50 protein-coding genes, 3 tRNA genes and 1 pseudogene (2 of these 54 only partly in view) are annotated in these 55,966 nt (G+C 73.4%); 24 read left to right on the top strand and 30 right to left on the bottom strand.

Annotated features, from left to right (window positions below):
* Positions 1-78: the end of a phosphoribosylaminoimidazolesuccinocarboxamide synthase gene (locus tag AB0N04_RS08565; protein ID WP_360205889.1), read on the top strand. The gene continues 822 nt to the left of window position 1, outside the view; only the last 78 of its 900 coding nucleotides appear in the window; the start codon falls outside the window, past its left edge; its stop codon occupies positions 76-78.
* Positions 79-107: 29 nt separating this feature from the next.
* Here the strand turns inward: AB0N04_RS08565 and AB0N04_RS08560 are convergent, their stop codons facing one another.
* The 7 genes from AB0N04_RS08560 to AB0N04_RS08530 form a co-directional block, all read right to left on the bottom strand.
* Positions 108-728: a response regulator transcription factor gene (locus AB0N04_RS08560; protein WP_360205886.1), complete on the bottom strand. Its 621-nt coding sequence runs from the start codon at positions 726-728 to the stop codon at positions 108-110.
* Between the two features lie 25 nt (positions 729-753).
* Entirely contained in the window at positions 754-2,007 is a 1,254-nt protein-coding gene (locus AB0N04_RS08555) for a sensor histidine kinase (RefSeq protein ID WP_360205884.1), read from the bottom strand.
* A gap of 78 nt (positions 2,008-2,085) precedes the next feature.
* Positions 2,086-2,925, bottom strand: coding sequence for an ABC transporter permease (locus AB0N04_RS08550; protein ID WP_360205881.1), 840 nt, complete (start codon positions 2,923-2,925; stop codon positions 2,086-2,088).
* Positions 2,922-3,926, bottom strand: a complete 1,005-nt coding sequence (locus AB0N04_RS08545; protein WP_363363732.1) for an ABC transporter ATP-binding protein — start codon at positions 3,924-3,926, stop codon at positions 2,922-2,924. The genes AB0N04_RS08550 and AB0N04_RS08545 overlap by 4 nt, the downstream gene beginning before the upstream one ends.
* A 157-nt stretch (positions 3,927-4,083) precedes the next feature.
* Positions 4,084-4,156 (bottom strand) — tRNA-Gly (locus AB0N04_RS08540).
* A gap of 39 nt (positions 4,157-4,195) precedes the next feature.
* A tRNA-Gly gene (locus AB0N04_RS08535) sits at positions 4,196-4,268 on the bottom strand.
* Between the two features lie 141 nt (positions 4,269-4,409).
* The gene (locus tag AB0N04_RS08530; protein ID WP_030056585.1) at positions 4,410-4,727 is read right to left on the bottom strand and encodes an Lsr2 family protein; all 318 of its coding nucleotides are present in this window, start codon (positions 4,725-4,727) and stop codon (positions 4,410-4,412) included.
* A 466-nt stretch (positions 4,728-5,193) separates the two neighbouring features.
* Here AB0N04_RS08530 and purS point away from each other — a divergent pair, with 466 nt between their 5' ends.
* From purS to AB0N04_RS08510, 4 genes are all read left to right on the top strand, one after another.
* Entirely contained in the window at positions 5,194-5,448 is a 255-nt protein-coding gene (gene purS, locus AB0N04_RS08525; protein ID WP_350606827.1) for a phosphoribosylformylglycinamidine synthase subunit PurS, read from the top strand.
* The gene (purQ, locus tag AB0N04_RS08520) at positions 5,445-6,122 is read left to right on the top strand and encodes a phosphoribosylformylglycinamidine synthase subunit PurQ (protein WP_360205874.1); all 678 of its coding nucleotides are present in this window, start codon (positions 5,445-5,447) and stop codon (positions 6,120-6,122) included. Before purS ends, purQ begins: the two co-directional genes overlap by 4 nt.
* Complete coding sequence (gene purL / locus AB0N04_RS08515) at positions 6,122-8,377, top strand: phosphoribosylformylglycinamidine synthase subunit PurL (RefSeq protein WP_360205871.1); 2,256 nt, start codon at positions 6,122-6,124, stop codon at positions 8,375-8,377. The genes purQ and purL overlap by 1 nt, the downstream gene beginning before the upstream one ends.
* Before the next feature lie 72 nt (positions 8,378-8,449).
* Positions 8,450-9,274, top strand: coding sequence for a sterol carrier family protein (locus AB0N04_RS08510; RefSeq protein WP_360205868.1), 825 nt, complete (start codon positions 8,450-8,452; stop codon positions 9,272-9,274).
* A 69-nt stretch (positions 9,275-9,343) separates the two neighbouring features.
* On the opposite strand, the gene AB0N04_RS08505 is transcribed toward AB0N04_RS08510, so the two are convergent.
* A complete protein-coding gene (locus tag AB0N04_RS08505; protein WP_360205865.1) occupies positions 9,344-10,231 on the bottom strand; it encodes a DUF3152 domain-containing protein in 888 nt (295 codons plus the stop codon).
* Between the two features lie 122 nt (positions 10,232-10,353).
* On the opposite strand from AB0N04_RS08505, the gene AB0N04_RS08500 reads away from it, so the two are divergent.
* Positions 10,354-10,773 (top strand): DUF3151 domain-containing protein, encoded by a 420-nt coding sequence (locus tag AB0N04_RS08500; protein WP_360205862.1) that lies wholly within the window; start codon positions 10,354-10,356, stop codon positions 10,771-10,773.
* A 96-nt stretch (positions 10,774-10,869) separates the two neighbouring features.
* On the opposite strand, the gene fbaA is transcribed toward AB0N04_RS08500, so the two are convergent.
* A complete protein-coding gene (gene fbaA / locus AB0N04_RS08495; RefSeq protein WP_360205859.1) occupies positions 10,870-11,892 on the bottom strand; it encodes a class II fructose-bisphosphate aldolase in 1,023 nt (340 codons plus the stop codon).
* A 353-nt stretch (positions 11,893-12,245) separates the two neighbouring features.
* On the opposite strand from fbaA, the gene AB0N04_RS08490 reads away from it, so the two are divergent.
* On the top strand, positions 12,246-12,965 hold the full coding sequence (locus tag AB0N04_RS08490; RefSeq protein WP_360205856.1) for a VTT domain-containing protein: 720 nt from the start codon (positions 12,246-12,248) through the stop codon (positions 12,963-12,965).
* A 126-nt stretch (positions 12,966-13,091) separates the two neighbouring features.
* On the opposite strand, the gene pyrE is transcribed toward AB0N04_RS08490, so the two are convergent.
* From pyrE to AB0N04_RS08450, 8 genes are all read right to left on the bottom strand, one after another.
* The gene (pyrE, locus tag AB0N04_RS08485; protein ID WP_360205853.1) at positions 13,092-13,628 is read right to left on the bottom strand and encodes an orotate phosphoribosyltransferase; all 537 of its coding nucleotides are present in this window, start codon (positions 13,626-13,628) and stop codon (positions 13,092-13,094) included.
* A 44-nt stretch (positions 13,629-13,672) separates the two neighbouring features.
* On the bottom strand, positions 13,673-14,734 hold the full coding sequence (locus AB0N04_RS08480; protein ID WP_360205850.1) for an SRPBCC family protein: 1,062 nt from the start codon (positions 14,732-14,734) through the stop codon (positions 13,673-13,675).
* A 159-nt stretch (positions 14,735-14,893) separates the two neighbouring features.
* A complete protein-coding gene (locus AB0N04_RS08475; RefSeq protein ID WP_360205847.1) occupies positions 14,894-16,537 on the bottom strand; it encodes a spermidine synthase in 1,644 nt (547 codons plus the stop codon).
* Between the two features lie 139 nt (positions 16,538-16,676).
* Positions 16,677-17,207 carry a DUF2617 family protein gene (locus AB0N04_RS08470; protein WP_360205844.1) on the bottom strand — a complete coding sequence of 177 codons (531 nt, stop codon included), beginning with the start codon at positions 17,205-17,207 and terminating at the stop codon, positions 16,677-16,679.
* A gap of 576 nt (positions 17,208-17,783) precedes the next feature.
* On the bottom strand, positions 17,784-18,944 hold the full coding sequence (locus tag AB0N04_RS08465; RefSeq protein ID WP_360205841.1) for a pyridoxal phosphate-dependent aminotransferase: 1,161 nt from the start codon (positions 18,942-18,944) through the stop codon (positions 17,784-17,786).
* Between the two features lie 123 nt (positions 18,945-19,067).
* The gene (locus AB0N04_RS08460; RefSeq protein ID WP_360205839.1) at positions 19,068-19,628 is read right to left on the bottom strand and encodes a YbjN domain-containing protein; all 561 of its coding nucleotides are present in this window, start codon (positions 19,626-19,628) and stop codon (positions 19,068-19,070) included.
* A gap of 297 nt (positions 19,629-19,925) precedes the next feature.
* Complete coding sequence (gene clpB, locus AB0N04_RS08455; protein WP_360205836.1) at positions 19,926-22,547, bottom strand: ATP-dependent chaperone ClpB; 2,622 nt, start codon at positions 22,545-22,547, stop codon at positions 19,926-19,928.
* Positions 22,548-22,619: 72 nt separating this feature from the next.
* Entirely contained in the window at positions 22,620-23,645 is a 1,026-nt protein-coding gene (locus tag AB0N04_RS08450; protein WP_360205833.1) for a LysR family transcriptional regulator, read from the bottom strand.
* A 70-nt stretch (positions 23,646-23,715) separates the two neighbouring features.
* Here AB0N04_RS08450 and AB0N04_RS08445 point away from each other — a divergent pair, with 70 nt between their 5' ends.
* Together AB0N04_RS08445 and AB0N04_RS08440 are read left to right on the top strand one after the other, a co-directional pair.
* Positions 23,716-24,861 (top strand): TDT family transporter, encoded by a 1,146-nt coding sequence (locus AB0N04_RS08445; protein ID WP_360205830.1) that lies wholly within the window; start codon positions 23,716-23,718, stop codon positions 24,859-24,861.
* Between the two features lie 657 nt (positions 24,862-25,518).
* Complete coding sequence (locus AB0N04_RS08440) at positions 25,519-26,508, top strand: LuxR C-terminal-related transcriptional regulator (RefSeq protein ID WP_360205827.1); 990 nt, start codon at positions 25,519-25,521, stop codon at positions 26,506-26,508.
* A gap of 104 nt (positions 26,509-26,612) precedes the next feature.
* On the opposite strand, the gene AB0N04_RS08435 is transcribed toward AB0N04_RS08440, so the two are convergent.
* The 6 genes from AB0N04_RS08435 to dnaK all read right to left on the bottom strand — a co-directional run bounded on the left by AB0N04_RS08435 (position 26,613) and on the right by dnaK (position 33,425).
* Positions 26,613-27,230, bottom strand: coding sequence for a hypothetical protein (locus AB0N04_RS08435; RefSeq protein WP_360205824.1), 618 nt, complete (start codon positions 27,228-27,230; stop codon positions 26,613-26,615).
* Positions 27,231-27,816: 586 nt separating this feature from the next.
* On the bottom strand, positions 27,817-28,845 hold the full coding sequence (locus AB0N04_RS08430; RefSeq protein WP_360205821.1) for a helix-turn-helix domain-containing protein: 1,029 nt from the start codon (positions 28,843-28,845) through the stop codon (positions 27,817-27,819).
* A 204-nt stretch (positions 28,846-29,049) separates the two neighbouring features.
* Positions 29,050-29,565, bottom strand: a complete 516-nt coding sequence (locus tag AB0N04_RS08425) for a helix-turn-helix domain-containing protein (protein WP_360205818.1) — start codon at positions 29,563-29,565, stop codon at positions 29,050-29,052.
* A 7-nt stretch (positions 29,566-29,572) separates the two neighbouring features.
* Entirely contained in the window at positions 29,573-30,727 is a 1,155-nt protein-coding gene (dnaJ, locus tag AB0N04_RS08420; protein WP_360205815.1) for a molecular chaperone DnaJ, read from the bottom strand.
* Positions 30,728-30,957: 230 nt separating this feature from the next.
* Positions 30,958-31,584 (bottom strand): nucleotide exchange factor GrpE, encoded by a 627-nt coding sequence (gene grpE / locus AB0N04_RS08415; RefSeq protein WP_360205812.1) that lies wholly within the window; start codon positions 31,582-31,584, stop codon positions 30,958-30,960.
* Complete coding sequence (dnaK, locus tag AB0N04_RS08410; protein ID WP_360205809.1) at positions 31,581-33,425, bottom strand: molecular chaperone DnaK; 1,845 nt, start codon at positions 33,423-33,425, stop codon at positions 31,581-31,583. Before dnaK ends, grpE begins: the two co-directional genes overlap by 4 nt.
* A 301-nt stretch (positions 33,426-33,726) precedes the next feature.
* Between dnaK and AB0N04_RS08405 the strand changes: the two genes are divergently transcribed.
* From AB0N04_RS08405 to AB0N04_RS08390, 4 genes and pseudogenes are all read left to right on the top strand, one after another.
* Positions 33,727-35,949 (top strand): heterodisulfide reductase-related iron-sulfur binding cluster, encoded by a 2,223-nt coding sequence (locus AB0N04_RS08405; RefSeq protein WP_360205806.1) that lies wholly within the window; start codon positions 33,727-33,729, stop codon positions 35,947-35,949.
* Between the two features lie 308 nt (positions 35,950-36,257).
* Positions 36,258-37,331 (top strand): annotated as a pseudogene (locus tag AB0N04_RS08400) (NDP-sugar synthase); the annotation flags it as partial.
* A gap of 225 nt (positions 37,332-37,556) precedes the next feature.
* The gene (locus AB0N04_RS08395) at positions 37,557-38,588 is read left to right on the top strand and encodes a Yip1 family protein (RefSeq protein WP_360205804.1); all 1,032 of its coding nucleotides are present in this window, start codon (positions 37,557-37,559) and stop codon (positions 38,586-38,588) included.
* A 168-nt stretch (positions 38,589-38,756) separates the two neighbouring features.
* The gene (locus tag AB0N04_RS08390) at positions 38,757-39,647 is read left to right on the top strand and encodes a metal-dependent hydrolase (protein WP_360205801.1); all 891 of its coding nucleotides are present in this window, start codon (positions 38,757-38,759) and stop codon (positions 39,645-39,647) included.
* Between the two features lie 98 nt (positions 39,648-39,745).
* On the opposite strand, the gene dcd is transcribed toward AB0N04_RS08390, so the two are convergent.
* On the bottom strand, positions 39,746-40,321 hold the full coding sequence (gene dcd, locus AB0N04_RS08385) for a dCTP deaminase (protein WP_360205798.1): 576 nt from the start codon (positions 40,319-40,321) through the stop codon (positions 39,746-39,748).
* Between the two features lie 72 nt (positions 40,322-40,393).
* Positions 40,394-40,615, bottom strand: a complete 222-nt coding sequence (locus AB0N04_RS08380; RefSeq protein WP_360205795.1) for a hypothetical protein — start codon at positions 40,613-40,615, stop codon at positions 40,394-40,396.
* Between the two features lie 278 nt (positions 40,616-40,893).
* On the opposite strand from AB0N04_RS08380, the gene AB0N04_RS08375 reads away from it, so the two are divergent.
* A tRNA-Gly gene (locus AB0N04_RS08375) sits at positions 40,894-40,967 on the top strand.
* Between the two features lie 108 nt (positions 40,968-41,075).
* Here the strand turns inward: AB0N04_RS08375 and AB0N04_RS08370 are convergent.
* Positions 41,076-41,858, bottom strand: a complete 783-nt coding sequence (locus tag AB0N04_RS08370; RefSeq protein ID WP_360205792.1) for an alpha/beta hydrolase — start codon at positions 41,856-41,858, stop codon at positions 41,076-41,078.
* A 374-nt stretch (positions 41,859-42,232) separates the two neighbouring features.
* Between AB0N04_RS08370 and AB0N04_RS08365 the strand changes: the two genes are divergently transcribed.
* Positions 42,233-42,715: a hypothetical protein gene (locus tag AB0N04_RS08365; protein ID WP_360205789.1), complete on the top strand. Its 483-nt coding sequence runs from the start codon at positions 42,233-42,235 to the stop codon at positions 42,713-42,715.
* Between the two features lie 512 nt (positions 42,716-43,227).
* Here the strand turns inward: AB0N04_RS08365 and AB0N04_RS08360 are convergent.
* Positions 43,228-43,869 carry a response regulator transcription factor gene (locus AB0N04_RS08360; RefSeq protein ID WP_360205786.1) on the bottom strand — a complete coding sequence of 214 codons (642 nt, stop codon included), beginning with the start codon at positions 43,867-43,869 and terminating at the stop codon, positions 43,228-43,230.
* Entirely contained in the window at positions 43,866-45,311 is a 1,446-nt protein-coding gene (locus AB0N04_RS08355; protein WP_360205783.1) for a sensor histidine kinase, read from the bottom strand. The genes AB0N04_RS08360 and AB0N04_RS08355 overlap by 4 nt, the downstream gene beginning before the upstream one ends.
* Before the next feature lie 154 nt (positions 45,312-45,465).
* Between AB0N04_RS08355 and AB0N04_RS08350 the strand changes: the two genes are divergently transcribed.
* The 7 genes from AB0N04_RS08350 to AB0N04_RS08320 all read left to right on the top strand — a co-directional run bounded on the left by AB0N04_RS08350 (position 45,466) and on the right by AB0N04_RS08320 (position 52,311).
* Positions 45,466-46,023: a heme-binding protein gene (locus AB0N04_RS08350; RefSeq protein WP_360205781.1), complete on the top strand. Its 558-nt coding sequence runs from the start codon at positions 45,466-45,468 to the stop codon at positions 46,021-46,023.
* Positions 46,024-46,214: 191 nt separating this feature from the next.
* Complete coding sequence (locus tag AB0N04_RS08345; RefSeq protein WP_360205778.1) at positions 46,215-46,628, top strand: hypothetical protein; 414 nt, start codon at positions 46,215-46,217, stop codon at positions 46,626-46,628.
* 125 nt (positions 46,629-46,753) lie between these two features.
* On the top strand, positions 46,754-47,638 hold the full coding sequence (locus tag AB0N04_RS08340) for an NAD(P)-dependent oxidoreductase (protein WP_360205775.1): 885 nt from the start codon (positions 46,754-46,756) through the stop codon (positions 47,636-47,638).
* A gap of 180 nt (positions 47,639-47,818) precedes the next feature.
* Positions 47,819-48,397 carry an NAD(P)H-dependent oxidoreductase gene (locus AB0N04_RS08335; protein WP_360205773.1) on the top strand — a complete coding sequence of 193 codons (579 nt, stop codon included), beginning with the start codon at positions 47,819-47,821 and terminating at the stop codon, positions 48,395-48,397.
* A 438-nt stretch (positions 48,398-48,835) separates the two neighbouring features.
* Positions 48,836-50,023, top strand: coding sequence for an LPXTG cell wall anchor domain-containing protein (locus AB0N04_RS08330; protein ID WP_360205770.1), 1,188 nt, complete (start codon positions 48,836-48,838; stop codon positions 50,021-50,023).
* 214 nt (positions 50,024-50,237) lie between these two features.
* Positions 50,238-51,398, top strand: a complete 1,161-nt coding sequence (locus tag AB0N04_RS08325; RefSeq protein ID WP_360205982.1) for a hypothetical protein — start codon at positions 50,238-50,240, stop codon at positions 51,396-51,398.
* 121 nt (positions 51,399-51,519) lie between these two features.
* A complete protein-coding gene (locus AB0N04_RS08320) occupies positions 51,520-52,311 on the top strand; it encodes a MerR family transcriptional regulator (protein ID WP_360205768.1) in 792 nt (263 codons plus the stop codon).
* A 114-nt stretch (positions 52,312-52,425) separates the two neighbouring features.
* Here AB0N04_RS08320 and AB0N04_RS08315 read toward each other — a convergent pair whose 3' ends face one another.
* Entirely contained in the window at positions 52,426-53,484 is a 1,059-nt protein-coding gene (locus AB0N04_RS08315; protein ID WP_360205765.1) for a helix-turn-helix domain-containing protein, read from the bottom strand.
* Positions 53,485-53,722: 238 nt separating this feature from the next.
* Here AB0N04_RS08315 and AB0N04_RS08310 point away from each other — a divergent pair, with 238 nt between their 5' ends.
* Both AB0N04_RS08310 and AB0N04_RS08305 read left to right on the top strand, forming a co-directional pair.
* Positions 53,723-54,397, top strand: a complete 675-nt coding sequence (locus AB0N04_RS08310) for a SigE family RNA polymerase sigma factor (RefSeq protein WP_360205762.1) — start codon at positions 53,723-53,725, stop codon at positions 54,395-54,397.
* Positions 54,394-55,863 (top strand): hypothetical protein, encoded by a 1,470-nt coding sequence (locus AB0N04_RS08305; protein WP_360205760.1) that lies wholly within the window; start codon positions 54,394-54,396, stop codon positions 55,861-55,863. The genes AB0N04_RS08310 and AB0N04_RS08305 overlap by 4 nt, the downstream gene beginning before the upstream one ends.
* A 58-nt stretch (positions 55,864-55,921) precedes the next feature.
* Here the strand turns inward: AB0N04_RS08305 and AB0N04_RS08300 are convergent, their stop codons facing one another.
* Positions 55,922-55,966, bottom strand: the 3' end of a protein-coding gene (locus AB0N04_RS08300; protein WP_360205757.1) for an aminopeptidase P family protein. Its footprint extends 1,455 nt past the window's final position; the window shows 45 of its 1,500 coding nt (coding positions 1,456-1,500); its start codon lies beyond the right edge, outside the window; the stop codon is at positions 55,922-55,924.

Raw genomic sequence — 55,966 nt, 5'->3', positions numbered from 1 at the left:
CCGGCCGAGCTGGTCGAGCGGACCCGCGCCAAGTACATCGAGGTCTACGAGCGGCTGACCGGCACCGCCTGGGTCTGACGCACCACCGCCCGCGGGCCGGCCGGGTCTCAGATCCAGCCGTGCTCGCGGGCGATCCGCACCGCCGCGTGCCGGTTCTCGGCGCCCAGCTTGGTGGCCGCCGAGGACAGGTAGTTGCGGACGGTGCCCGGGGAGAGCGCCGCCCGCGCGGCGATCTCGGCGATCGTGGTGCCGTCGGCGGCCAGTTCCAGGACGTCCGTCTCGCGCGGGGTCAGCGGGGTCTCCCCGGCGCTGATCGCGTCCGCCGCGAGCTCCGGGTCGACGTAGCGGCCGCCGGCCCGCACGGTCCGGATGATCCCGGCCAGGTCGGCCGCCGAGACGGTCTTCGGCAGGAAGCCGCGCACTCCGACCTCCAGCGCCCGCTTGAGGTAGCCCGGGCGCCCGTGCCCGGTGACGATCATGCAGCGGCAGTCCGGCAGCATCCTGCGCAGCTCGGTGGCCACCTCGATGCCGTCCTTGCCCGGCATCTGCAGGTCCAGCACCGCGACGTCCGGGCGGTGCGCCTGGGCCATCGCCAGCGCCTCCGGTCCGGAGCCGGCCTGGGCGACCACCTCGAGGTCGTCCTCCAGCGAGAGCAGGGCGGCCAGTGCGCCGCGGATCAGGTGCTCGTCGTCGGCGAGCAGGACGCGCACGGGCACGGTCTCGGTCATCGTCGGTCTTCCTCCGGCAGTCGGGTCAGATCGGGACGGAGGCGAGCACCCGGAAGGTGCCCTCCCGGGCGGGCGGAACGGTCAGCTCGCCGTCGTGCGCGGCCAGCCGTTCGCGCAGGCCGGGCAGGCCGGCACCGCCGCCCCGGGAGGGGCGCGGCAGGCCGGGCACCCCGTCGTTCTCCAGCTCCAGCACCGCCCGGCCCTCCTCCAGCCGCAGCCGGATCAGGCAGTGGGCGGCCTCGCTGTGGCGCAGCACGTTGGTGGTGCCCTCGCGGATCACCCAGCCGAGCACGGACTGCACCGCGGTCGGGAGCCGGTCGGCGTCCTCGCCGAGGTCGATCTCGCAGGCGATGTCGGCGGAGCGCAGCACCGCGCTGGCGCCGATCGCCTCGGCGTGCAGGTCGGCGGTGCGGTAGCCGCGGACGACGTCGCGGACCTCGCGCTGCGACTCCTGGGCGATCCGCTGCACCTCGGCCATCTGGTCGGCGGCCTCCGGGCGACCCCGGCGCGCGAACTGGACGGCGAGTTCGCTCTTGAGCGCGATGGTGGTGAGGTTGCGGCCCATCACGTCGTGCAGGTCGCGGGAGAAGCGCAGCCGCTCCTCGGCGACGGCGAGGCGGGACTGCGTCTCGCGGGCGGCGTCCAGCTCCCAGACCACCGAGGTCAGCCAGGCGAAGCTGCGGCAGCTGGCGACGACGAAGGGCATGCCCACCGCGTCGCCGACCAGCAGGCCGACGGCGAAGCCGGGCGTCACTCCGGCCAGCAGCATCGCGGGGGCGACCAGCAGGATCTGGCCGAGCGCCACGGGGAAGGCCCAGCGCAGCGGCAGGCCGACGGCGAGCGGCCCGAAGCCGCCGCTCAGCAGGATGGTCGCGATCGCGGCGGTGAACGGCTGCCCCGCCGGGCCGCCCGGGGCGTCGGGGACGGGGTGGGCCAGCAGGACGGCCCAGCAGCCGGCCACCGTGAAGGCTCCGCTGGCGAGGAGCCAGCGCCGGTGGTCGGTGGGCCGGTTCAGGTAGTGGTCGAGCGAGGTGCCGCAGGCCCGGAGGTCCAGCAGGACGGCGGCCAGCGTCACGACCAGGGCGACCCGGGTGGCCGCCGGAGGGTGCGGCTGGTCGGCGCGGGAGTTGGTGATCAGGACCGCGATGGGCAGCATGACGAGCGGCATCAGGTAGATCGACCAGCGCAGGTAGAGCTCGGAGCGCTTGGGCTTGCCGAAGCCCCGCCAGGCGCGCATCGGCGACCGGATCTCCATCTGCCCGTCCCCCTGTTCGATCATGATCGTGCTGTTGCCTTCATATCAGAGGGCGAACCGGGGGGTCCTCCTCGGATTCGTGCCGCGCGCCGCCGGGGTGCGTCAGCGGCGCGACTCCCAGCGGAAGTAGCGGACCGCGCCCCAGAGCGCGAGGCCCAGCCAGACCGCGCCGGTGACCAGGTGCGGGAGGGCGGTCGCCCAGGTGCCGCCGAAACCGGTGGCGGCGGCCGAGCCGTCGCTGCCGGTCCAGCCGAGGCGGATCAGCTGGAAGCCCGGGGTGGTGGGCAGCAGGCGGCAGACGTCGGCGATCCGGTCGGACATGGTCTCCAGCGGGATGAGCAGGCCGGAGCCGAACTGGGAGACCAGCAGGACGGGCAGGGTCGTGATGCCGGCGGTCTCCACGGTCTTGGTGAAGGCGCTGGTGAGGGCGGCCAGCGCGATCATGGTGCCGATGCTCAGCAGGACCCCGGCGGCCAGCAGCAGCGGGTTCACCGGGGCACCGAGCTTCAGCACGGCGACACCGCCGGCGGCGACGACGCCGCTCATCAGCAGGGCCAGGCTCACCGAGGGCACCGCGGTGCCGGCCAGGATCTCCACGTCGGTGGCCTCGCCGGTCCGCAGCCGCTTGAGCACCAGCTCGTTGCGCCGGCCGACGTACGCGGCGGTCAGGTTGTAGTAGACGACGAACGCCAGGATCCCGCCGATGGTGCCGGTGATCAGCAGCGAGTCGACGTCCAGCCCGGGGTGGGAGTCGGCCTGCTGCTTCAGCATGCCGTGCCGCCCGCCGATCAGCATGAGGGGCAGCAGCAGCGCGGTGAACAGCGCCGAGCGGTTGCGCAGCAGCAGGGTGGCCTCGGCGCGGCCGAGGGCGAGCAGCCGGCGGGCGACGGTGCTCCGCGGCCCGGTGGCGGCGGCGGTGGCGGTGGGGGCGGCGGTGGTCATCGGGCGGATCCGATCAGGCGGCGGCGGGCGGTGGGGGCGGCCGGGGTGGGGGCGGGCGGCTGGTGCGCGGCCTCGGAGGCGATGGCGAGGAAGGCCTCCTCCAGCGAGGCGCTGCGGGCGTCCAGCGCGCCGAGCGCGATCCCGTGCCGGCGGGCCCAGGCGAGCAGGTCGTGCAGGGTGTCCTGGAGGCCGGCGGTCTGCACGGTGACCTTGCGGCCGTCGACGGTGACCTCGGCGCCCGCCAGCGGCGGCAGCGCGGTGCCGGTGAACGCGGGCAGCTCGAAGCTGATCCGGGACGGCCGGCCGGCGATCACCTCGGCGACCGTGCCGGTGGTCACGACCTGGCCGCCGTGCATGATGGCCAGCCGGTCGGCGAGCTCCTCGGCCTCCTCCAGGTAGTGCGTGGTGAGCAGCACGGTGGTGCCCTGGGCGCGCAGTTCGCGGACCAGCCGCCAGACGGCGGCGCGGGCCTCCGGGTCGAGGCCGGTGCTGGGTTCGTCCAGGAAGAGCACCTCGGGGCGGCCGAGCAGGGCCATCGCGAGGTCGAGCCGGCGCCGTTCGCCGCCGGACAACTGCTTGACCCGGACGTCGCGGCGGTGGGTCAGGCCGACGAGTTCGAGCGCCTCGTCCACCGGGCGGGCCCCGGTGGTCAGCCCGGACCAGGCGCGGCCGGTCTCGCCGACGGTGAGCTCGCCGGGGAAGCCGCCCTCCTGGAGCATGATGCCGATCCGCGGGCGGACGGCGACGCGCTCCCGGTGGGGGTCGTGGCCGAGCACCCGGACGGTGCCGCCGCTGGGGGCGGCCAGTCCCTCGATGAGCTCCATGGCGGAGGTCTTGCCGGCCCCGTTGGTGCCGAGCAGGGCGAACAGTTCGCCGCGGCCGACGGTCAGGTCGACGCCGCGGACGGCGTGGTAGCCGGTGGCACCGGTGCCGTAGTGGCGGTGCAGTCCGGTGACCTCGATCACGCTGTCGCCGGGGCGGGAGGGCTGGCTCGTTTCCATGCCTCCAGCCTTCCGCGGCCCGGGGCGCGCGGGCAGTGCGCGCCGTCACCGGACGGCGGTGGGGATCCACGGGTCGGCGATGACAAATGTCACCGGCCCGGGGCATTCCGGGGGAATGCCGAAGGGCCCCCTCGATCGAGGGAGCCCTTCGTTTCGGAGCGGACGACGAGATTCGAACTCGCGACCCTCACCTTGGCAAGGTGATGCTCTACCAACTGAGCCACGTCCGCAGGTCAAGATATTCTGTTGTGCTGTGCTCGCGCACTGCGAGCGGACGACGAGATTCGAACTCGCGACCCTCACCTTGGCAAGGTGATGCTCTACCAACTGAGCCACGTCCGCACGGTGCCTGGTGGGGCACCGTCCGCCGGTCCGGATCTCTCCGTTGCGGCGACGAGGATTACTCTACAGCATCGTTCGGGGTGGTCGCCCCACCCTTTCGGTCCAGGCGGGCGGGGCGACCGGGGCGCGGCCCCGACGCGGTCAGTTCGCCTCGGCGAACGCCTCGTACACGTGCTTGGGGATGCGGCCGCGGGCCGGGAGCTCCATGCCGCGGGACAGTGCCCAGGCGCGGACGGCGGCCGGGTCCGGGGTGAGCGCGGTGCGGCGGAAGGACTTTCCGGTGCGGCTCTGGCGGCGGCCGGCCGCGACGAACGGAGCGAGGGCCTCCCGCAGCTTTTCCGCGTTGTCCACGGACAGGTCGATCTCGTACGACTTCCCGTCGACGCCGAAGTGGACGGTTTCCGCCGCGGCGCCGCCGTCCAGGTCGTCGGAGAGCGTGACAACTACACGCTGAGCCATGGGTGTCAATCCTCTCGGGCAATTCGGCCGCCGGTCCGCGGGGTGCGTCGGGGGCCTGATGTGCACCACTCGCGCAAGCGCATACGGGCAGGCCGGGTGGCCCGCCGGATACGCAGCACTTGCCGCGACAGGTGGCCCTATTCTGCACCCGAAGGGGGTCGAAATCGAAGAGTCCGGCATTCTTTTCCGGATATTCACGTGTCTTCGCCGGAGTGCCGGATACCGGAGCGCGGGACGGGGCGATCTGTCCCGGAGTGCCGTATTCGGGTGTTCTTCGGCTGTTCTCGTTCCGGGGGCCGAATCTCCGGAAACCGGGTGGGCCCGGTGGAGCCCGGTGGGCCCGGATCCCTTGTGGCGTAAGGGTCTCGGGTCTACGCGCGTCGCCCTCCCCGGCCAGCAATCCCGCCCGAAACGGCCGGTAGTCTGGAGTTCCCCCGCCTCACCGAAGACACCACCGGGAGTGCCAGTGGCACGCGTCGTAGTCGACGTCATGCTCAAGCCGGAGATCCTCGACCCCCAGGGACAGGCGGTGCAGCGTGCACTGCCCCGTCTCGGATTCACCGGGATCGCCGACGTCCGCCAGGGCAAGCGTTTCGAGCTGGAAGTGGAGGGCCCGGTCGACGACGCCGCGCTCGCCCGTATCCGCGAAGCCGCCGAGACCTTTCTCGCCAACACCGTGATCGAGGACTTCACCGTCCGGGTCGAGGAGGAGGCGAAGTGACCACCCGCGTAGGCGTCGTCACTTTCCCCGGCTCGCTCGACGACCGCGACGCCCAGCGCGCGGTCCGCCTCGCCGGCGCGGAGCCGGTCGCCCTCTGGCACCGTGACAAGGATCTCCACCAGGTCGACGCCGTCGTCCTGCCGGGCGGATTCAGTTACGGCGACTATCTGCGCTGCGGCGCCATCTCGCGGTTCTCGCCGGTCATGGAGACCGTCATCGAGCAGGCGAAGCTCGGAATGCCGGTCCTCGGTATCTGCAACGGCTTCCAGGTGCTCTGCGAATCCCACCTGCTCCCCGGCGCGCTCACCCGCAACGACTCGCTGCACTTCGCCTGCCGCGACCAGAAGCTGCGCATCGAGAACGCCGGCACCGCGTGGACCCGGGATTACTCCGCGGGCCAGGAAATCGTCGTTCCGCTGAAGAACGGCGAGGGCCGCTTCGTCGCCGCCGAGCGCGTCCTGGACGAGCTGGAGGCCGAGGGCCGGGTGGTGGCCCGTTACCTGGAGGTCAACCCGAACGGTTCGTACCGCGACATCGCCGGCATCACCAACGCCGCCGGCAATGTCGTCGGTCTGATGCCGCACCCGGAGCACGCGGTGGAGCCGCTCACCGGTCCGACCACCGAGGGCCTGGGCTTCTTCACTTCCGTCCTGAAGCAGCTGGTGAACGCCTGATGAGCCTCGACACCGTCAAGAACGCCGAGCAGACCCCGGACGCCGCGCAGCCCTGGGCCGAACTCGGCCTCAAGCAGGACGAGTACGCGCGCATCCGGGAGATTCTCGGCCGCCGCCCCACCGGTGCGGAACTCGCGATGTACTCGGTCATGTGGTCCGAGCACTGTTCGTACAAGAGCAGCAAGGTCCACCTGAAGCAGTTCAGCGAGAAGAAGCCGCAGAGCGACGCGATGCTCGTCGGCATCGGCGAGAACGCCGGTGTCGTCGACGTCGGCCAGGGCTACGCGGTCACCTTCAAGGTCGAGTCGCACAACCACCCGTCGTACATCGAGCCCTACCAGGGCGCGGCCACCGGCATCGGCGGCATCGTGCGCGACATCCTGGCGATGGGCGCCCGCCCGGTCGCCGTGATGGACCCGCTGCGGTTCGGTGCGGCCGACCACCCGGACACCCGGCGCGTGCTGCCCGGGATCGTCGCGGGCATCGGCGGCTACGGCAACTGCCTGGGCCTGCCGAACATCGGCGGCGAGGTCGTCTTCGACTCCTGCTACCAGGGCAACCCGCTGGTCAACGCCCTCTGCGTGGGCGTCATGAAGCACGAGGACATCCACCTCGCGCAGGCCTCCGGCGCCGGCAACAAGGTCATCCTGTACGGAGCCCGCACCGGTGGCGACGGCATCGGCGGCGTCTCGGTGCTGGCCTCCGAGACCTTCGACGACACCAAGCCGGCCAAGCGCCCGGCGGTCCAGGTCGGTGACCCGTTCCAGGAGAAGCTCCTGATCGAGTGCACCCTGGAGATCTTCGGCGAGAAGCTCGTCAAGGGCATCCAGGACCTCGGCGGCGCCGGTCTGTCCTGCGCCACCAGCGAGTTGGCCTCGGCCGGCTCCGGCGGCATGCGGATCGACCTCGACACCGTGCACCTGCGCGACACCACGCTCTCGCCCGAGGAGATCCTCATGAGCGAGTCGCAGGAGCGCATGTGCGCGATCGTCGAGCCCGGCAAGGTCGCCCGCTTCCTGGAGATCTGCGAGAAGTGGGACGTCATCGCCAACGTCATCGGTGAGGTCACCGACGGCGAGCGCCTGGAGATCTTCTGGCACGGCGAGCTCGTCGTCGACGTCCCGCCGCGGACCGTCGCCCACGAGGGCCCGACCTACCAGCGCCCGTTCGCCCGCCCGAGCTGGCAGGACGCGCTGCAGGCCGACGCCCCCACGGCCGAGCGGCTGGCCCGCCCGACCACCGGCGAGGGCCTCAAGGCCGACCTGCTGAAGGTCGCCGGCTCGCCGAACCAGGCCTCCAAGTCCTGGATCACCGACCAGTACGACCGCTACGTGCTCGGCAACACCGTGCTCTCGGTCGGCGAGGACTCGGGCATGATCCGGATCGACGAGGAGACCAACCTCGGCGTCTCGGTCGCCACCGACGGCAACGGCCGCTACACCAAGCTGGACCCGTACACCGGAGCCCAGCTGGCCCTGGCCGAGGCGTACCGCAACGTCGCGGCCGGCGGTGCCAAGCCGCTCGCGATCTCCGACTGCCTCAACTTCGGCTCCCCCGAGGACCCGGACGTCATGTGGCAGTTCGCCGAGGCCACCCGCGGTCTGGCCGACGCCTGCCTGGCGCTCGGCACCCCCGTCACCGGCGGCAACGTCTCGCTGTACAACCAGACCGGCGAGGTCGCCATCCACCCGACCCCGGTGGTCGCGGTGCTCGGCGTCATCGACGACGTCACCCGGCGCACCCCGGTCGCCTTCGCCGAGGAGGGGCAGCTGCTCTACCTGCTCGGCGACACCGCGGACGAGTTCGGCGGCTCGGCCTGGTCCGAGGTCGTCCACGGCCACCTCGGCGGCCTGCCGCCCAAGGTCGACCTGGAGCGCGAGCGCCTGCTCGGCGAGATCCTGATCGCCGCCTCGCGCGACGGCATGATCGACGCCGCGCACGACCTCTCCGACGGCGGTCTCGGCCAGGCGCTCGTGGAGAGCTGCCTCAAGGGCGGCCACGGCGCGCGGATCATCGTGCCCGAGGGCGCGGACCCGTTCGTCCTGCTGTTCTCGGAGTCGGCCGGCCGCGCCGTCGTGGCGGTGCCGCGCAGCGAGGAGCTCCGGTTCAACGACATGTGCACCGCGCGCGGCCTCCCGGCCACCCGCATCGGTGTCGTGGACGGCGACTCCCTGGACGTCCAGGGCCAGTTCACCGTCTCGCTGGCCGAGCTGAAGGACGCCCACACCGGCGTCATCGAGGCCCTGTTCATCTGATCCGGGCACTCGGCTGACCGAGGGGCGGACGGTTCCTGGTGGACCGTCCGCCCCTCGCCGTATGTTGGCGGCATGCCTGCCAAGTCCCGTACGTACCAGCCGCAGAAGGTGCGCGCCGCGCTGGCCGCCCAGACCGGGGCGCTGCGCGCCGCCGTGCGGGCCCTCACCGCGGAGCAGCTCGACCGGCCCACCGGGCTGGGGGAGTGGCGGGTGCGCGAGCTGCTCGCCCACCTGGCCGTCCAGCTCGAGTTCGTCCCCGCGCACCTCGACGACCCGCTGGAGGGCCGGGCGCCGCTGGACCTGCTCGGCTGGGTGGCCGCCGTCGGGACGGTCGCGCCGCTGCTCGACGAGCAGGCGAGGACGCGGGCCGCCGAGGAGTTCGCGGGCGGTCCGGACGCGGCGGCGGAGGCCTTCGACCGCGCCGCCGAGGCGCTGACCGCCCTGCTGGAGCGCCCCGAAGCCGCCGACCCGGCCCGGCGGTTCGAGATCCGGCTGGGCTCGATGCTGCTCTCCGACATGCTGGTGACCCGGCTGGTGGAGACGGTGGTGCACGCCGAGGACCTGGCCGACGCGCTCGGCCCGGAGGCCTTCCCGGGCGGCTTCCCGCACGACCGCCAGGCCGTCGCCGCCGTCACCCGGCTGCTGGCGGACGCCTTCGCGGACCGCGCCCCCGGCGGCGCGGTCGAGCTGCGGATCCCGCCGTACGCCGTGGTCCAGGCCGTGGAGGGCCCCCGGCACACCCGGGGGACCCCGCCGAACGTGGTCGAGACGGACCCGCTGACCTGGATCCGGCTGGCCACCGGACGGGCCGACTGGGCGCGGGCGGTGGACACCGCCGCGGTCTCCGCCTCGGGGGAGCGCAGCGACCTGCGGGGGCACCTGCCGGTGCTGGCGTAGGGGCTGCCCGACGGGGCGTCACGGGACGGCGGGTGTCACCGGGCTGCGGGTGTCACGGCAGGGCGGGTGTCACGGCACGGCGGGGCCGCTCAGGTAGCCGCCCTCCGCCGAGTACGGCCAGGCGTTCGCGGTGCAGCCCTTGAGGCCGTAGATCTGCTGCATCATCGCGGGCGCCGGCTTGCCGTGGCCCGGGCAGGTCTCGTGCCCGTGCCCGATCCGGTGGCCGACCTCGTGATTGATGATCAGTGCCCGGTACTCCTCCAGCGGCCCGCTGAACTGGGGTGAACCGGTGTTCCAGCGCTTGGAGTTGACGATCACCTGGTCGCCGACGTTGCAGTTCACCTCGCCGTGGGTGTCCAGGCCGGAGGCGCCGCAGATCCGGTCCACGGTGGCCGGCGAGGCGATCTTCACGGTGAAGTCGTAGGAGCCGCCGGCGACCAGCTGGAAGCCGTTCTTGCGGTCGTTGGTCCAACCGCGCTTGTCGCCGAGGATGTCGTGGATCCGGGCGGCGGCGGCCGTGGCCTCGATGCCGATGCCGTCCTCGACCTCCACCCGGTAGCGGCGCACCTTGCCGCGTCCGACCGGCTGGGCGTTGGCGGGGGCGATGGTGAAGGTGCCCGCGCCCTTGGCGGGTCCCGGGTCCGGCGCGGTGGGGGTGGGCGTCGGGGCCGGCGGGGTCGGCGTGTCGGCCGCGGTGGGCGTCGGCGTGGCCGCGGGGGCCGGTGCCGGGCCGGTGGGTGCGGCGGACGGTTCGGCCGGCTGGGCGATCCGCGCCTGGGCGCTCGGCCCGGCCGGCGTCCCGGCGGAACGATTCAGCATGACCGCCGTGCCGCCCAGCACCGCGACCGCCGCGAACAGGGCCGCGAGCGTGCCGGGCCCGAGTCTCCGGCTCGGTCGGCGGCGTCGGCGACCACCGCGGGCGCGGCTGCGCGGGGCGGCGGATCGTGCTGCGGGCATGATCAACACCTTGGCATGGCGAACGGGTGAATGTCCACATACCGCGTATGCACGAATCCGGCACGGCGCGGCCGATCCCCGGCGGCGGTTGACCCCAGCGCCTCGGGTGGCAGACTGCGTGCATGGCGATTCACCGGAATCTTCTCGACGGCCCCGACCCGACCCTCCTGCCGGAGGACGAGCAGCCCTACCGCATGCTGGCGGAGGAGTCGGCCTCACCGACCCAGGTGGCCGCCGACTTCCCGACCTTCTGCCTGGCCTGGGCCATGCTCGCGGACGACGCCTACGCGGCCGGCCGCTACGTGGAGTCCTACGCCTACGCCCGCACCGGCTACCACCGCGGCCTGGACGCCCTGCGCCGCAACGGCTGGAAGGGCCACGGGCCGGTGCCGTGGGAGCACCGCGGCAACCGCGGCTTCCTGCGCTGCCTGGCGGCGCTCGCCCGCGCGGCCGGCGCGATCAAGGAGACCGAGGAGGAGGCGCGCTGCTGGCAGTTCCTGAAGGACAGCAGCGCCGAGGCGTACGGGGAGCTCAAGCCGTAGGGTCCGACCGACCCGGAACGCACGGTGCCCCCGGTGGAAGTCCACCGGGGGCACCGTGCGTTCAGGCGGTCACCGGGCGGGGCCCGGCCGCCGGGGTCACTTCAGGCGGTTGCCGGCCGAGCGCAGCTGCTGCGCGGCCTCGACCACGCGGGAGGCCATGCCCGCCTCGGCGAGCTTGCCCCAGGTGCGCGGGTCGTAGGTGTTCTTCTTGCCGACCTCGCCGTCGACCTTCAGCACACCGTCGTAGTTCGCGAACATGTGGCCCGCCACCGGGCGGGTGAACGCGTACTGGGTGTCGGTGTCGAGGTTCATCTTCACGACGCCGTTCTCCAGCGCGGTGGCGATCTCCTCGGCGCTCGAGCCCGAGCCGCCGTGGAAGACGAAGTCGAACGGGTCGTTCTTGCCGTACTGCTTGCCGATCGCGTCCTGCAGCTCGCGCAGCAGCTCGGGCTTCAGCACCACGTTGCCCGGCTTGTAGACGCCGTGCACGTTGCCGAACGAGGCGGCCAGCAGGTAACGGCCCTGCTCGCCCAGGCCCAGCGCCTCGGCGGTGCGCACCGCGTCGTTGACGGTGGTGTACAGCTCGTCGTTGATCTCGTGGGTGACGCCGTCCTCCTCGCCACCGGTCGGGGTGATCTCGACCTCGAGGATGATCTTGGCGGCGACGGCCTGGGCCAGCAGCTCCCGGGCGATGGCCAGGTTGTCGGCGAGGGTCTCGGCCGAGCCGTCCCACATGTGCGACTGGAACAGCGGGTTGCGGCCCTGGGCCACGCGCTCGGCGGAGATCGCCAGCAGCGGGCGGACGTAGCCGTCCAGCTTGTCCTTCGGGCAGTGGTCGGTGTGCAGCGCGACGGTGATGTCGTACTTGGCGGCGACGATGTGCGCGAACTCGGCCAGCGCGACGGCGCCGGTCACCATGTCCTTGTTGTGCTGGCCGCCCAGGAACTCCGCGCCACCGGTCGAGATCTGGATGATCCCGTCGCTCTCGGCCTCGGCGAAACCACGCAGCGCGGCGTGCAGGGTCTGCGACGAGGTGACGTTGATGGCCGGGTAGGCGAACTTGCCCGCCTTGGCCCGGTCCAGCATCTCGTTGTAGACCTCGGGAGTTGCGATGGGCATGCGATCCGCTCCTGTCGGGTTGCGGCGTACGGACGGTGCTGTCCGACGCTGTGTACGCCTTCGGTACGACTCCGTGCCGGCCGCCGACGCGCGGCGCTGCGGTGTGGCTCTCCGGCACCAAGGTTCGGGGCGACGTCCGCGGAACGGCAATGAGGGTGGTGTACCGCCGCGGTCCGGACGCCCGTGCCATCTTCCCAGACTCGTGCCCGCAGGTCAGCAGGAGCCCGCCAGTCGGAACGGGGCCGACGGCGGCGCGGGCGGCCGCCGGGTGCGCCGGGCCGCGCCCCCGGGGCGGGGCCGGATCGGCCCGCCGCCCCAAGCCTCCGTACAGACGGGCCCGCTATCCTGCGCCCGTGGACTACAACCAGCTGGCCGTCAATCTGCTCGACGCCAAATCCCTGATCTCGTCCCTCGGCGCCATCGGGCTGATCGCGATCATCTTCGCGGAGACCGGCCTGCTGGTCGGCTTCTTCTTCCCGGGCGACTCGCTGCTGATCATCGCGGGCGTCGCCGCCTCGAACGCCGCCTCCTCGGTGCTCGGCGACGGCGCCAAGCTGCCGATCGCCGCCCTGCTCGTCGGCGCGCCGCTGGCCGCGATCGCCGGCGCCCAGCTCGGGCACCTGATCGGGGTCAAGGTCGGGCCGAAGATGTTCGACAAGCCCGAGTCGAAGATCTTCCGGCGCGAGTACGTGATGAAGGCGGAGGAGTACTTCAACAAGTTCGGGCCCGGCAAGGCGGTCGTGCTGGCCCGCTTCATGCCGATCGTCCGCACCTTCCTCAACCCGGTCGCCGGCACGCTGGAGATGCCCGCCCGGACGTTCTTCCTGTGGAACGTCATCGGCGGTGTGCTGTGGACCGAGTCCATGCTGCTGATCGGCTACTTCTTCGGTGACGCGCTCGCCCCGGTGATCGACAAGTACCTGATCCCGGCGGTGCTGCTGATCGTCCTGCTGTCGGTCTCGCCGATCCTGATCGAGGTCCTGCGGGAGCGCCGGAAGAAGAAGGCGGGCGGCGCGGAGAGCGCCGAGGCCGAGAGCGTGCAGGCCGGCGGCGGCCGGCACCGACGGGGCTGAGCGGCCCGGAGGGCGAACGGAAGGGGCCGGGTCCCGTCTCACGTTTCACGTGAAACAGGACCCGGCCCCGCTGCGTGTCCGGTCCCGCCCGTCCGGCCCCGTCGTCGTCCGGCCGGGCCGTCGGCCTCAGAGGCCGAGGTCCTCCAGGTCGTACGCGGTCACGTACGGCAGGCCCTGCGCCTCGACGGCGGCCGCGCCGCCGCGCTCCACGATCACCGCGACGCCGACCACCTCGGCGCCCGCCTCGCGCAGCGCCTCGACGGCGGTCAGCACCGAGCCGCCGGTGGTGGAGGTGTCCTCGACCGCCAGCACCCGGCGGCCCTTGACCTCGGGGCCCTCGATCCGGCGCTGCAGGCCGTGCGCCTTGCCCGCCTTGCGGACCACGAAGGCGTCCAGCTCGCGCCCGCGGGCGGCGGCGGCGTGCAGCATCGCGGCGGCCACCGGGTCGGCGCCCAGGGTCAGGCCGCCGACGGCGTCGTACTCCAGGTGCGAGGTCGCGTCCAGCATCACCCGACCGACCAGCGGGGCGGCCTGGCCGTCCAGCGTGATCCGGCGCAGGTCGACGTAGTAGTCGGCCTCCTTGCCGGAGGAGAGGGTGACCTTGCCGTGCACGACGGCCTTGTCCTTGATCTGTGCCAGCAGGGCGTCGCGGTCGTTGCTCATGAGCGTTCAGTCTAGGCCCTGGCCGCCCGCCCGGCGCCCGGACCCTAGCGGCGGCGCAGCGCCCTGACCAGCACCACGGCGCCGCCCAGCAGGGCCACCGAGCCGCCGATCACCCACGGCACCGCGCTGCGGCCACCGGTGCCCGGGACCACGATCCCGCCCGCCTCGCCGCCCCAGCGGGACGCCGCCCGGGCCCGGGCGCTGCGGGCCGGCAGCGCCGGGGCGTACCGGCCGCGCGGCGGGGCGTGGTCGACCTCCTCGGCCGACCGGCCGACGATGCTGCGGCGGACCGGTCCGCCGGCCGGCTCGTCGTCGTACTCGAAGAGCGGCTCGGCGGGGAGCTCCTCGGCCACGCCGTCCTCGTGCGCGTCCTCGTCGGCGCCGCCGGTGGGCAGGCCGAAGCGCTCGGCGTCGGCGTCGGAGAAGGCGATCAGGTCGGAGAGGTCGTCGTCGAGGTCGTCCCCGGGCTGGTCCTGGTGCTCCTCGATGAACACCACGCTGGCCCCGGTGCCCTCGTCGTCCGCGCCCTCGTCGTCCGCGGGCCGGTCGTCCCCGTCGTCGTCCGCGTCGTCCGCGTCGGCCGGGCCGGCCGGGCCGGTCCCGGCGCCCGCGGCGTCCTCGGTGTCGGGCTCGTCGCCGTCGGTCTCCGTCTCCGGTGCGGCGTCCGGGGACACCAGCGCGGTGGCGAAGCGCTCCAGCAGCCGGCGGCCGGCGGCGTCGAGGGCCTCCGAGTCGAACTCGGTGAGCCGGCCGGTGGCGCTGAGGTCGCCGGTGAAGCGGACCACGGCGGTGCCGTCCTCGGGGCCGTCCGCGACGCTCACCCGGACGGTGGCGGTCGCCTCGCCGCTGCCGCGGGCCTCCTGGCCCTCGGCGAACACGGTCAGCACGCCCTCGCGGCCCTCGATCAGGGAGAGCACGCCCTTGTAGGTGATGGTGGAGCCGCCGATCCGCAGCTTCAGCCGGCCACCGATCTCCTCGGCCGGACCGCTGCCGACCGCGGCCGGTTCGGTGCTGAGCCCCGGCACGCTACGGGCCAGCAGAGCCGGATCCTGCAGGGCCTGCCGCACCAGCTCGGCGGGCATCGGGACGACAACCTCATGCTCCATGCCACGGAGCCTACCGACCGAACCCCGCCCGGTCCCCACCCAGCACGGCCCGAGTTCCCCCGGGCCCCACCGCCCACCCCGGCCCCGGGACCCGGCCCGGGTTCCGGCCCCGCCCCGGCCGCCGGGCAACCGGACGGTGGCACACCCCCGGCCGCCGGCTCAGTGCGGCCCGAGCAGGGTGAGGGCGGCCGGGGGGCGGGCCGGGCGGAGCGGGGTGAGGCCGGTGGCGGAGGTGCGGAGGGCGTCGGCGGTGAGTGCCCGGGGCGGCGGGGCGTCCGGGGCGAGCGCCAGCGGGGGCTGTGCGGCGGCCGCCAGCAGGAAGAGCTGGGCGGCGTCCGGCGGGTCGGGCCGGCAGCCGGCGGTGGCGCTGCCCGGGAGGCCGTACGGGACGGTCTGCAGCCCGGCCGCCCGCAGGCCGGACTCGGTCCGCCAGAGCCCGTCCCGGTCTCCGCCGGCCCGGACGGCGAGGCGGCCGCCGGGGGAGAGCAGCCGGGTGGCGAGACCGTAGAACTCCTGGGAGTGGAACGTGACCGGTCCGCCGTCGGAGGGGGCGGGCAGGTCGGCGAGGACCACGTCGTACGGTCCGTCCTGGGCGGCCGCGTCGCCGCGCAGCCAGACCAGCGGGTCGGCGGCGGTGGCGCGCACCCGGGGGTCGTCCAGCGAGTGGCCGGTGAGGGCGGCGAGTCCGGGGTCGGTGCGGGCGAGCCGGGGGAGGGCCGGGTCCGTGTCGACCAGCCGGACGGCGCGCACGCCGCGGTGCCGCAGCACCTCCCGCAGGGCGAGGCCGTCGCCGCCGCCGAGGAGCAGGACGCGGGCGTCCGGCCCGGCGCCCATGGCGGGGTGCACGAGGGCCTCGCTGCCGCGGTACTCGTCCGGCCCGCAGACGGCGAGGCGCCCGTCGAGGTACAGCCGGAGGGGGCCCTCGGCGGGGCCGGTGAGCACGATCTCCTGGGTCCGGCTCCGGCCGGCGTAGCGGATCTGGTCCCCGTAGAGGGCGTGCCGGGCGGCGCGTTCGACGGCGTCGGTGCCGGCGGCGGCCGAGGCGAGGAGGGCGAGGACGAGGGCGCAGCCGCCCCAGAGCAGGCGCCGTGTCCGGGGGGTGGGTTCCTCGCGGAAGAGCCAGAGCACCACGGCGGCGCCGGCGACGGCGTTGACGGCGCCGGTGACGAGGGCGCCGGTGCCGGGGCCGAGGCCGGGGAGGATCAGGAACGGGAAGGCGAGGCCCCCGATGAGGGCCCCCACGTAGTCGGCGGCGAAGAGGTCGGCGGCGGTGCGCCCGGCGTCCTCGCGCCGGATCCGTTGGACGAGGGTCATCAGCAGGGGGATCTCGGCGCCGATCAGGATGCCGATGAGGCAGGTGAGGCCGACCACGGCGGCCTGGCAGCGGCCGATCCAGGCCCAGCAGGAGTAGAGGGCGAGGACGGAGAGCCCGCCGGTGAGCGCGAGTGCGCATTCGACGAGGGCGAAGGCGGTGGCGGGCCGGCGGGTGAGGCGCTTGGCGAGGAGCGAGCCGAGCCCCATCGCGAAGACCATGACGGACAGCACGACGGAGGTCTGGGTGACGGCGTCCCCGAGCAGGGAGTCGCCGAGTGCGACGAGTTCGAGCTCGTAGACGAGTCCGCAGGCCGCGCAGACGAACGCGGCCAGCAGGACGGCCAGGCGGGCGAGCCGGGGGCGGGAGCGCAGCCGGCACCGACGGCGGGCGGGCAGCGGGGCGAGGCTGCGCCCGGTCCGGGGCGGGTCGCCGTCGTCGTCGAGGTCCACTCGCGGGTGGGCGGGCGGACCGGCCGGATGGTTGATCACGAACAAACGCTAGGGGACGTTCGGGACGGACGGCTGCGCCCATTCGACGGACAGTGCGAGAGCTCGGATTGACGAATCGTTCCTGCGTGCGATTCATCGGTCGCGGTCCCGCTGGCGCCCCGGGGCGGCCGGTCGGCGGTCATGCCCCGGACACCACCAGCGAGGAGCGGGTGCAGACCAGCTGCCCCTCCTGCGGGTAGGCGTGCCAGGTGCGCCAGAGCAGCCGGTCCGTGCCGCCCTGGGTGACCAGGGCGGTGAAGGCGCTCGGGTCGCCGGGGAAGATCCCGGCCAGGCCCCGCGGGTGCCCCTCGACCAGCGCCAGCAGCTCCTGGGCGCGGGCCGCGAAGTCGTGCGGGGGCAGCGCCTCGATCCGGGCCGCGAACTCGTACTCCCAGCCGCCGACCTGCTTGGCGACCCGGGCCGGCAGCGGCGTCCGGCGGCCCGGCAGGCAGGCGACGGTCTCCAGGCACTCGCCCGGGCCCGCCGCGATCACCACCTGGTGCGACGCGCCCAGCAGCCGCAGCTGGAGGGTGCCGGACGTCCCGGGGCGCCCGCCCCCGGTGAGTCTCAGGTCGCGGACCGCGAGAGCGGGCAGCGGTTCGCCGCCCAGGCACCAGGCCAGGTCACCGGCGCGGGTGTCCGTGTAGGAGGTCTGCAGTGTGGTGAGCATGCTCGGCTCCGCGTTTCAGCTCCGTGCGCGCCCGCCGAGCAGCATCGAGTAGGCCTAGGCGATGGCGAGGCTGTTCGTGGCTGTGCGGCCCTGGGCGCGGCCGACCGTGGAAGGAAGGATTCCGGCTGGAGATTCAGCAGCAGAGAAGCATGAATACGCCGGGTCCGTCGGTGATTTACCCAACTTTGTCAAGCATTCACCGTTTCGGGCACACCTGCTTCCCGGCTCTGATCGACCCGGTGTGCGACTCTGCACCGCGCGCGCCCCTCTCACCGGGTCACGCGCCGTGCGCGCTGGTCGTGCGCCGTTCGTGCGCCTCACGCGCCGCCGCCCCGCACGCGCCGGGGGTGCGGGGCGTGCGGGGCGGCGGCGGGGTGTGCCGGAGAGGCCTCCCGGTGTGCCTCACGGGCATCGTCCGGATCCCGACCGGGCTTCCGGAGCCGTGGAGTTGACGGTTTCTCAGTCGCGTCGCGGGGCCATCATTGTTCCCCCGGCGTCGGCTGACCCGGCGGTCGGGGCGTCGGAACCGGGGTGCCGGAGCCGGGGCGTCAGAACCGGGATGTCAGCGCCACGGTGTCAGAGCCGCTGCAGGCGGGCGACCGCCTCCTCCAGCACTGCGTCCTGCTTGCAGAAGGTGAACCGGACCAGGCTGCGGCCGGCCTCGGCGTCGTCGTAGAAGACGGCGTTCGGGATCGCGACCACGCCGCAGCGCTCCGGCAGGGCCCGGCAGAACTCGACGCCGTCCTTCACCCCGAGCGGGGTGATGTCGGTGGTGACGAAGTACGTGCCCTGGGGGTTGAACGCCCGGAAGCCCGCCGAGGTGAGCCCGCCGACCAGCAGGTCGCGCTTGCGCAGCAGGTCGGCCCGGAAGCCCTCGAAGTACGCGTCGGGCAGCTGCAGCGCCTCGGCGACGGCGTACTGGAAGGGCCCGGCGCTGACGTAGGTCAGGTACTGCTTGGCGGTGCGCACGGCCGCGACCAGGGCCGGTGCGGCGGTGACCCAGCCGACCTTCCAGCCGGTGAACGAGAAGGTCTTGCCGGCCGAGGAGATGGCGACGGTGCGCTCGCGCATGCCGGGCAGCGCGGCGACCGGGTGGTGGGTGGCGCCGAAGACCAGGTGCTCGTAGACCTCGTCGGTGACGACCAGCAGGTCGTGCTCGACGGCGAGGGCGGCGATCGCGGCCGTCTCCTCGGCGGTCAGCACGGTGCCGGTGGGGTTGTGCGGGGTGTTCACCAGCAGCAGCCGGGTGCGCGGGGTGATCAGGCCGCGCAGCTCGTCCAGGTCGGGCCGGAAGTCGGGGGCCCGCAGGGTGAGCGGGACGCGCACGGCGCCGGCCATCGCGATGCAGGCGGCGTACGAGTCGTAGAAGGGCTCGAAGGCGATGACCTCGTCCCCGGGTTCGAGCAGGGCGAGCAGGGTGGCGGCGATGGCCTCGGTGGCGCCGGCGGTGACCAGCACCTCGGTGTCCGGGTCGTAGCACAGGCCGTGGAAGCGCTGCTGGTGCCCGGCGATCGCCTCGCGCAGCTCGGGGACGCCGGGGCCCGGCGGGTACTGGTTGCCGCGGCCGTCGCGCAGCGCCCGGACGGCCGCCTCGCGGACCTCCTCGGGCCCGTCGGTGTCGGGGAAGCCCTGGCCGAGGTTGATCGAGCCGGTGGCCGTGGCCAGGGCCGACATCTCGGCGAAGATCGTCGTGCCCATGCCGTCCAGCCTGCGGTTCAGCAGCGGCCTGTCACCCATCGATGGCTCCTCACGCGCGTCGTCGTCGGGCCCCATCCTGGGGTCGGCCGGGGGCCGGGGACAAGGACGGCCCGGCCACCTGGTCCCAGGTGGTCGGGCCGCTGCTCTCCGGGCGGGGTGAGGTCAGGCCTCGTCGGTGCCCTCGGGGGCCTCGCCCTCGCCGTCCTCGCCCTCGATCTCGTTCTGCAGGCCGAGGCGCTCGACGATCCACTGCTCGAAGCCGACGGACGCCTGGGTCCAGTTGGCGGTGGTGGTGACGAAGTAGTCCAGGTTGACGCCGGTGCCGACGATCATCTGGGCCTCACCGATCAGACGGACGACGCCGTCCTCGTGGGTGTGGGTGTAGACCTTCGGCCAGAGGGTCTCGCGGTTCCACTCGTCGATCAGGTCGAGGATCTCGTGCTTCTTCTCCAGCGGGTACGCGCGGTCGTAGAAGGCGCGCACCGCGAAGAGCTCCTTCTGCTCGCCGCGGAACATGTAGTAGACGCGGAAGCCCTCCCAGGGGGCGGTGAGGTCGCCCTCCTCGTCCACGACGTGCTTGAGCTGCATCTGGTCCAGCAGCTGGGCCACCAGCCCCTGGTCCGGGACGACGATCGGCGGGGGACCGGCCGGTCCGCCCTGGCCACCGGGCTGGCCGCCCTGCGGTACGCCGAAGGACGGGATGGACGACGGGTCGATGCTCATGGGGGTCCTCTTCCTCAGTGCACGTGGTGGCCGGCAATGAGAGGCCGCCCTTTCCACCTCCATCCTGCCTCATTCGGGGCCCTCCTCACAGGGGCACCCGGACACGCGTCGATCTTCGACGGAGGCCTTCCGACGGGGGGCTGAGCAGGCGGTGGTGACGGTGGGTGTCCGGCCGTACGGGGGTGCGGACGCGGAGCGCAGCGGCCGTCCGGCGGCCCCGGAGAGGGGAACTCGCGGCGGCGCGGGCGGTGCGCCCGGGCCGCCCGCCCGACGGCGGGGCGGCCCGGGCACGCTGCGCTACTTCTCCAGCGGTCCGCGGCTGCGGACGGTGAGGCGGTCGCCCTCCTCGTCCCGCTCGACGAGGACGGTGTCCCCGTCGTGCACCCGGCCGGAGAGGATCGCCCGGGCCAGCTGGTCGCCGATCGCCGACTGGACCAGACGGCGCAGCGGGCGGGCGCCGTACGCCGGGTCGTACCCGGTCAGGGCCAGCCAGTCGCGCGCCGCCTCGGAGACCACCAGGCTGAGCCGCCGCTCGCGCAGCCGCTCGCCCAGCCGGGCCACCTGGATGTCGACGATCCGGCTGAGCTCGGCGGTGCCCAGCGGGTCGAAGACCACGATGTCGTCCAGCCGGTTGAGGAACTCGGGCTTGAACGCCGCCCGGACGGACTCCAGCACCAGCGCCTTCTTGCGCTCCTCCGGGATGGCCGGGTCCACCAGGAACTGCGACCCGAGATTCGAGGTGAGGATCAGGATGGCGTTGCGGAAGTCCACCGTCCGGCCCTGGCCGTCGGTGAGCCGGCCGTCGTCCAGCACCTGCAGCAGGACGTCGAAGACCTCGGGGTGGGCCTTCTCCACCTCGTCCAGCAGCACCACGCTGTACGGGCGGCGGCGCACCGCCTCGGTGAGCTGGCCGCCCTCCTCGTAGCCGACGTAGCCGGGCGGGGCGCCGACCAGACGGGAGACCGAGTGCTTCTCGCCGTACTCGCTCATGTCGATCCGGACCATCGCCCGCTCGTCGTCGAAGAGGAAGTCGGCCAGGGCCTTGGCGAGTTCGGTCTTGCCGACGCCCGTCGGGCCGAGGAAGAGGAACGATCCGGTCGGGCGGTCCGGGTCGGCGATGCCGGAGCGGGTGCGGCGCACCGCGTCCGAGACGGCCTGCACGGCCTCCGCCTGGCCGATCAGGCGCCTGCCCAACTCCTCCTCCATGCGCAGGAGTTTGGCGCTCTCACCCTCGAGCAGGCGGCCGGCCGGGATGCCCGTCCAGGAGGACACCACGTCGGCCACGTCGTCCGGGCCGACCTCCTCCTTCACCATCGGGGCGGAGGCGGACCCGGACTCCGTGTCCGCGGTGGCGGCCCGCTCCTGGGCCTCGGCGAGCTCCCGCTCGGCGGCCGGGATCTCCGCGTACATCAGCTTCGACGCGCGCTCGAAGTCGCCGTCGCGCTGAGCCCGTTCGAGCGCGCCGTGCAGGTCGTCCAGCCGCTCCTTGAGCTCGCCGACCCGGTTGAGGCTGCGCTTCTCCTGCTCCCAGCGCGCCGTCAGGGCGCTCAACTGCTCGTTGCGGTCGGCGAGGTCGCGCCGCAGCCGGGCCAGCCGGTCGATCGAGGCCGGGTCCGACTCCTTCTCCAGGGCCAGCTCCTCCATGCGCAACCGGTCCACGGAGCGCTGGAGTTCGTCGATCTCGACCGGGGAGGAGTCGATCTCCATCCGCAGCCGGGAGGCCGCCTCGTCGACCAGGTCGATCGCCTTGTCCGGCAGGAAGCGGGAGGTGATGTAGCGGTTGGACAGGGTGGCCGCGGCGACCAGCGCCGCGTCCGCGATCTGCACCTTGTGGTGCGCCTCGTAGCGGCCCTTGAGTCCGCGCAGGATGGCGATCGAGTCCTCGACGCTGGGCTCGCCGACCAGCACCTGCTGGAAGCGGCGCTCCAGGGCCGGGTCCTTCTCGATCCGTTCGCGGTACTCGTCCAGCGTCGTGGCGCCGACCATCCGCAGCTCGCCGCGGGCCAGCATCGGCTTGAGCATGTTGCCGGCGTCCATCGCGGAGTCGCCGCCCGCGCCCGCGCCGACCATGGTGTGCAGCTCGTCGATGAAGGTGACGACCTGGCCGTCGCTCTGCTTGATGTCGTTCAGGACGGCCTTCAGCCGCTCCTCGAACTCGCCGCGGTACTTGGCGCCGGCGACCATCGCGCTGAGGTCCAGTGCGACCAGCCGCTTGCCGCGCAGCGACTCCGGCACGTCCCCGGCGACGATGCGCTGGGCCAGGCCCTCGACCACCGCGGTCTTGCCGACGCCGGGCTCGCCGATCAGCACCGGGTTGTTCTTCGTCCGGCGGGAGAGCACCTGGACGACCCGGCGGATCTCCTGGTCCCGGCCGATCACCGGGTCGAGCTTGCCGTCCCGCGCGGCCTGGGTGAGGTCGGTGCCGTACTTCTCCAGCGCCTTGTAGGTGCCCTCCGGGTCCGGCGAGGTGACCCGGCCGCTGCCGCGCACGTCCTTGAACGCGGCGAGCAGCGCCTTCGGCGTCGCGCCCTGCTGCACCAGCAGCTCGGCGACCGGCCCGCCCTCGGCGGCCAGGCCGACCATCAGGTGCTCGGTGGAGACGTACTGGTCGTCCAGGTCGTCGGCGCGCGCTCCGGCCTCGGTGAGCACCGCCAGGGTGTCCCGGGCGAGCTGCGGCGCGGCGACGGTCGAGCCCATCGCGCTGGGCAGCGCGGCCAGCTGGCGGCGCGCCTCGGCGTCGATCCGGGCGGCGTCCGCGCCGACCGCCTCCAGCAGCGGCCGTGCGATGCCCTCGGGCTGCTCCAGCAGGGCGGTCAGGATGTGCACCGGCTTGACGTCCGGGTTCCCGGCCGCGCCCGCCTGCCGGATCGCGGCGGACAGGGCGTCCTGCGTCTTGGTGGTGAACTTGCTGGCGTCCACTGCTGGGGGGTCCTCCCGTGTCGTCCTTCAGGTCTGCTGACTACAGCATGCACTAAGTTGAGTCTATTCCGCTCAACTTTCCGGGGTCTCGGTGACCGGGGTCCCGGCACCCGGGGCCCGCGCAGTCCGGCTCCCCGCCGCCCGCCCGCCGGCGGCCCCCCGCCCGGCGCCCGCCGGCCCCCGGGCCGCCGGCGCCGCCCGGCGGGTCAGCACCAGCAGCTCCCGGGCCGGCCCACCCGGACGCTGTCCGGCGGGCCACACCGCGCGCAGCGGCCGCCGCAGGTCCAGCCCGTCCTCCAGCGGCACCTCCACCAGCCGCCGGCTCGCCAGCTCCTCCGTCACGGCCAGCTCGCTCAGGCAGACCGGCCCGGCGCCGGTCATCGCCGCCGCCTTCAGCGCGGTGGACGAGGCCAGCTCCAGCCGGGGCCGGGTCGCGCCCCCGAACGGCGCCAGCGCCATCTCCAGCACCTCCCGGGTGCCCGAGCCGGGCTCGCGCAGCACCAGCGGAGTGGCCGCCAGCTCGGCTCCGGTCAGCGGCGTGCGGCGGCGCGCCCACGGGTGCCCGGGCGCCACCACGACCACCAGCCGGTCGGCCGCCACCACCGCGCCGGCCAGCCCGGGCGGCGGGGACGGGCCCTCCACGAAGCCCAGGTCGGCGTCCCCGGCCAGGACGTGCCCGGCGACCTCGGCCGAGTTCGCCGTCCGCAGCGTCACCGCCGTCCCGGGGCTGGCCTCGGAGAGCGCCAGCAGCCAGCCCGGCATCAGGTACTCGGCGACGGTCAGACTGGCCACCACCGTGAGCTTGGCGTCCCGGCGCTCGCGCAGGGCGTCGATCCCGGCGTCCAGCGCCTTCGCCGCCTCCACCACGTGCCGGGCCCACTCGACGACCAGCCGGCCCGCCCCGGTGGGCCGGCTGCCGCGCGGCGAGCGTTCCAGCAGCGGGACGCCGATCTGCCGCTCCATGCCCTTGATCCGGGCGCTCGCGGTCGGCTGGCTGACGCCCAGCTCGGCGGCCGCCTGTCCGACGCTGCCCAGCCGGTCCACCGCGAGCAGCAGTTCCAGGGCGCCGAGTTCGGGGACGCGGGGGGAGAGGGCCATAGGTTCAGGCTATGCCCTCATAGGATCCGCGGCGCTACCGGCGGCCGGGCCCGGCGGGCACGGTGGAACCATGTCCACCCTGGCCGATGTCCGCCCGTTCCCCCGCTCCCCACGGCTCTCCCGCCCCGGCCGCCCGGCCGGTGCCGGCCGGCTCCCCCGGTTCGACCTCGCCCAGCTCGGCCCGAACTGGTACGCCGTGGTGATGGGCACCGCGATCCTGGGCAACGGCGCGGCCGTCCTCCCCGTCCGGCTGCCCGGACTGGTCGGGTTCGGTGAGGTGATGTGGGCGCTCGGACTCGCCGTCCTGCTGGTGCTGCTCGCGGCCCGGCTGGTCCACCTGACCCGGCACCGCGAGGCCGCCCGCACCCAGCTGCTGGACACCCCCGCCACCGCCGTCTTCTACGGCTGCCCGCCGATGGCCCTGCTCTCGGTCGGCCTCGGCACCCTGCTGCTCGGTTCCCGGGTGATCGGCACCGGCCCGGCGGTCGCCCTCGACGCCGTGCTGTGGGGCGCCGGCACCCTGTACGCGCTGGCCGTCGCCGCCGGCATCCCGTACCTGATGATCACCCGGCACCCGGTCTCCGCGCTGGAGGCCAATCCGACCTGGCTGCTGCCGGTGGTCGCCCCGCTGGTCGCCTCCGCCACCGGCCCGGCGCTCGTCCCGCACCTGCCGGCCGGCGGCCCCCAGCAGACCATGCTGTACGCCTGCTGGGCCCTGTTCGGGGTCGGTCTGCTGGCCACCCTGGTGCTGCTGCCGGTGGTGTTCACCGGGCTGTTCCACAGCAAGCTGCCGGCCCTGGCGCTCACCCCCTCGCTGTTCCTGGTGCTCGGCCCGCTCGGCCAGTCCGTCACCGCCGTCCACCAACTCGCCGACGCCGCACGCCCGGTGCTGCCCTCGCTGGCCCCCGCCATGCTCCCCTTCGCCGAGCTGTACGGCGTCGCGGTGATCGGCGTCGCGATGCTCTGGCTGCTCGTCGCGCTGACCGCCAACCTGCGCGCCCGCCGGGCCGGCATGCCCTTCGCGATGACCTGGTGGGCCTTCACCTTCCCGGTCGGCACCTGCGTCACCGGCGCCTCCGCCCTCGCCCGGCACACCGGGTTCGGCGGCTTCACCGCCCTGGCCACCGGCCTCTTCGTGCTGCTGGCCGGCGCCTGGGTGCTGGCCGCCGCCGGTACGGCCGCCGGGCTCGCCCGCGGACGGCTGCTGGCGCGCTGACCGCCAACCTGCGCGCCCGCCGGGCCGGTCGTGCACCCGCCGGCGCTGCAGGAACCCGCAGACCGGACCGCCCCGCAGGGGCCGGCCGGGCCTACCGGCGGGCGGCCGCCGCGCACCCCCGCCGGCCTCGCCCTCCACCGGAACCCGACCCACCGCCCGGGCCCGCCGGGCCTCGGCAGCCGTGCAGGTAGCTGCAATTGCGCGAACCTGCACTCGGGCGGCACTTGTCCACCGGCCGTCACACTGTGAGGGTGGAGCCACGCCAGGTCGTCCGGGCACCGCAGCCCGTCGGTGGCGACCGGCTCTTCGGAACTGCCCCGGGTGCAACGTCCCGCACCCGTGGAACGGGGGAAGAGCACCGGCCGGGGCCATGTGTGGTGATGGCACCCCGGACCGGATCCGTCGAGGCGTTGCTGCTCCGCCTCGACGGAGGCGTCCAGGCACTGGCGTGCCGACGGCGGCCCCCGGGCGCCACGGAGTGCGACGGCACCCGGCCCGGGGCCCGCCGTCCGACCGGCTCCGTGACCGCCGGCCCGGTGATCCCGCCGCGGCGGCGCCCGGTACCGTGATCACGCCCGGCGCACCGGCGGCGAGAACCGCGCCGCCCGCAGCGGGGGGCGGCCACCAGGGAGAAGCGTCCGGCAGGGAGTGTGCGACGTGACGGCGGAACCGGCGGTCGCGCCGCACCACGGACAGCCCGCGGGCGAGGAGCCCGACGAGGCCGCCCGGCAGCTGTACCTGGCGGTCCTCGCCGAGGGCGGCCGGATCCCCTACTCCGGGATCCGGGAGGCCGACCGGGAGCCGCTCCGACAGCTCATCGCCATCGGCCTGCTGCTGGCCAACCCGATGGACCACTGCTACACCGCCGTCAGCCCGCGTTCCGTCAGCGACCGCCTCGGCGCCGAACTCCGCAGCGAGGCCACCCGGCTGCTGGTGCGCGCCGAGAGCCTCCCGGGCTCCCTCGACGGCCTGACCCGCGCCTACGACGCGATGCCCCGCCCCTCCGGCCCGGCCGGCGGCGCCGTCCACGTCGAGGGCCACGTCCACATCCGGCAGCGGATCTCCCAACTGGTCTCCGACTGCCGGTCCGAGGTGCTCACCGCCCAGCCCGGCCACCGGCCCGCCGAGACCCTGCAGATCGCCCTGCGCCAGGACGTCCAGCTCCTGCAGCGCGGCTGCTCCCTGCGCACCGTCTACCAGCCCGTCGCCCTCGCCGACCGGCCCGCCCGCGCCTACGCCGAGGAGGTCACCCGGCACGGCTCCCGGATCCGGGTCCTGGACGAACCGTTCCAGCGGCTGATCGTCTTCGACCGCACCGTCGCGGTGATCTCCGCCAGCGACGACCACAGCACCGCGGCCTTCATCACCGACCCGGCCGCCATCACCTTCCTGGTCGGCGCCTTCGAACGGGACTGGGCCCGGGCGGACCCGGCCGGGTTCGCCGCCGGCGGCGGGCCCGCGCGCAGCGTCCCGGACCGCGTCGGCCGGCTCCTCGCCCGGGGGCTCACCCAGCGCGCCGTCGCCACCCGCCTGGGCCTGAGCGAGCGCACCGTCGCCGCCCACATCTCCCGCCTGCGCGACCGCCACGGCGCCCAGACCCTCTTCCAGCTGGGCTGGCTGATGCGGGGCGCCCGCGACGACCGGTGAGCCCTCCCCGGCCGGGCGCGGCCGCGCGGGGGGCTCACACGGCGGGCGACCGGGGCCAGGGGGTGACCGGTCGTCGGGACGAGCCCGGCCGGGCCCGGTGGGGCTCAGCCGGTGGCCGCGCCGGTGGGCCAGTAGCCGGTGACGGGGGGCTGCTGCCGGGGGACGTTGAACTGCTCGCCGGGGGCGGTCCAGAAGCCCTCGCGCAGGGACAGCGCCATGCCGGCCCAGTCCAGGGCGGTCTCCACGGTGTGGTTGAGCGCCTCCTGCGACCAGGTGTCGTCGAAGACCAGCGGCAGGACGGGGGCGACCTGCTCGATGGTGGCGATCAGCGGGTTGTGGGTGATCGCCTCGTCGACGAGGAGGACGATCGGCTTCCGCAGCGCCGAGGCCCATCCGAGTTCCAGGCTCACTCCGGCCGACAGCGGCGCGCCGACGTAGGCGAACACCAGGTCCGCGGACTGCAGCGCGCGGAAGTCGGACGGCACCCGGGGCTCGGGGGCCCGGCCGGCGACGGTCCAGGCGTCGCTGTGGTGCGCGCTGTAGACGGCGGCACCGCTGCGCAGCAGCGTGGTGCGCAGGGTCGTCAGCCGCGTCCGGCTGGCGAGCGTCACCACGCTGTCCGCGGGCCCGGTCAGCCGCATCAGCGGCGCGGCCAGGAACACTCGTGCACGCCGGCCTTCGGTGGCCTGGCTGTCGTGCTGACGCAGGTAGGGCTCGGTCATGTCGACTCCGGGGGAAGGCGTTGGCACTCGGCTGCTCGCCGCCGACGCTTGGTGTGGAGATTGGGACAGGGGGAAATCGTGCGGGTTTATCACTATTTCGATGCCTGTCATACGCGGCGTTCGGGAGGGAGGATCCCGGTGCTGCGGCGTGAGGACGCCAGTTGATCGTCCATCGGGCACGGGGTGCCAGTCCACTGATGCACGGTGTCATCCCTCTGCATGGCAGAGAGATGACACCCTCTTCGGGCTGGGCGCGACCGTGACAGCCAGATACGGCATGTGGCACGATCTGAGCGTTTGATTGTCTGTCGCCTGTTCATTCGACTGACAGGCCACTGAAGAGGATTGGGGTGTGCGCGTGTCTCGTCTGCGTAGGGCTGCCAAGGCGGCCGTGATGGCGATATCTGCGGGCGTCCTTACCGTGCTTGGCTTCGGACTGCTTGCCACCGGCCATGATGCCGATGGATCTGCCCATGTCAATCGCGCGGGGTTCGGGGTCGATGTTAGTACGACTTCGAATCAGGCAATGGGCACGGCTTTGGACGGCGAACACCAGTGGACATGACAGAATGAGGCTGACGAATCGTTATGCGCTGCCGGAAGCGGCGGGGAGGCATGGCGATTCGTCGGTCTCTTGTGACGAACGGGCCAGCGCCCAACCGAGTTGGAACAGCGATTCGACGTTGTAGTCCTCCCGCATCTCGGCCAGATGGCGGGCGAGGGTCCGTTCGCTGATGCCGAGCCGGCGGGCGATGACCCGGTGGTTGGTGCCCTCGAGCAGCAGGTCGATGATGGTCTGGCGCATCCGTGACACCACCTGTTGCGGCACGGTGCGTCCGCCGGTGAAGTCGAGACCGCGGTTCCAGTTGCGTTCGAACACCTCGTGCACGAGGAAGTGGATGACGGCGGGGTCGTGGATGAAGGCGGCCAGGTTGAGGTCCTCGGCGACCGGGATGGCGGCCAGCTGCCGGTCCACGATGATCAGCCTGGTGTACGGCTCGTCGAGGGTGCGGAACCGGCCGCCGGCCTCGGTGATCTTCGCGACGTAGTCCCGGGTGGGCGCGTGGTACCGCGTGCTCGGGTGGTAGATCGTGCGGACGGCGATCCCGCGCTTGAGATCGGCCAGGTCGTCGTCGAGCACCCGGGACAGGACGTCCGGCGGGCGCGGACCTCCCGGCTGGGCCGCGAGGATCTCCTCTTTCGCCGTGGTCACGGCGTGGTTGATCCGCTGGCTGATCAGCGCCTTGCCGCGGACGTACTCAATTGTTCCGCCGGAGGACTCCGGGCGGTGAAACGCGTCCGCGAGGCTCTGGAGGTCGCTCGGGACGGCTATCGCGCGCGACAGCAGTGCCAGTGCCTGACGCTGCCAGACCGCGCTCAGACCGGTGGCGAGCTGTTGCGGGTCGACCGCGACCAGAATCTGCGGATCATCCAGGTCGGGAGTCAGGAGACCGATGTCCAACAGCTCGCTGAGGTGGCTGTAGTCGTGCTCCGCGATTTCATTGCGGGCCGTCCGACCGCGCGTCCGGATAATCGCGAGGTAGAGATCATGTGCTCCTGCGGACAGGGTGCCCGTCGCACTGACCCCCGGAATGGCGTCGTTCCTCCCGTTCATTCACGGCTCCTTCTCGACGACCGAACCTGCCCTATGGCTGCACCCGAGCCCCATCGGTGATCCTAGATCCCGGAGTGGGATCTGGAAGTGGGCATTGTTCCACCATTGCGGAGTAGCGCTTCGATTGGCACCCTCTCACCACGACCAAACCGCCGGCACCCCCCAGGCGGAGGGAACCGGCGGCTGTCGGTGTTTCGGGCCCGGTCAGCGCTTGGGGCGCCAGACCACCAGGGCGCTGGAGTGCGGGGTGGGGGGCTGGTACGGGACGAGGTCGCGCCGGTAGGAGGCGTGCACGGCGGCCTCGCGCTGCTGGAGCGCGGTCGCGGCGCCCTCGAGGGAGTCGACCAGTTCGCTGATCCGCGACTGCAGGGCGGTGACCTGGTTCTCCAGCTCGATGATCCGCTTGATGCCGGCCAGGTTGATGCCCTCGTCCTGGGAGAGCCGCTGGACCTCGCGCAGCTGCTGGATGTCGCGGGCCGAGTAGCGGCGGCCGCGGCCCGCGGTGCGGTCGGGGCAGACCAGGCCGAGGCGGTCGTACTGGCGGAGGGTCTGCGGGTGCAGGCCGGAGAGCTCGGCGGCGACGGAGATGACGTACACCGGGGTGTCCTCGGTGAGCACGTACTGCGGCGGGGCCGCGGCGCGCCGGGGGCGGCGGTTGTCGCCGGGGAGGCCCTCGCCGATGCCGGGGCCGATCGGGCTGTCGGGGATCATCGGGGACATCTGGTCGTCACGCTCCCTTCGCCGCCCGGAACAGGGCGGCTCGCGGGTCGTCGGAGGCGGTGGCCTCGCGGTACTGCTCCAGGGCGTTCAGCGCGTCGCCGGTGACGTGCTGCGGCACCACGACCTCGACGGTGACGAGGAGGTCGCCGCGGGTGCCGTCCTTGCGGGTGGCGCCCTTGCCGCGGGCGCGCATGGTGAGGCCGTTGGCGCTGCCCGGGGGCAGCTTGAGCTTCACGGCGGGGCCGTTGAGGGTGGGCACCTCGATGGTGCCGCCGAGGGCGGCCTCGGGGAAGGTCACGGGGACGGTGACGGTGAGGTTGTCCCCCTTGCGGCCGAAGACCGCGTGCGGGTCGACGTGCACGGTGACGTAGAGGTCGCCGGGCTGGCCGCCGCGCTCGCCCTGCGCGCCCTTGCCCTTGAGCCGGATCCGCTGGGCGTCCTGGACGCCGGCGGGGATGCGGACCTGCATGGTGTGGGCCGAGCTGGCCCGTCCGCTGCCGTGGCAGTCGTTGCACGGGTCGTCGACGATCATGCCGCGGCCGCGGCAGTCCTTGCACGGCTCGGAGAGCGCGAACGCGCCCTGGCCGCGGCTGACGGTGCCGGCGCCGACGCAGGTCGGGCAGACCCGCGGGGTGGTGCCGGTCCGGGCGCCGGTGCCGTTGCAGGAGCGGCAGGGGGCCTGGCTGGTCATCCGGAGGGGGACGGTCGCGCCGTCGACGGCCTCCTCGAAGGCCAGGGTGACCTCGGTCTCGACGTCGGCGCCGCGCCGCGGCTGGGCCTGCCGGCCGCCGCGGTTGAACAGGCCGCCGAAGACGTCGCCGAGCCCGCCGGTGTTGGCGCTCTGGCTGCCGCTGAAGAGGTCGCCGAAGTCGAAGCTGTAGTTGCCGGCGCCCGCGCCGGGGCCGCCGGCCCGGAAGCCGCCGTTGGCGAAGAGGCTGCGCGCCTCGTCGTACTCCTTGCGGCGCTTCTCGTCGGAGAGGACGTCGTAGGCCTCGGAGATGTCCTTGAAGCGGTCCTCGGCCTTGCTGTCGCCCTTGTTGGCGTCCGGGTGGAACTCGCGGGCGAGCTTGCGGTAGGTCTTCTTGATCTCGGCGGCGGTGGCGTCCTTGGGCACGCCGAGGACCTTGTAGTAGTCCTTCTCCACGTAGTCCTTGCCGCTCATGCGTCCACCTCGCTCCGCCCGGCAGCCGCTGCGCGCCACGCGCACCTCTGAACGGTCCGCCCGCTGCGCTCGCTCACGGCTCCCGCCACCTCCCGATGTCCATCGTCGCTGTGCTGTCGACGGGCCGTCCGCCGGCCGCCGTCGACAGCGCGCTGCGGAGCCGGCCGCCGTCATGGCCGGCGTACGACTCCGCAGCGCACTGGTTGTCAGCTGTCACAGGTTGTCAGCTGTCAGCTGTCCGAGCCACCGTCGGACGCGTCCTCGTCACCGGACTTGGCGTCGCCGTCCGGACCGGCCGTCGTCTGGGTGCCCGGCTGGGGCTCCGCGACGGCGACCATGGCGGGGCGGATGATCCGCTCGCCGATCCGGTAGCCGGGCTGGAGGATCTGCACGCAGGTGTCCTCGGTGACGTCCGAGGAGTAGCTGTGCATCAGGGCCTCGTGCATGGTCGGGTCGAAGGGCTCGCCCTCCTTGCCGAACTGCTGCAGGCCCAGCTTGGCGACGACCGTCTCCAGGGACTCGGCGACGGACTTGAAGCCGCCGGTGACCTCGCCGTGCTCGCGGGCGCGGCCGATGTCGTCCAGGACCGGGATCAGGGACTCCAGGATGTTGGAGACCGCGATCTCGCGGACCGTCAGCCGGTCGCGCTCGACCCGCTTGCGGTAGTTCTGGTACTCGGCCTGCAGGCGCTGCAGGTCGGCGGTGCGCTCGCCGGCCTCGCGCTTCGCGGCGGCCAGGTCGTCGGCACCGTCGGCGTCGGAGGAACCGCCCGCGGCGGCCTCCTCGGCCGCCTTGATCACGGCCTCCTCGGCGGCGGAGTCGTCGCCGGGCTTGCCGCCCTGCGGCTTGTCCGTCATGCCGACGCACCGCCCTTGGGCTTCTCGTCGTCCACGATCTCGGCGTCGACGACGTCGTCCTCGGCCTTGGCCTGGGCGGAGTCGCCGGCCGGGGCCGCACCGGCGGCGTCGGCGTTGGCGTACAGCGCCTGGCCGAGCTTCTGCGCGGTGGTGGACACCTTCTCGGAGGCCTCGCGGATCTTCGCGATGTCCTCGCCCTTCAGGGCCTCCTTGAGCTCGCCGACGGCGGTCTCGACCTCGGTCTTGACGTCGGCCGGGAGCTTGTCGGCGTTGTCGGCGATGAACTTCTCGGTCGAGTAGACGAGCTGCTCGGCGGAGTTGCGGGTCTCGACGGACTCGCGGCGCTTGTGGTCCTCCTCCGCGTACTGCTCGGCCTCGCGCATCATGCGCTCGATGTCGTCCTTCGGCAGCGCGGAGCCGCCGGTGACGGTCATCTTCTGCTCCTTGCCGGTGCCGAGGTCCTTGGCACCGACGTGCATGATGCCGTTGGCGTCGATGTCGAAGGTGACCTCGATCTGCGGCAGGCCGCGCGGCGCCGGCGGGAGGCCGGTCAGCTCGAACATGCCGAGCTTCTTGTTGTACGCGGCGATCTCGCGCTCGCCCTGGTAGACCTGGATCTGCACGGACGGCTGGTTGTCCTCGGCCGTGGTGAAGATCTCGGAGCGCTTGGTCGGGATCGTGGTGTTGCGCTCGATCAGCTTGGTCATGATGCCGCCCTTGGTCTCGATGCCGAGGGACAGCGGGGTGACGTCGAGCAGCAGGACGTCCTTGACCTCGCCCTTGAGGACACCGGCCTGGAGCGAGGCGCCGATGGCGACGACCTCGTCCGGGTTGACGCCCTTGTTGGCCTCCTTGCCGCCGGTCAGCTCGCGGACGAGCTCGGCGACGGCGGGCATGCGGGTCGAGCCGCCGACCAGGACCACGTGGTCGATCTCGGAGAGCGCGATGCCGGCGTCCTTGATCACGTTGTGGAACGGGATCTTGCAGCGCTCCAGCAGGTCGGAGCTGAGCTGCTGGAACTGGGCGCGGGTGAGCTTCTCGTCCAGGTGCAGCGGGCCCTCGGCCGAGGCCGTGATGTAGGGCAGGTTGATCGAGGTCTCGGAGGACGAGGACAGCTCGATCTTGGCCTTCTCGGCGGCCTCGCGCAGACGCTGCAGGGCCATCTTGTCCTTGGACAGGTCGACGCCGTGGCCGGCCTGGAAGACCTTGACCAGGTGGTCGACGACCTTCTGGTCCCAGTCGTCGCCGCCGAGGTGGTTGTCACCGTTGGTGGCCTTCACCTCGACGACCCCGTCGCCGATCTCCAGCAGGGAGACGTCGAAGGTGCCGCCGCCGAGGTCGAAGACCAGGATGGTCTGGTCGTCCTTGTCGAGGCCGTAGGCCAGGGCGGCCGCGGTCGGCTCGTTGACGATGCGCAGGACGTTGAGGCCCGCGATCTCACCGGCCTCCTTGGTGGCCTGGCGCTCGGAGTCCGAGAAGTACGCCGGGACGGTGATGACGGCGTCGGTGACGGTCTCGCCCAGGTAGGCCTCCGCGTCCCGCTTCAGCTTCTGCAGGATGAAGGCGCTGATCTGCTGGGGGTTGAAGTCCTTGCCGTCCAGGTTGATCTTCCACCCGGTGCCCATGTGGCGCTTGACCGAGCGGATGGTGCGGTCCACGTTGGTGACCGCCTGGCGCTTGGCCACCTCGCCGACCAGGACCTCGCCGTTCTTCGCGAAGGCCACGACGGACGGAGTGGTCCGCGCGCCCTCGGCGTTCGTGATGACGGTGGGCTCGCCACCCTCCAGAACGCTGACGACCGAGTTCGTCGTACCGAGGTCGATGCCGACCGCGCGTGCCATCGTAGATACCTCCACGGAAGAGTTGAGCTTTACGGGCTCAAGGATGCATGACCCGACGGGTCGCGTCAACAGGTATGAGTCCGGGTGGCTCAACTTTGCTGAGCCCTGTCCTGCGGTGCGGCCGGCGGGCGGATGTGGCGGGCGTGGGGTTACGTGACTGCCGCCATAGCTTGAGAACCTTCTGGAGGACTGTGGGTGGGCGGTATTGTCCGGGCCGTCGGCCCGGCAAGTTACCGACGAGTACACTTACTTCAGAACCACAGAGACTGCTCAACAGCAAGCCGCAGGAGACGGAGAGCCGATGCAGCTAGCAGCGATCGTCATCTCGCTGGTCACGTTCGTGATCGGCACCGCGCTCGCCGCCCGTGCGGCGTTGTACATCTTCAAGGTGGTGCGGACCGGTCAGGCGGACTCCACCCGCTTCGGGCAGCCCGCCCAGCGGGCGAAGACCGTCGCCGTCGAGTTCGTCGGCCACACCAGGATGAACCGCTGGGGGATCGTCGGCATCGCCCACTGGTTCGTGGCGGTCGGCTTCTTCAGCCTCGTCCTCACCGTGGTCAACGCCTTCGGCCAGCTCTTCGACGCCGAGTTCGCGCTCCCGATCATCGGCCACTGGCTGCCGTGGGAGATCTTCGTCGAGCTGGTCGGCACCCTGACCACCCTGGGCATCGCCACCCTGATCGTGATCCGGCTGCTCAGCCTGCCCTCCCGGGCCGGCCGCAAGTCGCGCTTCGCCGGCTCCATCGCCTGGCAGGCCTTCTACGTCGAGTACACGATCCTCGGCATCGGCATCTGCATCCTGATGCTGCGCGGCCTGGAGGGCGCCCTGGCCGGCGTCGACTCCTACGACCCCGCGTACCTGGTCTCGTACCCGATCGCCGCCGCCTTCGACGGCGTCGCCCACGGCACGCTGGCCAACCTGGTCTACCTCTTCGCGATGCTGAAGATCTGCATCTCCTTCGCGTGGGCGACCACCATCGGCCTCAACCCCTCGATGGGCGTGGCCTGGCACCGCTTCCTCGCCTTCTTCAACATCTACTTCAAGCGCGAGGAGGACGGCGGCACCGCGCTCGGCGCCCTGCGCCCGATGACCAGCGGCGGCCAGCCGATCGACTTCGAGGACCCGGCCGACGACGCCGTCTTCGGCGTCTCCCAGGTCGAGCACTTCTCCTGGAAGGGCATCCTCGACTTCTCGACCTGCACCGAGTGCGGCCGCTGCCAGTCGCAGTGCCCCGCCTGGAACACTGGCAAGCCGCTCTCGCCCAAGCTGCTGATCATGAGCCTGCGCGAGCACGCCTTCGGCAAGGCCCCCTACCTGCTCGCCGGCGGCGGCAAGGACATGGAGGGCGAGGAGAAGGCCACCCCCGAGCAGCTCGCCGACGTCCCCGCGGCGGCCCTGGCCGAGGCCGAGCGCCCGCTGATCGGCACCGCCGAGGAGAACGGCGTCATCGACCCGGACGTCCTCTGGTCCTGCACCACCTGCGGCGCCTGCGTCGAGCAGTGCCCGGTGGACATCGAGCACATCGACCACATCGTCGACATGCGCCGCTACCAGGTGATGATCGAGTCCTCGTTCCCGACCGAGGCCGGGACGATGCTCAAGAACCTGGAGAACAAGGGCAACCCGTGGGGCATGGCCACCAAGGCCCGCCTGGACTGGGTGAAGGAGCTCAAGAAGGAGACCGGCATCGAGGTGCCGGTGATCGGCGAGGACATCGACCCCGCCGAGGTCGAGTACCTCTACTGGGTCGGCTGCGCCGGCGCCCTGGAGGACCGGGCCAAGAAGACCACCAAGGCCTTCGCCGAGCTGCTGCACACCGCGGGCGTGAAGTTCGCCATCCTCGGCAAGGAGGAGTCCTGCACCGGTGACTCCGCCCGCCGCCTGGGCAACGAGTTCCTCTTCCAGATGCTCGGCGCCCAGAACGTCGAGACGCTGAACGCGGCCCTGGAGGACGCCCCGGTCAAGCGGATCGTCGCCACCTGCCCGCACTGCTTCAACACCATCGCCAACGAGTACCCGCAGCTGGGCGGCCACTTCGAGGTCATCCACCACACCCAGCTGCTGCAGCACCTGATCGACGAGGGCAAGCTCGTCCCGGTCAACCCGGTCGAGGGCCTGATCACCTACCACGACCCCTGCTACCTGGGCCGCCACAACAAGGTCTACAGCCCGCCGCGCGAGATCATGGACAAGGTCCCCGGTCTGCGCCAGCAGGAGATGCACCGCCACAAGGAGCGCGGCTTCTGCTGCGGCGCCGGCGGCGCCCGGATGTGGATGGAGGAGCGCATCGGCAAGCGGATCAACACCGAGCGCGTGGACGAGGCGCTGTCGCTCAACCCCGACATCGTCTCCACCGCCTGCCCGTTCTGCCTGGTGATGCTCTCCGACTCGGTCAACGGCAAGAAGAACGAGGGCGCGGCCAAGGAGCACCTGAAGGTGGTCGACGTCGCCCAGCTGCTGCTCGACTCGGTGAAGGCCACCCCGCCGACCGAGGCCGAGGAGCCCGCGACGGTGGACGCGTAGCGTCCCCTGTTCGACAGTTCTGCAACAACTGCCCGGCCCGGGGGGCGTCGCGAGAGCGCCCGCCGGGCCGGGCTTTTGGCGCCGATCGGGGGTGCGCGGCGGAGCGCGCGGAGGGCAGGACTCGTAGGGGAGTGGTGCCAATCGCACGGCCGCCTGACTGCGTCCCCGTTGGAAGGAAATACAGTAGGCGCCAGACCGGCCCCGTGCCGGTCGACCCGTTCCGGACCGCCGGACGGGTCCAGACCACCGACGGAGGTATCGGCCCGCCGGGCCGGGCCGCGGAGAGCACAAGGGGAACAGCGCAGACCATGACCGAGGCGATCATGCTGGTCGGTGGTAAGGGCACGCGACTGCGTCCGCTGACCACCCACACCCCCAAGCCCATGCTGCCGGTGGCGGGCGTCCCCTTCATCGCGCACCAGCTGGCCCGCGCGGCCGCCGCCGGCGTCACCCGCGTCGTGCTGGCCACCTCCTACCTGGCCGAGGTCTTCGAGGACCACTTCCAGGACGGCACGCCGTACGGCATCGAGCTGGTCTACCTGACCGAGCGCGAGCCGCTGGGCACCGGCGGCGCCATCCGCAACGCCGCCTCCGGGCTGACCTGCGGCCCCGACGAGCCCGTCCTGGTCTTCAACGGCGACATCCTCTCCGGCGTCGACATCGCCGCCCTGCGCGACGGCCACGTGGCCGCCGGGGCCGACGTCACCCTGCACCTCACCCGGGTCGAGGACCCGCGCGCCTTCGGCCTGGTGCCGACCGACGCGAACGGGCGGGTGCTGGAGTTCCTGGAGAAGCCGGAGACGCCGGAGCAGATCGTCACCGACCAGATCAACGCCGGCTGCTACGTCTTCACCCGGTCCGTCATCGACCGCATCCCGGCCGGCCGGGAGGTCTCCGTGGAGCGCGAGACCTTCCCGGAGCTGCTGGCCACCGGCGCGCTGCTGCGCGGCGTCGTCGACACCTCCTACTGGCTGGACCTCGGCACCCCGGCCGCGTTCGTCCGCGGCTCCGCCGACCTGGTGCTCGGCAAGGTCGACTCCCCGGCCGTCCCCGGGCCGACCGGCGACGCCCTGCTGCTGCCCGGCGCCACCGTCCACCCGGGCGCGGTGCTCAGCGGCGGCACCGTCGTCTCCGAGGACGCCGTGGTCGAGCCCGGCGCGATCGTCGAGGGCAGCGTGATCCTCCCGGGCGCGGTGATCGGCCCGGACACCCTGGTCAAGGACTCCATCGTGGGCGCCTTCGCCACCGTCGGCGCCCGCTCGGCGCTGGACGGCGCGGTGATCGGCGACGGCGCGATCGTCGAGTCCGACAACGAGCTGCCGAACGGCATCCGGATCGCCTGCGGCACCCTGCTGCCGGTCGGCGCGGTCCGCACCTCGGCCGGCCCGGGCGGCTGCCCGGCCGGCACCGCGGCCGCCGCCGCCGTGCACGGCCCCTCGGTCACCGCACAGCGGTAGGACCCGGACCGGACCCGGCACCCGCGGCGCGCAGCCCGGGCGCCCGGGTGCGGCCGGCATTCCGGACCCGTTCGTCTCAGACTCGCTGCAAACCGGCCCCGGCTGCGAACCGGGCGTACGCGGACCGGGCCGGACGGGTACCGTCGGACCGTGGCTGGTAATCGATACGACAGCGGTCAGGGCGCCGACCCCCACGGCGGGTGGGCGCCCCCTCCGCCGCCGGCGGGGGCACCCGGGGGGCACGGGGGGACGGACGGGCCGGAGTACTTCACGGCCCCGCACCGGGGGGCGGCCGGGGGAGCCGACGGAACACCGGGGGGCTTCGGCGCGCCCGGTCCGCAGGGCGGCGGGTACGACCCGTACGCCGCCGACCGGCCCGGCAGCACCCGGGCCTTCCCGGCCGGTGACCCGTACCCGCAGGAGCCCCACCAGGGGTACTACGACCAGGGCGGGTACCCCGGGCAACCGGGCCCGCCGCAGCAGGGCTACGGCCAGGGCGACCAGGGCTACGACCAGGGCGGCTACCACCCCGGCGGCTACGGCCAGGAGGGCCACGGCGCCGGGCAGCAGCCCCCGTACAACCAGGACAACGTCACCGTCTACCGGGCCGGCGGCCAGTCCGCCCCGCACGTCTCCGGCCCCCGCCCGCACTGGCGCGAGCTGCTCGTCGGCGTCTTCCGCGCCCCGGGCGCGACCTTCGACCGCACCCGCGACCACCAGGTCTGGCTGCCCGCCCTGACGGTGTCGATGCTCTACGGCGCCCTCGCGGTCCTCGGCATCGGCCTGACCCACGACGACATCGTCAACTCGACCTTCACCGTAGCCCTGACCGGCATCCTCGCCGCCGCGATCGGCTTCACCCTGGCCGGCGCGGTCTTCGGCGCGGTCACCTACGCGCTGGCCCGCCAGCTCGGCGGCGACGGCCCCTGGAAGTCCACCGTCGGTCTGGCCGCCCTGATCGGCTGGCTGACCGACGCCCCCCGGCTGCTGCTCGACCTGGTGCTGCCCTCGGGCAGCGTGGTGGTCCAGGTCGCCGGATGGGCCACCTGGGCGCTCTGCGCGTTCCTGCTGAGCAGCATGGTCCGGCGGGTGCACGACCTCCCCTGGGGCAAGGCGGCGGCCGCCGCGGCGGTGCAGCTGCTCGCGCTGCTGGTGCTGATCAAGCTGCCGACGCTGGGCTGAGCCCGCCCGCCCCGGTGCCGGGCCGCCCGGCGCCGCGGCACCGGTCCGGGGCCGGCCCCGGACCGGGGTGCGCGATCATGCCGCCGCGCCCCGGACGGCACAATGGTGGACGGGCCCCGGGTCGTACCGGGCCCGTCCACCCCCGTCGTTCACGTACCGGAGCCAGGAATGACCCTCCCCACCACCCACGTCAGCTTCCCGGCCGGGGCGGTGACCGGCGAGTCCCCGGTGCTCGCGGTGCACCCGCTGGCCGACGGCCGGTACGCCGTGGTCACCGCGGCCACCCCGTTCCACCCGCTCGACCACACCTGGCCCGACCAGCCCGCCGACCTCGGCACCCTCGCCGTGGACGGCACCGAGCTGGCCGTCGTCGACTGCCTCACCGGCGCCGTCGGCCCGGACGGCGGCGCGCCGCTGGTCGGTGCCGACATCCCGGTCCGGCGCGGCGACGAGGAGTGGTCCTGGCTGGTCCTGCACGTCCTCGCGACCGACCCGGGCGACCTCGTCGGACGCACCGCGGTGCTCACCGTCGACGCCGGCCGCCGGGCCGCGCTCAGCGCCTCGCACAGCGGCTGCCACCTGCTCGCCCTGGCCCTCAACGAGGCCCTCGCTCCGCGCTGGCGCAAGGACCCGGGCCGCTCCGACGCCCTCGGCCACCCCGACTTCGACAGCCTCGCGATGGCCACCTCGGTGATGGACACCGAGGCCAGCACCGACACCTACCGGCTCGGCAAGTCGCTCAAGAAGAAGGGCTTCACGGCGGACGCCACCGAGGAGCTGCCCGCCCTCGCCGACGCCCTGCCCGCCCTCACCGAGGCCGTCAACGCCCGGCTCGCCACCTGGGTCGCCGCCGACGCCCCGGTCCGCATCGAGGTCCCCGGCCCCGAGCTGACCGCCCGCCGCCAGTGGCACTGCGAGCTGCCCGAGGGCGGCGCGCAGATCTTCTGCGGCGGCACCCACCTGCACCACCTCGGCGAGCTGGCCGAGCTCCGCACCGAGCTGCGGCTCTCCGAGGACGGCACCGAGCTGGTCGCCGTCACCAGGCCGAAGCGGGCCTGACCGCCACCGGGCCCGGCCCGGGAACGCCGCGGGCGGCCGCCCCTCGTCAGTCGAGGGGCGGCCGCCCGTTGTCGCGCGTGCTGTTCCGGTCGGGCCGGTCAGACCCGGGTGCGGTGGAAGTTCAGGTACGAGCGGGACGGAGTCGGGCCGCGCTGGCCCTGGTAGCGCGAGCCGTAGCGCTCCGAGCCGTACGGGTGCTCCGAGGGCGAGGAGAGCCGGAACAGGCAGAGCTGCCCGATCTTCATGCCCGGGTACAGCTTGATCGGCAGCGTCGCGACGTTGGACAGCTCCAGCGTCACGTGCCCGCTGAAGCCGGGGTCGATGAAGCCGGCCGTGGAGTGCGTCAGCAGGCCCAGCCGGCCCAGGCTCGACTTGCCCTCCAGCCGGGACGCCACGTCCTCGGGCAGCGTGATGACCTCGTAGGTCGAGGCCAGCACGAACTCGCCGGGGTGCAGGATGAACGCCTCGTCGCCCTCGGGCTCGACCAGCCGGGTCAGGTCCGGCTGCTCCTCGGAGGGGTCGATGTGCGGGTAGCGGTGGTTCTCGAACACGCGGAAGAAGCGGTCGAGGCGCACGTCGATGCTCGACGGCTGGATCATCGACGGGTCGAACGGGTCGATGACGACCCGGCCCAGGTCGATTTCGGTCCGGATGTCCTTGTCAGAGAGCAGCACGCTTCGAGGTTACGTGCACGACGGGGCCCCGGACGAATCCGCCCGGGGCCCGTTCCGTCCTCACGCCGACCGTCAGGCCAGGAACTCCGCGGCCTCCAGCCGCAGGGCCTGCGCCAGTTGCGGCGCCGACAGCTCCCGCACGTCGGCCAGCACCGAGCTCCGGAGCCGTCCGCACTGCGGACAGCGGATCAGCCGCCCGGGCCCGAGCCGGCCGGGTCCGAGGTTCTGCATCGGGAACGTGGTGGTGCTGAACAGGTGCCCCTCGGCACAACGAACGACGGCGCGCTGCTCCATCGGTCCCCTTCCCATCCCTAACCCAGTACTCACCCGTACTCATCGCGCCCCGGTGGCCCAAGGCCCCGGGACAGCGTCACATTAGGGGATGTTCCGGACATTCCACACCGTGGCTCGCCGCCCCGACCCCACCCGCCGGAGCACTCCTACGCGGCCCACACAGTACGCCTCCGCGCGCCCCCGGCCGCGCTCCGCCACGTCCCCGGGAGGCCTGTGCGGCGAGGGTCACGGATGGGGTACAGTGATGCTGGATCGAGCGGTCTATGACGGCTCGTCAGGCGGGCGTAGTTTAATGGTAGAACATGAGCTTCCCAAGCTTAGAGCGCGAGTTCGATTCTCGTCGCCCGCTCCACTGAAAAAGCCGCAGGTCAGGTGACCTGCGGCTTTTCTGTTGCCCCGGCGGGGTGTCGGCGGCGTCCCCGTGCGGTGCCGGCGGGATCCCGCCGGGGCGGCGGCGTGGTCAGGGGGTGTCGAGGAAGGCGCGGACGGTCTTGGTGAAGGCCTCGGTCTCCTCGGCGAGGACGATGTGGCCGGTGTCGAACTCGGCGTACTCGCTGGTGGGCAGGGCCGCGTGGAGGCGGCGGGCGTTCCCGACCGGGACGGTGGCGTCCCGGGTGCAGCCGATCACCAGGGCGGGGGCCTCGACGCGGGGCAGCAGCGGGGTGAGGTCCAGGCTGAGGTCCAGGGCGATGTGGCGCAGGGTGCCGGGGGTCGGCCGCATGTAGGCGGTGTTGGCCTCGACGGCCTCGCGGCCGATGCGGTTGAGGAAGCCGCCGCTGAAGGCGGTGAGGGTGGCGTAGCCGCCGAAAGCGTCGGGGTGGTCGGCGAGCGACAGCCAGGTGGCCATGGACAGCCGCATGTACTCGTCCTGTTCGGCGCTGATCCAGCCGGCGGCGGCGACCAGGCGGCGGACCTGGTCGGGGCGCAGGGCGGCCGCCGCGGTGGCGACGACGGCGCCGAGGGAGAAACCGAAGACGTCGGCGGGGCCGCGGCCGGCGTCGTCGATGACGGCGTTGACCTGGGCGGCGAGGGTCTCCAGGGTGAGCTCGGCGCCGTCGTCCTCGGCGGCCTCGCTGCCGGAGAGGTCGGGCAGCAGCACGGTGTAGCGGTCGGTGAAGGCGTCCAGCAGGCCGTCCCACATGCCCGAGCCGGGGCCGGTGCCGTGCACCAGGACGAGGGTGTCGGGGCCGTCGCCGACGACGCGGTAGGGGATGCGGGCGGTACCGACGGTGATGGTGGGCATGGCTGGGTCCTTTCGAGGAGGTCCTGGTGGGGACCGGCGGGTGGTTCGGCGCTGTCGGCCCGGTCCTGCCGGTCCCTGGCGACAAGAAGTAAACTACACGGTGCAGATCATTGATTCAACTGCACCGTGCAGTGCACTTTGCTTCGCGGTGATGCCGGCGCCCCGGGGCGCGGCGGAGGGTGAGGGAATGGTGAGAGTGGAACTGTCCGTCCACGGTCACCGTCCAAGCAGTGATGGAATCCCAGCCCGGCCCGGAAGCCGGGAGGAGCGCGGAGGGCCCAGTGCAGTCAGGTGGTGCCGAACTGAACGTCGGATTACCGGTCGGGTGTCAGGACCGCGTGCCGGTCACGTCGCCCCTCGGGCCCCCCGTCAGGATGGCGACGATCGATCAACTCGACGCCGCGGAGCGCTGCGAGGCGCTGCTCCAGGACACCCTGGACGCCGTCCGGCCGGCGCTGGTCTGGGAGCCGGCCGCGCCGAGGGCCGGAGCGCGGCTGCCGCTCCCGGGGCAGGACCCGGACCTGCACTGGTACGTCACCCGGGGGAGGGACGTCCGCACCGTCGTCTCGGCGGCCCGCCGGGCGGTGCTGGTGGACGTGGTGGAGCGACACTGGCGCCGGCGCGGCTGGACGATCACCTCGCTGAACGCCGGGCGGGACCGCCCGGGCGTCACCGCCGTCACCTCGGACTGCTACCGACTGGTGCTGCGCTTCGGCGAGTTGGGCGAGGTCGGGCTCACCGCGGGCTCGCCCGGGGTGCTCCGCTCGGAGCGGCTGCCGTCGCCGCCGCAGGCCGCCGGGCGTGCCCCGGTGCCGCTGCCGGACGTCTGCTGCCCGCACTGGAGCGCGATGTTCTGAGCGGGAGCCCGAAGGGAAGGGGGAGGCGCGGAGCGAGTCCCCCCGGACCCGCTCCGCACCGCCTCGTCGCACGGCTTCGGCGCGGCCGCTCCCCCCGACTCCCCGGCAGCCCCGCCGTTTCCCCCCTGGCAGCACCCTCCGGCGAGAGCGCCCTGCACAGGCCCCGGCGAGCCCCCACCCCCGGGGACGTCGTTGATCTCAAGCTAACAAACCGCGTGGTTGGTTTGTCAATACCCGGATCCACGAAACATCCACAAACGTGATGGTCGGTTCGAGCGCGGCTGCAGGGCTCGGACCAGCGGATCGAGGGCCTCGGAGGGCCCGGGCGGCCCCGGGGCGCACGCCGCGGCGGGCGGCACCGTCGATGGACATGGCAGTGGAACCCGACATTCCGTGCATCACGGCAGCACGGAGGGACACCGCGTGAGCGCTGAGCGCAGCCGGTGGCCCGAAGGCTCGACGGACGGGGGCGGGGCAGTGCCGCGGCCCCTCCGGCGGGGTGGGCGCCCGGTTCAGCGCAGCAGCCGGCGCTCCTTGGCCACCGCCACCGCGCCGGCCCGGGTGTCCACGCCCAACTTGTCGTAGATCCGGCCCAGATGGGTCTTCACCGTGGCCTCGCTGATGAACAGCGCCCGGGCGATCTCCCGGTTGCCCAGCCCCTGCGCCAGCTGCGCCAGGATGTCCTGCTCACGCTCGGTCAACTGCGGTGCGGGCGCCCGCATCTGCGCCATCACGCGGGACGCGACCGGCGGCGAGAGCACCGTCCGGCCCCGGGCCGCGGCGTGCACGGCGGCGAACAGCTCCTCGGGCCGCTCGGCCTTCAGCAGGTAGCCGGTGGCGCCGGCGGCGATCGCCCGGGTGATGTCGGCGTCGGTGTCGTAGGTGGTGAGCACCAGGACGTGCGGTCCGCCGCCGGCCGTGGTGATCCGCCGGGTGGCCTCGACCCCGTCGATGCCGTCGCCGAGTTGGAGGTCCATCAGCACCACCTGGGGCGCCAGCGCGGCGGCCAGCGCGACGGCCTCCTCGCCGGTGCTGGCCTCGCCGACGACCTCGATGTCGCCCGCGCTGGCGAGCAGTGCCAGCAGGCCGGCGCGCACCACGGCGTGGTCGTCGCAGACCAGCAGCCGGACGGGGGAGTCGGGGGCGGTGCTCATCGGGGCTCCAGGGGGATCGCGGCGGAGACCACAGTGCCCTCGCCGGGGGTGCTCTCCACGGTCAGCGTCCCACCGAGCTGGCGCAGCCGGGCGCGCATCGCCGACAGCCCGTACCCGCGGCCGTCGGACGTCCCGGTCGAGCCGGGTGTCCCGGACGTGCCGGTGGTGCCCGCCGTGCCGGACGTGCCGGTGGTGCCCGCCGTGCCGGCCGTGCCGACCGCGCCGGTCGTCGCCGGGTCGAAGCCGCGGCCGTCGTCGGCGACGTCCAGGACGGCCTGGTCGCCGAGGAACGACAGCGTGATCGCCGCGGTCGACGCCCCGGCGTGCTCCCGGACGTTGGCCAGCGCGCCCTGGGCGATCCGCAGCAGCGCGGACTGCACGGCGGCGGGCAGCGGCACGGGCGGGCCGTCCAGGTGGAAGCGGACCGGCAGGCCGCTCTCGGCCTCCTCCCGGTCGGCCAGGGCCCGCAGCGCCCCGTCGAGCGGGCGGCCGTCGGCGAGTTCGGCCGGTGCGAGGTCGTGGACGAAACGGCGCGCCTCGGCCAGGTTGCGGGCCGCCACCCGGGCGGCGGTCCGGACGTGGGTGCGGGCGGTCACCGGCTCGGTGTCCCAGGTGCGTTCGGCGGCCTGGAGCAGCATCTGCTGGCTGGACAGGCCCTGCGCCAGGGTGTCGTGGATCTCCATCGCCAGCCGCTCGCGCTCCGCGAGGGTGCCCTCCCGCCGTTCGGTGGCGGCGAGTTCGCGCCGGGTGTGCACCAGGTCGGCGATCAGGGCGCGCTGCCGGGCGGCCTGCCGGGCCATGAACAGGAAGACGCCGGTGGCGAGCGCCGCCACTGTGGGCGGCAGCAGGACGAGGGTGGCGTCCGCCCCGTCCGAGAGCCGGATCTCGGCGATCACCACCAGCAGGGTCAGCGCCGCCACCAGCGGGATCGCGGCCCGTGCCGGCAGGGCCCGCAGCACGGTGTAGACGAGCGGGACGGCGCACCAGGCGAAGCTCGGCGCGAGCAGCACCAGGACCACCCACAGCGCGAGCACGGCCACCAGCGGCCACGACCGCGGCCGGGCACCCGGGGCGGGCGGGCGGTGGTGCGCGAGCCAGGAGCCGGCCGGCTGGACGACGGCCAGTGCGGCGCTCAGCCCGATCACCCAGGGGATCCGGGGGTTGCCGTGGTGGTGGGAGAGGTAGCGGCTGAGCGAGGCGGCGAGCAGGAGCAGGAAGGCCGAGTCGAGCAGCACCGCCAGGCGTCCCGCGTCCGGGTCGCCGGTGTCGCGGCCGGCGGCGGGGCGGCCGGTCGCGGGGCGGGGTCGTCGCACGGGTGGCTCCTGGCTGGGCGGGCGGTCGGGGTGCCCGGCCGGGCTGGCGCACCGACCGGCCGGCGGGCCGGTCACCGCGCCGACCTGCACCGATCCCTCGATGGTGACCCGCCGGGCCCGGTCCCGCATCAGCCGATCGGTTGACGGCGTCGTCCTCCATCATGCCCGCGCGGTCGCGCCGGAGCGCCGATGTGGCGGGGCGGGGCCCGGCCGGAGGATCGAGGGGAGCCGGGCGGACCCCCACCGCCCGGCCCCAGACGCCGATCCGCTGAGGAGCTGGACCATGAAGAAGATCTCCGTGCGCACCCGGGTGCTGACCGGCACCCTCGCCGCCGCCGCGCTCGCCGCCACCGTGGGCGCCGTTTCGGCCAGCGCCGAGACCTCCGAGACGCCGGCCGCCCCGGCCGCGGTCAAGGCGGACACGCAGAACCGGAACCTGGCCCAGACCACCGGTCTGTCCCTGGACGCCGCCACCCGCGCCGCCCAGGCCACCCTGGACGCGGCGACCAAGGCCGGCCAGCACGTCTCGGTCGCGGTCGTCGACCGGGACGGCGTCACCCGCGTCCTGCTCAAGGGCGACGGTGCCGGCCCGCAGTCCCCCGAGTCGGCGCAGCGCAAGGCGTTCACCGCCGTCTCCTGGAACGCGCCCACCTCGGAGCTGACCAAGCGGCTGGCCCAGGCCCCGACCCTCAAGGACATCCCGGGCACGCTGTTCCTGGCCGGCGGCGCTCCGGTGCAGTCGAAGGGCGCGCCGGTCGCGGCGATCGGTGTCGCGGGTGCGCCCAGCGGCGACCTGGACGAGCAGTTCGCCCAGGCCGGCGTCGCCGCGCTGGCGAAGTGACGCCCGCCGGCCGGTCGTCCCGCTCCCGGTGGCCGGGGCGGGGCGCCGGCCGGGGCGGCGCGCTCGGGCCCGTCCCCGGCCCCGGGGGGAACTGCCCGTTCGAGTGAAGATCGAGACGGTCTCCGCAGAACACGGAGCGGTCCTTTGAAAAGCCGGTGCCGCTGTCAGTGCCGCGTGGCAGGCTTCCCGGTATGACGGCGTGGACCCTCAACGACATCGAACGTGCGATCCGCTCCTCCTGGGGTGTCGACACCTGTGCGCCCGAGGACCTGGCCCACTGGCGTCCCGACAATCCCGCCCGCGGCCAGTGCGGGGTGACGGCGATGGTGCTGCACGACCTGCTCGGCGGCGAGCTCATGATGGGCGAGGTGCACGTCGGCGGGGTCCGGACGGACCTCCACTGGTGGAACCGCTTCGCCACCGGCGTCGAGATCGACCTCACCCGGGAGCAGTTCGGCCCGGACGAACTGGTCGGCCCGGGCCGACCGGTCGCCCGCCCGGCCCGCCCCGGCCGGCTCCAGGCCCAGTACGAGCTGCTGCGCCACCGGGTGGTCGCCGAGCTGGAGCACGGCCGCGCCCGGTTGCCGGAGCGCGCCTGCGCATGAGCGCTCCCCGCCGGTCCTCCTGACGTACAGTCGGCCGCGCGCACGGCGCCGGTGACGGCCGCCGTGGCTGCGGTGGTGACGTCCACGGCGGGGCGCCGTGGTGAGGACGGCGAGGGGAGTGCGCGATGACCGCGACGACGGTGGGCTTCGTGGGGCTGGGCGCGATGGGGCAGGGGATGGCCGGCAGCCTGCTGCGGGCCGGCCACGCCGTCCGGGTGTGGAACCGCTCGCCCGGCCCGGTGGCCGCCCTGGTCGCCCGGGGTGCGGAGCCGGCCGGGTCGCTCGCCGAGGTGTTCGCGGCCGACACCGTGGTCTCCATGCTCGCCGACGACGCGGCCGTCGAACGGCTGCTCCTCGACCCCGGGCTGCTCGCGGGCGCGACGGCGACCCTGCACGTCAACATGGCCACCGTCTCCGTGGCGCTCGCCGAACGCGCCGAGGCGCTGCACGCCGAGCACGGCGTCGGTTACCTGGCCGCGCCGGTGCTCGGCCGGCCCCCGGTCGCGGCGGCCGGCCGGCTGAACGTCCTGGCCGCGGGCGCCCCCGAGCTGCTGGCCCGGGCGGAGCCGCTGTTCGCCGCGATGGGCGAGCGCACCTGGCACTTCGGCGACCGCCCCCGGCAGGCCAACGCGGCCAAGATCAGCGCCAACTTCCTGCTGGCCTGCGCGATCGAGTCGATGGCCGAGGCGTGCACGCTGGCCGAGGGCCACGGTGTCCGGCCGGGTGACCTGATCGGGATGCTCACCGCCACGCTCTTCCCCGGGCCGGTGCACACCGGGTACGGCGCGATGATCGCCGAACGCCGTTACGAGCCGGCCGGGTTCAGGCTCCCGCTGGGCCTCAAGGACGTCGGCCTCGCGCTGGAGGCCGGTGCCGCGCAGCACGTCCCGCTGCCCTTCGGCGGCATCCTGCGGGACGCCTTCCTGGACGCCCTGGCCCACGGCGACGGCGACAAGGACTGGTCCGCCGTCGCGGAGGTCGCCCGCCGCCGGGCCGGCCTGTCCGATTGAGGCGCCCGCGGGCGGCGGCGACCGGCGGCACCCGTTCGGCACCGCCGCACCCGGGAACGTGCTCGGAGCGCGTTCGGGCGAGGGCGCCCGGGGGAGCGCGCACCAGGGCGCGGGAGCGGAATAACCGGCGCGAGGGCCGTGCTCGCACCTCTGTCCGCACCACCAGACCGGGGAGTTCCGATGGCCGACCAGCCGGCCGGCGCCGAGGCGCCGCGCAGTTTCCTGTTCCTCGACGCCAGTGCCCGGGAGGACGGCAACTCCGGGCGGCTCGCCCGGCTGGCCGCGGAGGCGAGCCTGCCGGCCGGGGCGGAGCAGCGCTGGCTGCGGCTGAGCGAGCACCCGCTGCCGCCGTTCCAGGACCTGCGGCACACCGGGGACGGCCGCTACCCGGAGCCGGTCGGCCACGAACTGACGCTGCTGGAGGCCACCCTGGCCGCCACCGACCTGGTCTTCGTCGCGCCGCTGTACTGGTACTCGCTGCCGAGCAGCGCCAAGCTCTACCTCGACCACTGGTCGGCCTGGCTGCGGGCGCCCGGGGTGGACTTCCGCGCGGGCATGGCCGGCGGCACGCTGTGGGCCGTCACCGCCCTTGCGACCGAGGACGACAAGGCCGATCCGCTGGTCGGCACGCTCCGGCTGACCGCCGAGTACTTGGGGATGCGGTGGGGCGGCGCGCTGATCGGCAACGGCAGCCGGCCGGGGGACGTGCTGCGCGACGAGCGGGCGCTGGTTTCCGCCAAGTCCTTCTTCGCCGGCTGACCGGCCCCGGACCGGTCGCCGGCCCGCCCCCGCGTCGGTCATCGGGCCGCCCCGGGCCCGGTCGTCGGCCCGTCGCCCGAACGCCGTCGGGCGGCGCTCCCGGGGCCCGGGGGCCGGCCTCCGCCGCGGTGGTGTTCGCGGAATGTTCACACCCGTGGTCGCTTCACGCCGCGCAGGGCCGTGCGGTACGGTCCTCCGGGCGTGTACCCGTCAGCCAACGTCATGTTTCGGTAAAGGCCAAAAGCCTTGTGTGTGGACGTAGTTGGACGATTCGGGCGCGCCTGTTCCCTGAGCGGACCCCGGCGTGACACCCGCCTTCCGAAGTGGCTGGATCGTTCGGTAATCTCCGTCGGACTTTCAAGCTTCGCGGGGGATTGCGGCATGCTCGGCCGCCCCTCGCGCCCCGGGCCTCGCCCGGACTCTTCCGTGAGGTCTCCCTTGTCCATACGTCGCAGTCTTGCCCTTGCCGGCGCCGCCGCGCTCACGTCCTCGCTCGTGCTGTCCGGCGCCCAGGGCGCCATGGCCGTCGGCACCACCGGATCCCCGTCGGCCGCCGCCCCGCAGGCCAAGGCCTCCAGCCAGAGCCTGGACCTGACGGTGAACGGCGTGCCCGGCACCTTCATCGCCGGCGGTGACGCCCGCGAGTTCACCTTCAAGATCGACAACTCGACGAAGCACGACTTCATCTTCCTGCCGCTGCTCAAGTTCAAGAACAAGGCCGGCACGCTCAAGGCGAAGGACCTCAAGGTCGAGTACCAGATGCCCGGTGGCCAGTGGCAGACCGGTGCGCCCGCCCCCGACGCCGGCGAGGACAAGGACGACTCCGTCCTCACCCTGCTCGGCGCCCTCGGCCCGGACGGCAACCCCACCGACGACGACCTGCTCGTGGTGAACCGCGGCAAGGCCTTCTCGATCAAGATCCGGGTCTCCTTCACCTCGGACGCCCCGCTCGGCCGGGCCGGCGTCGTCCCGGTGGTGTTCTCCGCCGAGCTCGACGACGACACCCACCAGCCGGTCGACGAGGGCCACCTCAGCTGCGACGGCATCAAGGGCGCCGGCTTCGTGATCAAGGCCGGCGGCGGTGGCAAGCCCAGCCCGACCGTCAGCCCGACCCACACCGGCAAGCCCAGCCCGACCGCCACCACCTCGCCGACGGCCACCCACTCGCCGACCGGCAGCACCTCGCCCACGGCCACCCACTCGCCGACCGGCAGCACCTCGCCGACCGCGAGCACCTCGCCCACGGCCACCGCCACGGCCACCGCCACCGCCACGCCCACCGCGACGGCCACGGCGACCACCACCGGCACCCCGACCACCCCGTCGACCGGCACGCCGTCCGCCTCCGCCTCGACCGCCGCCCCCGCCCCGGGCGACAGCACCGGTGGCGACACGGCCGGCCCGATCGACTTCCCGGTGGCCGTCCCGACCGTCAAGACCCCGCCGCTCACCCCGGCCGCCGTCAACAAGGCCAAGGCCGCCGCCGACAACGGCGACAAGGCCCTGGCCCAGACCGGTGGCGGTGACGACACCACCGCCATCGCCGGCGCCGGTGCCGCCGTGCTGCTGGCCGGTGTCGGCACCCTCGTGGTGCTCCGCCGCCGCAAGTCGGCCCAGCAGGGCTGACCTCGACCGCGCGCCCGAGCGGTGGCGCCCGAGTGCCGCCGTGCCGCCCGGAGTCCGTCCGACGGACCTCCGGGCGGCACGGGCGGTACTCCTCCGTCACATAGGATGTCCGGCCGGAGGGGGGCGGAACCGGCGGGGAGAGGGACAGGTGCGGGGAGCACGCACGGCACGGACGACCACCGACTACGAGGCGGCGACCGGGCGGATCGCGGGACTGCCACTGCGCAGGCACCACGTCCTGCTGGTCGCCTGGACGGTGCTCTGGTTCTTCCTGGTCGAGCCCAGCGGAGGCTTCTCCTGGCACTACCTGCGCCAGGGTGAGCAGCTGCTCTTCAGCGACCAGCCGGACGGCGGGCTGGCGCTCTACGCCCACCACCCGGAGCTGCAGATCGGCCCGGTCAGCCTCGCCGCGGCCCGGCTCACCGCGCCCTTCTCACCGCACGTCGGCGAGCTCGTCGCGGAGGCCGCGGCGTCCGCGCTCGGCCTGGTGATGCTCGTCCTGATCGGCCGCACCGCCGCCCTGTACTACCTGGGCACCGGCACCAACCACCGCCGGCTCCAGCAGCGCCTGCTGATCGCCGGACTGGCCTTCATCCCGATGTGGGTCGAGGTCTCGGTCCGCTTCGCGCACCTGGACGACGTCCTGGCGCTGTTCTTCACCACCCTCGCCGCGCACGCCCTGGCCCGCGGCAAGCCCACCATGGTCGGCGTCTACCTCGCCCTGGCGGTGGACTCCAAGCCCTGGGCGATCGCCTTCGCCCCGCTGATCCTGGCGCTGCCGCGCCCCGCCTGGCTGCGCACCGCGATCTGGTTCGCCGGGCTGGTGGCGATCGCCTGGCTGCCGTTCTACCTGGGCAACCTGGACACCCTCGCGGCGGCCAAGTTCACCATCCCCAACCAGCCGGCCTCGGCGCTGCGCTGGTTCGGGGTGACCGACCCCGCCACCCCGTGGTGGGACCGCCCGACCCAGTTCGCGCTGGGCATCGGCCTCGGCACCGTCGCGGTCTGGCGCGGCCGCTGGCCCGCAGTGGTGCTGCTCGGCGCGGACGCCCGGATCCTGCTCGACCCGAGCGTCTACACCTACTACACCGCCTCGATCCTGCTCGGCACCCTGCTCTGGGACGCGGTCGGTCAGAAGCGGCTCGTGCCGTGGTGGAGCTGGATCGCGCTGGCCTCGTTGTACGGCGGCACCCTGCTCATCCCCTCCGACGCGGCCCGCGGCTTCGTCCGGCTCGCCTTCGTCGTGGTCTCGGCCGCGTACGTGCTGCTCTGGCCCACCCAGCGGACCCGCCGCCCGCGCCCGCCGGCGGACGGGGAGGGGCGCCGCCGCACCTCCCGGCGGCGCGAGCGCGACCTGGTGGGCGCCGGCGCCTGACCGGGGCTCCCCGCGCCCGGGTGCCGGACCGGGGCGCCCCCGCGCCCGATGCCGGAACCGGCTTGACCCTCACGCGGCGTGAGAGCCGAGGCTGGTGGTCGAAAGGAAGGGAGCACCCCTGATGAGCGGCAGCGGCGGCTACACGGTCGGCGCCCTGGCGAAGATCGCCAAGGTGACGGTCCGCACCCTGCACCACTACGACGAGATCGGTCTGCTGTCCCCCGCGGGCCGCACCCCGGCCGGCTACCGCCGGTACGGGGAGGCCGACCTCGACCGGCTGCAGCAGATCCTCTTCTACCGCGAGCTCGGGTTCCCCCTGGAGGAGATCGCGGCGATCCTGGACGACGACTCGGTCAGCCCGACCGAGCACCTCCGGCGTCAGCACGGACTGCTGACCGACCGGATCGGTCGGCTCCAGGCCCTCGCCGCGGCCGTCGAGAACGCCATGGAGGCACGCAGGATGGGCATTCAGCTGACCCCGGAGGAGAAGTTCGAGATCTTCGGCGAGGGCTACCAGGAGGACTGGGAGACCGAGGCGGAGCAGCGCTGGGGCGACACCGAGGCCTGGGCGGAGTCCCAGCGCCGCACGGCGAAGTACGGCAAGGCCGACTGGGAGCGGATCAAGGCCGAGGCGGACGGGTTCAACGCCCGGATGGTCGAGGCGCTCACCGCCGGCGAGCCGGCCGACGGCACGGTGGCGATGGACCTCGCCGAGGAGCACCGCCGGCACATCAGCGACAACTTCTACGAGTGCGGCCACCGGATGCACCGCTGCCTCGGTGAGATGTACGTCGCCGACCCGCGGTTCACCGCCACCTACGAGACGATGGCGCCGGGCCTGGCCGTGTGGCTGCGCGACGCCATCCTCGCCAACGCGGACCGCAACGAGCGGTCCGGTGAGCAGCAGGCCTGACGGGGGACGGGACGGCCGGGCGCGGGACCGGTGAGAGTCGGGGCCGGTGAGAGTCGGGGCCGGTGAGAGCCGGGACGGGGGAGTGGGACCGCCGGGCACCGGTCCCGGCCCGGATCAGGCGACCCCGCGTCCGAAGGAACGCCGGTAGGCGGTCGGGGAGGTGCGCATCACCCGGCCGAAGTGGTGGCGGAAGGTCGCGGCGCTCTCGAAGCCGACCGCCGCGGCCACCTCCTCCACCGTGCCCTCCGGGGACTCCAGGAGGGGCAGGCTGGCCGCGATGCGCTGGGTGACGACCCAGCGCATCGGGCTGGTGCCGTTGCGCGCGGTGAAGTGCCGCAGGTACGAGCGGTCCGACATCCGGGCGGCGCGGGCCAGCAGCGAGATGGTCAGCGGGGACGCCAGGTGGTCCATCGCCCACTGCATGCTGCGGGCGATCCCGTCGTCGTCCTCCTCGACCGACCGGACCGCGGCCTCGATGAACTGGGCCTGCCCGCCGTCCCGGTGCGGCGGCACGACGAACCGCCGGGCCACGCTGTTGGCCACCCTGGCGCCGTGGTCCCGGCGGACCAGGTGCAGGCAGAGGTCGATGCCGGCGGCGCTGCCCGCACTGGTGAGCACGTTGCCGTTGTCGACGTAGAGCACGTCCGGGTTGACCCGCACGTCCGGGTGGCGCTGCTGGAGCAGGTCCGCGTACCGCCAGTGGGTGGTGGCCTCCCGGCCGTCCAGCAGGCCGGCGGCGGCCAGCGCGAACGCGCCCGAGCAGATCGACACGATCCGGGCCCCGCGTTCGTGCGCCGTGCGCAGGGCCGCGACCAGGCCGGGGGACACCTCGCCGCTGAAGGCGTTCGCCACCCCGGGGACCACCACCGTGTCGGCGGCGGCGAGTTCGTCCAGTCCGTGCCGGGCGGTCAGCGCGAACCCGCCCACCGCGTCCAGGGCCGCCCCGGGCCGGTCGGCGCACACCTTGAGCCCGTACCACGGGGCCGCCAGCAGCCCGCTCAGCTCGGGCCGGGCCAGCCCGAACACCTCCACCACCACGCCGAGTTCGAACGGGGCCATGCCCTCGAAGGCGTACACCGCGACGTCGTGCACCGGCTCCGGCCGCCGCCCGATGGTGACGGGCACCGGGCGGGAAGCGGCCACGACCGGGCCCTCGACGTACTGCTCGGCCATGCGGACCCCCTGCTGACGGTGGCGGGATGGCGGTGAGTGTAGCCGTTCCGGCCAGTCCGAAATTGCTTCGAACCGGCCTGCAACCTCCGTGGCCCCCGGACGTCCATCGAGTAGGGGGGCGGAGCCTGACAGGCCGGGGGGCGCTGGAAGGATTCCCTCGATCACGAACTGACAGGTGTCCTGACGGGTGCTCCGGCCGAGAGCCGGGCGTTCCGTCCCGGGGGAAAGCAGAACGCGCATGTCCATGGCCATCGGGCCGTTCGCCGTACCACCGCGGGGGCGCGGACTCTCCGTCCGCGGCCTCGTCGGGCTGCTGTTCGGTGCTCAGGAGGTCGGCGAGGTGTCCGCGGCGACGGGCGCCGAGCAGGCGGCGGCACGTCGCTCCGGCTTCCGGCTGCTCCGCGGCGGACGCAAGGCCGCCGAGGACCGGCCGACCCTGACCGACCTGTACCACGCCCACCGGCTGGGCCTGGGCCGGATGGCGGTGCTCCTGGTGGACCACCAGGACCTGGCCGAGGACGTCGTGCAGGAGGCCTTCACCCAGCTGTACCAGCGGTACGGAGAGGAGCTCGACGACCTGGACAACGCGCTCGGGTACCTGCGCACCGCGGTGGTCAACGGCGCCCGCTCGATGCTCCGCCGCCGGAAGACCGCCCGCGAGTACGTGCCGCCGCACGAGGCCGACGCGCCGTCAGCGGAGGACCACGCGGTGCTCAACGACGAGCACCGCCGGGTGCTCGTCGCCCTGCAGGAGCTGACCCCCCGCCAGCGTGAGGTGCTGGTGCTGCGCTACTGGTCCGACCTGTCGGAGGCGCAGATAGCCGAGACCCTGGGGCTGTCCCGGGGCGCCGTGAAGTCCACCGCCAGCCGGGCCCTGGACGCCTTGGAAAAGCATCTGGAGAAGGTTCGATGACCGACAAGAATCCCCGCCCCAAGAGCGGTGACCGAGGCGGTGGCGGGCCGGCCGAGACGCCGACGGAACGGCTGCTGCGGGAGGCCATGAACGCCCGCGCCTCGCTCATCACCGTCCACGACCTGCGCCCGGCCGACCCGCCGACGCGGCGACTGCGCCGGCTGCGCCCGCTCTACCTGGCCACCGTGCCGGTCCTCGCGCTGGCCGCCGCGCTCGCCATCGGCGTGCTCACCCTCCACGGCGACCCGCTGGCCAGGAAGGACGTCCCGCCGCCGGCCGCCACCGGGTCGGCCACGCCGAGCCCCACCGCCTCGCCGACCGGCACCCCGACCCCCACGCCCACCCCCACCGTCGCGCCGTCGGACACCGGCGCCCCCACCGGCGAGCCCGAGACCGGCGCCCCGCTCTCGGACGTCACCCCGACGCACGGCAGCACCCCGACGCCGACCGGCACCACCCCGGCGGCCGCCGGGAAGCCGTACACCTTCCGGAACGTCAGGTTCAAGGTCCCGGCGGGGTGGCGGGTCGTCGAGCCGTCCCCGGGGGACACCGCGCTGTGCGTGATGAGCCCGGGCGCCCCGCCGGCGTCGTCGCCGAACCCGGGGCTCCCGGTGGGGGCCAACCCCGACCCGTGCCAGCCGTACGGCGTGCTGCTGGTCGTGATGGACCAGCCCTCGGAGAACTGGCCGTCGACGGCCATGATGGACACCGCGAGCGGCTGGAGCCCGCAACCCGCCTGTCCGGTCTGGGGCAACGTCCACGCACCGGCCGGGCAGGAGGCCAAGAGCACCGGGCCGGAGAAGAGCACGCCCACCGTGGCCGGGCGCCCGGCCCGCAAGTCGCAGTGGCAGGGCAGCTGCGGCAGCGACTCCTTCACGGCCCAGATGTGGGCGCTGCCGAAGGACGGCGTCTTCGTCACGACGGCGGGCCTCAAGGCGGACTACCAGGCCGGCCTGAACTCGCTGCTCGGCAGCCTCGACCTGAGCGGCCACCAGGCCCCGCCGACGGCGGCCAACCAGAACGACGTCGCCGTGACCTTCGACGGTCTCGCGGCCGGCCAGCCGTTGCGGGCGGGCAGCGCGGTCGTCACCTTCTCGGTGACCTTCCGCAACACCAGCCAGAACACCTACGCCCGGCTGCAGCCGCTGGTGTTCACGGACCACTACGAGGGCTCGCCGCTCGCGCTCGGCGCGCCCAACGACGGCTGGCTGGAGCTCCAGGCCGGCGGCGAGTGGAAGAAGAAGGCGATGTCGCCCGACTCCCTCATGGGCTACGCGCTGGCCGACGAGACGGAGCTCTTCAAGCTGGCCCCCGGGGAGTCCAGGACGCTGACCTACCGGCTGACGGTGGGCGCCGGGAACGGGCTCGGGGACATGCCGCTGAAGGCCCAGGCGGTGCTCCCCTACAACGGGAGCGACCTGACCGTGCTCGGCCACCAGGACATGACGGTGAAGATCGTCAAGTGACGCACCGGGGCCCGGCCTCCCACCGCGGGGAGGCCGGGCCCCGGCCGCGGGCCGCCGGTCAGGCCAGCGAGGCCATCCACGCCTCGACGTCCTCGGCGCGGCG

The organism is Kitasatospora sp. NPDC051702 (assembly GCF_040681575.1).
Taxonomy (GTDB): Bacteria; Actinomycetota; Actinomycetes; order Streptomycetales; family Streptomycetaceae; genus Kitasatospora.
The sequence above is the reverse complement of the archived record's forward strand: the minus strand, read 5'-3'. Positions and strand labels throughout refer to the sequence as shown.

Excerpts from the sequence above, each read along its gene's own strand:
- AB0N04_RS08560 (WP_360205886.1), bottom strand. The coding sequence starts at position 728 with ATGACCGAGACCGTGCCCGTGCGCGTCCTGCTCGCCGACGACGAGCAC.
- AB0N04_RS08555 (WP_360205884.1), bottom strand. The coding sequence starts at position 2,007 with ATGATCGAACAGGGGGACGGGCAGATGGAGATCCGGTCGCCGATGCGC.
- AB0N04_RS08550 (WP_360205881.1), bottom strand. The coding sequence starts at position 2,925 with ATGACCACCGCCGCCCCCACCGCCACCGCCGCCGCCACCGGGCCGCGG.
- AB0N04_RS08545 (WP_363363732.1), bottom strand. The coding sequence starts at position 3,926 with ATGGAAACGAGCCAGCCCTCCCGCCCCGGCGACAGCGTGATCGAGGTC.
- AB0N04_RS08530 (WP_030056585.1), bottom strand. The coding sequence starts at position 4,727 with ATGGCTCAGCGTGTAGTTGTCACGCTCTCCGACGACCTGGACGGCGGC.
- purL (WP_360205871.1), top strand. The coding sequence starts at position 6,122 with ATGAGCCTCGACACCGTCAAGAACGCCGAGCAGACCCCGGACGCCGCG.
- AB0N04_RS08510 (WP_360205868.1), top strand. The coding sequence starts at position 8,450 with ATGCCTGCCAAGTCCCGTACGTACCAGCCGCAGAAGGTGCGCGCCGCG.
- AB0N04_RS08505 (WP_360205865.1), bottom strand. The coding sequence starts at position 10,231 with ATGCCCGCAGCACGATCCGCCGCCCCGCGCAGCCGCGCCCGCGGTGGT.
- AB0N04_RS08500 (WP_360205862.1), top strand. The coding sequence starts at position 10,354 with ATGGCGATTCACCGGAATCTTCTCGACGGCCCCGACCCGACCCTCCTG.
- fbaA (WP_360205859.1), bottom strand. The coding sequence starts at position 11,892 with ATGCCCATCGCAACTCCCGAGGTCTACAACGAGATGCTGGACCGGGCC.
- pyrE (WP_360205853.1), bottom strand. The coding sequence starts at position 13,628 with ATGAGCAACGACCGCGACGCCCTGCTGGCACAGATCAAGGACAAGGCC.
- AB0N04_RS08480 (WP_360205850.1), bottom strand. The coding sequence starts at position 14,734 with ATGGAGCATGAGGTTGTCGTCCCGATGCCCGCCGAGCTGGTGCGGCAG.
- AB0N04_RS08470 (WP_360205844.1), bottom strand. The coding sequence starts at position 17,207 with ATGCTCACCACACTGCAGACCTCCTACACGGACACCCGCGCCGGTGAC.
- AB0N04_RS08465 (WP_360205841.1), bottom strand. The coding sequence starts at position 18,944 with ATGGGTGACAGGCCGCTGCTGAACCGCAGGCTGGACGGCATGGGCACG.
- AB0N04_RS08460 (WP_360205839.1), bottom strand. The coding sequence starts at position 19,628 with ATGAGCATCGACCCGTCGTCCATCCCGTCCTTCGGCGTACCGCAGGGC.
- AB0N04_RS08450 (WP_360205833.1), bottom strand. The coding sequence starts at position 23,645 with ATGGCCCTCTCCCCCCGCGTCCCCGAACTCGGCGCCCTGGAACTGCTG.
- AB0N04_RS08445 (WP_360205830.1), top strand. The coding sequence starts at position 23,716 with ATGTCCACCCTGGCCGATGTCCGCCCGTTCCCCCGCTCCCCACGGCTC.
- AB0N04_RS08435 (WP_360205824.1), bottom strand. The coding sequence starts at position 27,230 with ATGACCGAGCCCTACCTGCGTCAGCACGACAGCCAGGCCACCGAAGGC.
- AB0N04_RS08430 (WP_360205821.1), bottom strand. The coding sequence starts at position 28,845 with ATGAACGGGAGGAACGACGCCATTCCGGGGGTCAGTGCGACGGGCACC.
- AB0N04_RS08425 (WP_360205818.1), bottom strand. The coding sequence starts at position 29,565 with ATGTCCCCGATGATCCCCGACAGCCCGATCGGCCCCGGCATCGGCGAG.
- dnaJ (WP_360205815.1), bottom strand. The coding sequence starts at position 30,727 with ATGAGCGGCAAGGACTACGTGGAGAAGGACTACTACAAGGTCCTCGGC.
- grpE (WP_360205812.1), bottom strand. The coding sequence starts at position 31,584 with ATGACGGACAAGCCGCAGGGCGGCAAGCCCGGCGACGACTCCGCCGCC.
- dnaK (WP_360205809.1), bottom strand. The coding sequence starts at position 33,425 with ATGGCACGCGCGGTCGGCATCGACCTCGGTACGACGAACTCGGTCGTC.
- AB0N04_RS08405 (WP_360205806.1), top strand. The coding sequence starts at position 33,727 with ATGCAGCTAGCAGCGATCGTCATCTCGCTGGTCACGTTCGTGATCGGC.
- AB0N04_RS08390 (WP_360205801.1), top strand. The coding sequence starts at position 38,757 with ATGACCCTCCCCACCACCCACGTCAGCTTCCCGGCCGGGGCGGTGACC.
- AB0N04_RS08380 (WP_360205795.1), bottom strand. The coding sequence starts at position 40,615 with ATGGAGCAGCGCGCCGTCGTTCGTTGTGCCGAGGGGCACCTGTTCAGC.
- AB0N04_RS08370 (WP_360205792.1), bottom strand. The coding sequence starts at position 41,858 with ATGCCCACCATCACCGTCGGTACCGCCCGCATCCCCTACCGCGTCGTC.
- AB0N04_RS08365 (WP_360205789.1), top strand. The coding sequence starts at position 42,233 with ATGGCGACGATCGATCAACTCGACGCCGCGGAGCGCTGCGAGGCGCTG.
- AB0N04_RS08360 (WP_360205786.1), bottom strand. The coding sequence starts at position 43,869 with ATGAGCACCGCCCCCGACTCCCCCGTCCGGCTGCTGGTCTGCGACGAC.
- AB0N04_RS08355 (WP_360205783.1), bottom strand. The coding sequence starts at position 45,311 with ATGCGGGACCGGGCCCGGCGGGTCACCATCGAGGGATCGGTGCAGGTC.
- AB0N04_RS08350 (WP_360205781.1), top strand. The coding sequence starts at position 45,466 with ATGAAGAAGATCTCCGTGCGCACCCGGGTGCTGACCGGCACCCTCGCC.
- AB0N04_RS08345 (WP_360205778.1), top strand. The coding sequence starts at position 46,215 with ATGACGGCGTGGACCCTCAACGACATCGAACGTGCGATCCGCTCCTCC.
- AB0N04_RS08340 (WP_360205775.1), top strand. The coding sequence starts at position 46,754 with ATGACCGCGACGACGGTGGGCTTCGTGGGGCTGGGCGCGATGGGGCAG.
- AB0N04_RS08335 (WP_360205773.1), top strand. The coding sequence starts at position 47,819 with ATGGCCGACCAGCCGGCCGGCGCCGAGGCGCCGCGCAGTTTCCTGTTC.
- AB0N04_RS08320 (WP_360205768.1), top strand. The coding sequence starts at position 51,520 with ATGAGCGGCAGCGGCGGCTACACGGTCGGCGCCCTGGCGAAGATCGCC.
- AB0N04_RS08315 (WP_360205765.1), bottom strand. The coding sequence starts at position 53,484 with ATGGCCGAGCAGTACGTCGAGGGCCCGGTCGTGGCCGCTTCCCGCCCG.
- AB0N04_RS08310 (WP_360205762.1), top strand. The coding sequence starts at position 53,723 with ATGTCCATGGCCATCGGGCCGTTCGCCGTACCACCGCGGGGGCGCGGA.
- AB0N04_RS08305 (WP_360205760.1), top strand. The coding sequence starts at position 54,394 with ATGACCGACAAGAATCCCCGCCCCAAGAGCGGTGACCGAGGCGGTGGC.